This is a genomic window from Streptomyces soli, from assembly GCF_003999195.1.
GTDB classification, from domain to species: Bacteria; Actinomycetota; Actinomycetes; order Streptomycetales; family Streptomycetaceae; genus Actinacidiphila; species Actinacidiphila soli.
Map to the genome: position 1 here is coordinate 1 of NZ_RJVR01000320.1, position 41,602 is coordinate 41,602.

The 41,602-nt window shown below is 69.9% G+C and carries 34 protein-coding genes and 1 pseudogene; 17 read left to right on the forward strand and 18 right to left on the reverse strand.

Going from position 1 to position 41,602, the window contains the following annotated elements; genetic code table 11:
- The 9 genes from EFK10_RS36910 to glgX all read right to left on the reverse strand — a co-directional run.
- Positions 1-1,452, reverse strand: a 1,452-nt coding sequence (locus EFK10_RS36910; RefSeq protein WP_164836304.1) for a DEAD/DEAH box helicase, incomplete at its 3' end; no start/stop codon positions are given.
- Positions 1,400-1,603: a cold-shock protein gene (locus EFK10_RS36915; RefSeq protein ID WP_127360014.1), complete on the reverse strand. Its 204-nt coding sequence runs from the start codon at positions 1,601-1,603 to the stop codon at positions 1,400-1,402. The genes EFK10_RS36915 and EFK10_RS36910, both read right to left, overlap by 53 nt.
- A 178-nt stretch (positions 1,604-1,781) precedes the next feature.
- Positions 1,782-4,160 carry a M4 family metallopeptidase gene (locus tag EFK10_RS36920; protein WP_206305738.1) on the reverse strand — a complete coding sequence of 793 codons (2,379 nt, stop codon included), beginning with the start codon at positions 4,158-4,160 and terminating at the stop codon, positions 1,782-1,784.
- 390 nt (positions 4,161-4,550) lie between these two features.
- Positions 4,551-6,287 (reverse strand): ABC transporter ATP-binding protein, encoded by a 1,737-nt coding sequence (locus tag EFK10_RS36925; protein ID WP_127360015.1) that lies wholly within the window; start codon positions 6,285-6,287, stop codon positions 4,551-4,553.
- Positions 6,284-8,020 carry an ABC transporter transmembrane domain-containing protein gene (locus EFK10_RS36930; RefSeq protein ID WP_127360016.1) on the reverse strand — a complete coding sequence of 579 codons (1,737 nt, stop codon included), beginning with the start codon at positions 8,018-8,020 and terminating at the stop codon, positions 6,284-6,286. Before EFK10_RS36930 ends, EFK10_RS36925 begins: the two co-directional genes overlap by 4 nt.
- 144 nt (positions 8,021-8,164) lie before the next feature.
- The gene (locus EFK10_RS36935; RefSeq protein WP_127360017.1) at positions 8,165-10,000 is read right to left on the reverse strand and encodes an ABC transporter ATP-binding protein; all 1,836 of its coding nucleotides are present in this window, start codon (positions 9,998-10,000) and stop codon (positions 8,165-8,167) included.
- Positions 10,001-10,483: 483 nt separating this feature from the next.
- On the reverse strand, positions 10,484-12,283 hold the full coding sequence (locus tag EFK10_RS36940) for an ABC transporter ATP-binding protein (protein WP_127360018.1): 1,800 nt from the start codon (positions 12,281-12,283) through the stop codon (positions 10,484-10,486).
- 34 nt (positions 12,284-12,317) lie between these two features.
- Complete coding sequence (locus EFK10_RS36945; RefSeq protein ID WP_240677699.1) at positions 12,318-13,601, reverse strand: MFS transporter; 1,284 nt, start codon at positions 13,599-13,601, stop codon at positions 12,318-12,320.
- 211 nt (positions 13,602-13,812) lie between these two features.
- Positions 13,813-16,062 carry a glycogen debranching protein GlgX gene (gene glgX / locus EFK10_RS36950; RefSeq protein ID WP_240677702.1) on the reverse strand — a complete coding sequence of 750 codons (2,250 nt, stop codon included), beginning with the start codon at positions 16,060-16,062 and terminating at the stop codon, positions 13,813-13,815.
- A gap of 365 nt (positions 16,063-16,427) precedes the next feature.
- On the opposite strand from glgX, the gene EFK10_RS36955 reads away from it, so the two are divergent.
- The 6 genes from EFK10_RS36955 to EFK10_RS36980 all read left to right on the forward strand — a co-directional run bounded on the left by EFK10_RS36955 (position 16,428) and on the right by EFK10_RS36980 (position 21,743).
- A complete protein-coding gene (locus EFK10_RS36955) occupies positions 16,428-17,498 on the forward strand; it encodes a L,D-transpeptidase (RefSeq protein ID WP_322973453.1) in 1,071 nt (356 codons plus the stop codon).
- Positions 17,499-17,697: 199 nt separating this feature from the next.
- Positions 17,698-18,876, forward strand: a complete 1,179-nt coding sequence (locus EFK10_RS36960; RefSeq protein WP_127360044.1) for a L,D-transpeptidase — start codon at positions 17,698-17,700, stop codon at positions 18,874-18,876.
- Between the two features lie 54 nt (positions 18,877-18,930).
- Positions 18,931-19,698 (forward strand): enoyl-CoA hydratase/isomerase family protein, encoded by a 768-nt coding sequence (locus EFK10_RS36965; protein WP_127360021.1) that lies wholly within the window; start codon positions 18,931-18,933, stop codon positions 19,696-19,698.
- A gap of 261 nt (positions 19,699-19,959) precedes the next feature.
- Positions 19,960-20,466: an ATP-binding protein gene (locus tag EFK10_RS36970; RefSeq protein WP_127360022.1), complete on the forward strand. Its 507-nt coding sequence runs from the start codon at positions 19,960-19,962 to the stop codon at positions 20,464-20,466.
- A 278-nt stretch (positions 20,467-20,744) separates the two neighbouring features.
- Positions 20,745-20,933 (forward strand): NAD(P)H-binding protein, encoded by a 189-nt coding sequence (locus EFK10_RS52910; protein WP_127360023.1) that lies wholly within the window; start codon positions 20,745-20,747, stop codon positions 20,931-20,933.
- A gap of 381 nt (positions 20,934-21,314) precedes the next feature.
- Positions 21,315-21,743 carry a VanZ family protein gene (locus tag EFK10_RS36980; RefSeq protein WP_127360024.1) on the forward strand — a complete coding sequence of 143 codons (429 nt, stop codon included), beginning with the start codon at positions 21,315-21,317 and terminating at the stop codon, positions 21,741-21,743.
- On the opposite strand, the gene EFK10_RS52915 is transcribed toward EFK10_RS36980, so the two are convergent.
- Entirely contained in the window at positions 21,712-21,807 is a 96-nt protein-coding gene (locus EFK10_RS52915) for a DUF397 domain-containing protein (RefSeq protein ID WP_127360025.1), read from the reverse strand. The two genes, EFK10_RS36980 and EFK10_RS52915, sit on opposite strands and share 32 nt — an antisense overlap.
- 66 nt (positions 21,808-21,873) lie before the next feature.
- On the opposite strand from EFK10_RS52915, the gene EFK10_RS36990 reads away from it, so the two are divergent.
- From EFK10_RS36990 to EFK10_RS37000, 3 genes are read left to right on the forward strand one after another with little or no spacing between them, the layout of a single operon-like run.
- Entirely contained in the window at positions 21,874-22,278 is a 405-nt protein-coding gene (locus EFK10_RS36990; RefSeq protein ID WP_127360026.1) for an ATP-binding protein, read from the forward strand.
- Positions 22,279-22,336: 58 nt separating this feature from the next.
- Positions 22,337-22,552, forward strand: coding sequence for a hypothetical protein (locus EFK10_RS36995; RefSeq protein ID WP_127360027.1), 216 nt, complete (start codon positions 22,337-22,339; stop codon positions 22,550-22,552).
- A gap of 3 nt (positions 22,553-22,555) precedes the next feature.
- Positions 22,556-24,433 carry an aKG-HExxH-type peptide beta-hydroxylase gene (locus EFK10_RS37000; protein WP_127360028.1) on the forward strand — a complete coding sequence of 626 codons (1,878 nt, stop codon included), beginning with the start codon at positions 22,556-22,558 and terminating at the stop codon, positions 24,431-24,433.
- Here the strand turns inward: EFK10_RS37000 and fxsT are convergent.
- Genes fxsT through EFK10_RS37020 form a run of 4 tightly spaced genes read right to left on the reverse strand, consistent with a single transcriptional unit; the run spans position 24,392 to position 32,362 of the window.
- Positions 24,392-28,774 carry an FxSxx-COOH system tetratricopeptide repeat protein gene (gene fxsT / locus EFK10_RS37005; RefSeq protein WP_127360029.1) on the reverse strand — a complete coding sequence of 1,461 codons (4,383 nt, stop codon included), beginning with the start codon at positions 28,772-28,774 and terminating at the stop codon, positions 24,392-24,394. The genes EFK10_RS37000 and fxsT overlap by 42 nt on opposite strands.
- A complete protein-coding gene (locus EFK10_RS37010) occupies positions 28,771-29,898 on the reverse strand; it encodes an AAA family ATPase (protein WP_127360030.1) in 1,128 nt (375 codons plus the stop codon). The genes fxsT and EFK10_RS37010 overlap by 4 nt, the downstream gene beginning before the upstream one ends.
- Complete coding sequence (locus EFK10_RS37015) at positions 29,895-31,373, reverse strand: VMAP-C domain-containing protein (protein ID WP_240677700.1); 1,479 nt, start codon at positions 31,371-31,373, stop codon at positions 29,895-29,897. Before EFK10_RS37015 ends, EFK10_RS37010 begins: the two co-directional genes overlap by 4 nt.
- Positions 31,370-32,362, reverse strand: a complete 993-nt coding sequence (locus tag EFK10_RS37020; RefSeq protein WP_322973454.1) for an effector-associated domain 2-containing protein — start codon at positions 32,360-32,362, stop codon at positions 31,370-31,372. The genes EFK10_RS37015 and EFK10_RS37020 overlap by 4 nt, the downstream gene beginning before the upstream one ends.
- Positions 32,363-32,479: 117 nt before the next feature.
- On the opposite strand from EFK10_RS37020, the gene EFK10_RS37025 reads away from it, so the two are divergent.
- The 3 genes from EFK10_RS37025 (at position 32,480) to EFK10_RS37035 (ending at position 34,785) form a co-directional block, all read left to right on the forward strand.
- Positions 32,480-32,662, forward strand: coding sequence for a hypothetical protein (locus EFK10_RS37025; protein ID WP_127360033.1), 183 nt, complete (start codon positions 32,480-32,482; stop codon positions 32,660-32,662).
- A gap of 180 nt (positions 32,663-32,842) precedes the next feature.
- A complete protein-coding gene (locus EFK10_RS37030; protein ID WP_007383480.1) occupies positions 32,843-33,046 on the forward strand; it encodes a cold-shock protein in 204 nt (67 codons plus the stop codon).
- A gap of 272 nt (positions 33,047-33,318) precedes the next feature.
- Positions 33,319-34,785 carry a DEAD/DEAH box helicase gene (locus EFK10_RS37035; RefSeq protein ID WP_127360034.1) on the forward strand — a complete coding sequence of 489 codons (1,467 nt, stop codon included), beginning with the start codon at positions 33,319-33,321 and terminating at the stop codon, positions 34,783-34,785.
- A 27-nt stretch (positions 34,786-34,812) separates the two neighbouring features.
- On the opposite strand, the gene EFK10_RS37040 is transcribed toward EFK10_RS37035, so the two are convergent.
- Positions 34,813-35,295, reverse strand: coding sequence for an alpha-ketoglutarate-dependent dioxygenase AlkB family protein (locus EFK10_RS37040; RefSeq protein WP_127360035.1), 483 nt, complete (start codon positions 35,293-35,295; stop codon positions 34,813-34,815).
- Between the two features lie 21 nt (positions 35,296-35,316).
- On the opposite strand from EFK10_RS37040, the gene EFK10_RS37045 reads away from it, so the two are divergent.
- Positions 35,317-36,879 (forward strand): recombinase family protein, encoded by a 1,563-nt coding sequence (locus EFK10_RS37045; RefSeq protein ID WP_127360036.1) that lies wholly within the window; start codon positions 35,317-35,319, stop codon positions 36,877-36,879.
- A 91-nt stretch (positions 36,880-36,970) separates the two neighbouring features.
- Here the strand turns inward: EFK10_RS37045 and EFK10_RS52360 are convergent, their stop codons facing one another.
- Entirely contained in the window at positions 36,971-37,225 is a 255-nt protein-coding gene (locus EFK10_RS52360) for an IS3 family transposase (protein WP_407647224.1), read from the reverse strand.
- Between the two features lie 2 nt (positions 37,226-37,227).
- Between EFK10_RS52360 and EFK10_RS37055 the strand changes: the two genes are divergently transcribed.
- The 4 genes from EFK10_RS37055 to EFK10_RS37070 all read left to right on the forward strand — a co-directional run bounded on the left by EFK10_RS37055 (position 37,228) and on the right by EFK10_RS37070 (position 40,543).
- Positions 37,228-37,506 carry a DUF5372 family protein gene (locus EFK10_RS37055; protein ID WP_206305739.1) on the forward strand — a complete coding sequence of 93 codons (279 nt, stop codon included), beginning with the start codon at positions 37,228-37,230 and terminating at the stop codon, positions 37,504-37,506.
- A gap of 174 nt (positions 37,507-37,680) precedes the next feature.
- Positions 37,681-38,169 (forward strand): helix-turn-helix domain-containing protein, encoded by a 489-nt coding sequence (locus EFK10_RS37060; RefSeq protein ID WP_127360038.1) that lies wholly within the window; start codon positions 37,681-37,683, stop codon positions 38,167-38,169.
- A 25-nt stretch (positions 38,170-38,194) separates the two neighbouring features.
- Positions 38,195-38,458 (forward strand): hypothetical protein, encoded by a 264-nt coding sequence (locus EFK10_RS48090; RefSeq protein ID WP_164836305.1) that lies wholly within the window; start codon positions 38,195-38,197, stop codon positions 38,456-38,458.
- Positions 38,459-38,482: 24 nt separating this feature from the next.
- A complete protein-coding gene (locus EFK10_RS37070; RefSeq protein WP_164836306.1) occupies positions 38,483-40,543 on the forward strand; it encodes a recombinase family protein in 2,061 nt (686 codons plus the stop codon).
- A gap of 52 nt (positions 40,544-40,595) precedes the next feature.
- Here EFK10_RS37070 and EFK10_RS53575 read toward each other — a convergent pair.
- Positions 40,596-41,273: pseudogene (locus EFK10_RS53575) on the reverse strand (IS3 family transposase); the annotation flags it as partial.
- 7 nt (positions 41,274-41,280) lie between these two features.
- Positions 41,281-41,602: transposase (locus tag EFK10_RS37080; protein WP_206305740.1), on the reverse strand; the 322-nt coding region annotated here is incomplete at its 5' end.

A 41,602-nucleotide genomic window follows, 5' to 3' on the forward strand; every position in this document is an offset into this window, starting at 1 on the left:
GCCGACCGCGCCCCCGCGTCCGGCGGGGGAGGCGGATTTGCCGCGGGTTTGGCCGATGGGGGTGCCGGGGCCGGCGGGGCGGTGGGGGCGACGGCGGCGGGTGGAGGAGCCGGGGGCGGCGGGGGTGGGGGTGGGGGTGGTCTCGGTGATGGTGACGGCGGTGCCGGAGGGCCGGCGGGCGCCGGTGACCTTGACGAGATCGGGGTCGCCGGGGCGGACCCGGACGGTCTCGGGGCGGATGCCGGCGGCAGTCATCAGGCGGGCCGTCTCACGCCGCTGCTCGGGCAGCACCAGGGTGACGACGGCGCCGGACTCGCCGGCCCGGGCGGTACGGCCGCCGCGGTGCAGATAGTCCTTGGCCTCGGTCGGCGGGTCGACGTTCACCACGAGGTCCAGGCCTTCGATGTGAATGCCACGGGCGGCGACATTCGTGGCGACCAGCGCCGTCGCCCGCCCCTCGCGGAAGTGGTCGAGCGCCCGGTCCCGCTGCGGCTGCGACTTGCCGCCGTGCAGCGCGACAGCCCGCACGCCCTGCGCCAGCAGATGCTTGACCAGCCGGTCGGCACCGCGCTTGGTGTCGACGAACATGATGACGCGGCCGTCGCGGTTCGCGATCTCCGCCGTCGTGGCCTTCTTGGTGCCGTCGTCCACGTGCAGGACGTGGTGGGTCATGGTCGTGACCGTCGCGGTGCCGGGGTCCACGGAGTGCGTGACGGGGTTGGTCAGGAAGCGCTTGACGAGCTTGTCGACCTGGCGGTCCAGGGTCGCGGAGAAGAGCATCCGCTGGCCGTTGGGGTCGACTTGGTCCAGCAGTCGGGTGACCTGCGGGAGGAAGCCCATGTCGGCCATCTGGTCGGCCTCGTCCAGGACGGTGATGGCGACCTGGCCCAGCGCGACCGCGCGCCGGTCGATGAGGTCGAAGAGCCGCCCGGGGGTGGCGACCAGCAGTTCGGCGCCCTTGCGGAGCGTGTCGATCTGGCGGTTGATCGAGGTCCCGCCGAAGACGACGGCCGTACGGAGTCCGAGCGCGGCCGCGTAGGGGCTCAGCGCCTCGTTCACCTGGGTGGCCAGCTCGCGCGTGGGTACCAGGACGAGGGCGAGCGGTCGCTTGGAGTCGGCGCGGCGTCCCGCCGTACGGCTGAGCAGGGGAAGTCCGAAGGCGAGGGTCTTTCCGGAGCCGGTGCGGCCTCGGCCGAGGACGTCGCGGCCCGCCAGCGAGTCCGGCAGGGTGGCCGACTGGATCGGGAACGGCTCGGTGACTCCGTTCGCGGCCAGCGCAACCACCAGCGCCGGGTCGAGCGGCAGGTCGGAGAACGTCTGCAAGGGGAAAACCTTCCTGGGGACGGCCGAGAGGCCCGCACCCTGGTGGTGCGGGCCTCTCGGTTGTTGAGCGCGTCGCTCAGAGGGGGCGGATGTTCTCCGCCTGCGGGCCCTTCTGGCCCTGGGTGACATCGAACTCGACCTTCTGGCCCTCAAGGAGCTCGCGGAAGCCCTGGGTCGCGATGTTCGAGTAGTGAGCGAAGACGTCGGGGCCTCCGCCTTCCTGCTCAATGAAGCCGAAGCCCTTTTCCGAGTTGAACCACTTCACGGTTCCGGTGGCCATGTGTGTCTCCTAAAAAGCGAAATGGGTTCCCACACCGGACGGGCCGGAAAAACAAAAGTGCGCCGAGATCGCATACGATCTGGCGCACACAAAGTTCATGGGTACCACACGAGCAACCTGGACCACTTTAGCAGATGGCCCACGTTGCCCGATGTGACCTACGTCGCTCTCACCTGCGTCAGCTGGTGGTCAGGGCGGTGTCGTCGATGACGAAGCTGGTCTGGAGCGAGGTGTCCTCGACTCCGCTGAACTTGATGGTGGCGGTGGTGCCGGCCAGCGAGGAGACGTCGAAGGTCTTGAGGACGTAGCCGGTGGCCTTGTTGAGGTTGGAGTAGGTCGCCAGGGTCGTGGATCCGGCCGTGACGGTGAGCTTGTCGTACGCGGTGCTGGTGGTGGTCTCGGCGGTGTCGATGTGGAGGTAGAAGGTCAGCGAGGCCTTGCAGCCGCTGGGAATGGTCACCGACTGGGAGAGCGTGTCGGTGTGCGTTGACCCGTAGCCGTCCAGCCAGGCCTTGTACGAGCCGCCGTGGGCCGCCTCACTGGTGGAGTTGGTGATGACGCCACTGCTCGCGGTCCAGGTGGTGGCGCCCGACTCGAAGCCTGCGTTGCCCAGCAGTTGGGCCGAGGTGCAGGTGCCGCCGCCGGACGTGCTGACCGTCCAGGCGAAGGAGGCCGAGCCGGTGGCGCCGGTGCTGTCGGTGGCGGTCACGGTGGTGCTGTACGTACCCGCTGTGGTCGGGGTACCGCTGATCAGACCGGTGGAGCTGCTGATCGACAGGCCGGTGGGCAGGCCCGTGGCGGCGTAGGTGAGCGAGCCGCCGTTGGTGCTGCTGGCCGAGATCTGCAGGCTGACGGCGGTGCCGACGGTGGCGGTCCGGCTGCCGGGGTTGGTGACGGTCACGCCGCTGGTGGGGGCGTGACTGCCGACGGCGATGGCGGCGAAGGCGTTCTGCACACCGGCGTACTGGGTCGAGCCGGATCCGTACAGGGCGGAGGCGGCCGACAGGGCAGCGGTGCGGGCGCCCGCGTAGTTGGTGCTGGAGGTCATGTAGGTGGAGAGCGCCTTGTACCAGATCTGCAGCGCGGCGGCCCGGCCGATGCCTGCGACGGCGATGCCGTCGGAGGTCGGGCTGTTGTAGGTGACGCCGTTGATCACCTTGGTGCCGCTGCCCTCGGAGAGCAGGTAGAAGAGGTGGTTCGCCGGGCCCGAGGAGTAGTGGACATCCAGGTTGCCGACGCCGGAGTACCAGCTGTCGGCGGAGCCGCCGTCCTTGGAGGGCTTGTCCATGTAGCGCAGCGGGGTGCCGTCGCCGTTGATGTCGATCTTCTCGCCGATGAGATAGTCGCCGACGTCGGAGCTGTTGTTGGCGTAGAACTCGACGCCGGTGCCGAAGATGTCGGACGTCGCCTCGTTGAGACCGCCGGACTCACCGCTGTAGTTGAGGCCCGCGGTGTTGGAGGTGACGCCGTGGCTCATCTCGTGGCCGGCGACGTCGAGCGAGGTGAGGGCGTGGGTGCTGCTGGTGCCGTCGCCGTACGTCATGCAGAAGCAGGTGTCGTCCCAGAACGCGTTGACGTACGCGGTGCTGTAGTGGACGCGCGAGTAGGCGGCGACGCCGTTGTTCTTGATGCCGTTGCGGCCGAAGGTGTTCTTGTAGAAGTCCCAGGTCATCTGGGCGCCGTAGGCGGCGTCGACCCCGGCGGTCTGCGTGTTGGAGCCGGCGCCGGTGCCCCAGGTGTCGTCGGCGTCGGTCATCAGCGTTCCGGTGCCGGACGTCGCGTTGTTGAGGGAGTACGTCTTGTGGCCGCCGCGCGTGGTGTCGTACAGCTGGTACGTCGAGCCGGACAGGGTGGTGGAGAGGCTGACGGTGCCGCTGTACTGGCTGTTGCCGGTGCCGGTCTTGATGCCCTGGTACTGGTAGAGCTGCTTGCCGGTGGTGGCGTCGGTGATGACGTGCAGCTGGCTTGGCGTGCCGTCGTCCTGCAGGCCTCCGACGACTGTCTCCCAGGCGAGGGTAGGGGTGCCGTTGCCGGCCCAGATCACCTTGCGGGCGCTGTCGGTGGCGGGCTTGACCGCGTCCAGTGCCTTGGCGGCCTTGAGGGCCGTGGTGGTGGCGGCGGACTTGGCGACGGTCGCGGTGGTGGAGGCGACCTTGATCGCGTTCTTGTTGTTGAAGGTCGTGCCGAGTGTGCCCTCGCCGGACGCGGGGGTGTGGACGACGAGGTCGCCGCCGAGGACCGGGAGTCCGGCGTAGGTGCGCTCGTAGCGGGTGTGGAGGGTACCGTCGGCGTCCTTGACGACGTCCTTGACGACCAGCTTCTCCTTGGTGCCGAGGCTCAACGACTTGGCGGTCGTGGCCGTTTTGGCGCTGGCGCTCTTGATCAGGGCGGTGTGCTGCGCGGGGGAGAGCTTGGCCTCAAGTGCCCCGGTACGAAGGGGACTCGCGTGGGGGAGGGCCTTCGCTGCGGCGGTGGTGGTGGGTATGCCGACGGCCAGGAAGGCGGCGGTGGCGATCAGTGCGCCGGCTGCGGCCGCCTTGCGGGGGGATCGTCTCACTCGTACTCCTACTGCGACGGCCGCGGGTCGACGGCCGGTGACAGACCGGGCAGACGGGGTGTGCTGTCCGGGAAGAGCTGAGCAGTGCGGGAGCGTCGCTATGACACGGCTGTGCAGGATCTATGTGTGATAGCTGGATGCAGGCTGCCACTTTTTACCGGTACATGTCACGTCCCTGACTCGACCTTGAGGGTTATCCCTCGGCCGCCCTGTACGGCGGGTTCTTCTCGCCCACCCGCCCCTTCCCGAAACCGGGGGCAAGCCCCCGGACCCTCGCCCAGAGGGGATACCCCCAGGTCCTCAAACGCCGGACGGGCTGACACAACCCGGCCACGGACCGTCGGCCGCCGATGCACCCCCGGACACCCACCTCCAGGCGGCGGGTGGGGGTCAGCTGTGCCACGTGGCCCACAGGGCCGCGTACGCACCGCCCGCCGCCACGAGGTCGTCGTGGGTGCCGAGTTCGGTGAGGTGGCCGGCTTCCATGACGGCGACGCGGTCGGCGTCGTGGGCGGTGTGGAGGCGGTGGGCGATGGCGATGACGGTGCGGCCCTGCAAGACCGTGGCGAGGGCGCGTTCGGTGTGGCGGGCGGTGCGGGGGTCGAGGAGGGCGGTGGCTTCGTCGAGGATGAGGGTGTGGGGGTCGGCGAGGACGACGCGGGCGAGGGCGAGTTGCTGGGCCTGGGAGCCGTCGGGCTGGTGGCCGGTGGCACCGAGCTCGGTGTCGAGGCCGGCGGGCAGCTCGTCGGTCCAGTCGGCGCCAACAGCGGCGAGAGCCGCCCGAAGCTCGGCATCGCCCGCCGTGGGGGCGGCGATCAGCAGGTTGTCCCGGACGGTGCCCAGGAAGACGTGATGCTCCTGGGTGACCAGGACGACCTGCCGGCGCAACTGCTCGGGGTCGAGGTCGGCGATGGGGACCCGGCCGACCGTGACCGAGCCGGTGCGGGGGGCGTCGATGCCCGCGAGGAGCCTGCTCAGGGTCGACTTCCCGGCGCCGGAGGGGCCGACGACGGCGAGCCGTTCGCCGGGCCGGACGGTGAGGTCGATGCCGTGCAGGACCTCGGCCCCGCCGTCGTAGGCGTAGCGCACGCCGTCGACGTCGATGCGGTCGCCGTCAGGCACGGGGGCGGGGCCCGACACGCCGCGTGGGGCATCGCCAAGGCCCTCGACGCGGGCGAACGACGCGCTGCTGCTCTGCAGTTGCTCGACCCACATCAGGACGGTGTCCAGGGGGTCGGCGAGCTGCCGCAGATAGAGGGCGGCGGTCACCACCGCCCCCAGGCTCATCATGTCGTGGGTGTGCAGCACGCCGCCGACCAGCAGCACCCCGGCCACCGGGATGACGTACGAGATCTCAACGGCCGGGAAGAAGACGCTGCGCAGGTCCAGCGTCCGGGTCCGGGTGCGGCAGGCCTCCTCCAGCGCAACGCGGCTCGCCACGACGCGGCGCCGCTGGAGCCCGAACGCCTCGATGGTGCGGGCACCTTCCACGGTCGCCGCGAGGATCTCGGCGACCGCCGAATTCGCCGCGCCCTCGGCGAGATAGGCGTCCCGCGCTCGGCGCAGATACCAGCGCAGCGCGAACCAGACGCCGACGAGGCCGAACACGGCACACCCGCCGAGCAGCGGGTTGAGGACGAAGACCGCGCCGAGCAGGAACAGACACTGCAGCATGGCGATGAACACCGTCGGCCCGACGTCGCGCAACGTGGTGCCGACAGTGGCGACATCGGCGGTGCCCCGGGCCGTCAGATCGCCCGTTCCGGCCCGTTCCACGACCGAGGCGGGCAGTGCCAGCGCGCGGTCGACGAACTGCTCCCGTACGCGGGCCAGGGTCCGTTCGCCGAAACGGTGACCGATGTAGCGGGCGTAGCGCGCCAGCAGCAGCTGCGCCAGCGACGACACCAGGATGGCCAGCGCCAGCCGGTCCACCGGGGCCGTCCCGCGGCCCGCCTGGACGTCGTCGATGATGCGGCCGAGCAGCCAGGGCCCGGCCAGCCCGACGCCGGCGGCCAGAGCGTTGAGGGCGATCACGGCGGCGAAGGCCCGCCCGTCCGCCCGGATCAGCCGGATCGCAGCCCGGCGCACCTCCGGCTTTCCGGCCACGGGGAGATGGGCGGCGGTCATCGCAGGGCCTCCTCGGCGTCGGCATCGCGGGCCACGATCGCGCGGTAGCCGGGCTCACCGTCCAGCAGGTCGCGGTGGCAGCCCACGGCGGCGACCTTGCCGTCGACCAGGAAGTACACGGTGTCCGCGTGCTCCAGCAGCAGCGGCGAGGTGCCGGTGACCACCGTCGTACGTCCCGAGCGGGCCTCGCGCAGCCGGGCCGCGACCGCCGCCTCGGTGTGCGCGTCGAGCGCCGAGGTGGGCTCGACCGCCAGCAGCACCTCGGGGCCGGCCAACAACGCCCGGACCAGGCGGACCCGCTGCCGCTGGCCGCCGGAGAGGCTGCGGCCCTGCGCCTCGACGGCCGAGCCGAGGCCGTCCGGCAGCCCCTGGACGATGTCCTCGGCGACGGCGGCGTGGACGGCCCGCTCGACGGCCTCGTCGTCCGGGTCCCGGCGGCCGAAGACCATCTCGCGCAGGGTGCCGGCGAACAGGTCGGCCTCGTTGTCCGCGACCAGGATCCGGTCCCGCACCTGCGACAGGGGGATCTCGTCGAGGCGTACGTCGCCCCAGGTCACCGCCGATGCCGTGAACCGCCCGAGGCGGTCGACCACGTCGGCGGACTCCGAGGGCCGGGCGCTGACCAGCATCGTCAGCCTCCCCGGCGCCACCTCCACCCCGGACGCCGGATCGCGCAGCGTGGCCGGCTCGCCGGGGGCGTCCAGCGTCCCGCCGTCCGTGGTGCGGTCCGTGGCGCCCGCGGCATCGGGCTCCAGCGCCAGGAAACGTACGACCCGCCGGGCGCAGACCAGGCCGCGGCTGACCTGATAGCCGCACTCGATGAAGAACGACACCGGCCCCACCAGGACGGCCACATACCCGTAGACCGACACCAACTGGCCCACGCTGATGTCCCCCTGCGCCGCCATCCGGGCCGCCAGCCAGGTGACGACCGCCAGGAAGAGCGTCGGCAGCCCGACCCCGATCGCCTGGACCCAGCTCGTCACCGCGCCCACCCGGTAGCCCTGCTCCTGGAGCCTGCGCGATTCGCGCCGGAAGCCGTCCGCGTAGAGCTGCTTGCCACCCAGGCCGTTGAGAACCCGCAGGCCGCCGGCGAGGTCGCCGATCCGGGCGGTGAGCACACCCTGCCGTTGGCGGTAGACCGTCTCGGTGCCCTGCAAATGCCCCAGCAGTGGCCCGACCAGCAACGCCAGAACGGGCGCTCCCACCAGCACCACCGCCGCAAGCAGCGCGGAGATCGACAGCAGCAGCCCGGCCACCACGACGTACGCGACGGCCGCGCCGACGCCGGGCCCGGTGATGGTCAGGGCCTGGCTGATGGTCTGCACATCGCTGACGCCGATCGTGACGACCTCACCCGCATCGACCTGACGCGGCAGCGCGGCGCCCAGCCGGGTCGCCTGCCCCACCACGACCTTGACCGTGCGGAAGTTGGCGTCCATCCGCAGCCGGGTCATCGTCCGGTGCCGCATGACGCTCACCCAGGCGTTGAACACCCCTACGCCCAGCAGCACCGCCGTCCAGCCGGCCAGCGCGGCTACGTCCCCGGGCTGCAGCCCGTCGTCGATCGCCCGCGACAGGATGTACGGCGCCACCGCCAGGAGCACCATCCACACGGTGCCCAGCAGCGCTCCCGCGGCTGCCCGCCCGGGCTGGCAGGTCAGCAGCCACCACAGGAACCGGCCGGCGCCCCGGCGCTCCGGGACACCCGGGTCCTCGTATGGATCGATCATCGGGAACTCCTTGCGTGCAAGCATCGAGCTTCAGCCGGGGGAGGAAACGCGTCCTGAGAGCGGAACCGCGTAGCGGCGGAGGACACTGCCCGCGCCTGAAACTGGAACGCTGGAACCCCCCCCGCCCATAGGCGGGGGAGGAAGTCAAACGAGGCTGTCCCGCCAGGCCTGGTGCAGCCCGGCGAAGTGCCCGTCACCGGCGACCAGTTGGTCCGGGGTGCCGTCCTCGACCAGCTGCCCGGCGTCCATCACCAGCACCCGGTCGGCGATCTCGACGGTCGACAGCCGGTGGGCGATGATCACCGCCGTACGTCCGGCCAGCACCGTCTGCATCGCCTGCTGCACCGCCCGCTCGCCGGGCACGTCCAGCGACGACGTCGCCTCGTCGAGGATGAGCACGGCCGGATCGGCGAGCAGCGCCCGTGCGAACGCCACCAGTTGGCGTTGACCGGCCGAGATACGGCCGCCGCGCTTGCGGACGTCGGTGTCGTAGCCCTCGGGCAGCTCGGCGATGAAGTCGTGGGCACCGATCGCCTTCGCGGCCTCCTCGATCTGCTTGCGAGTGGCGTCCGGTCTGCCGATGGCGATGTTCTCGGCGACGGTGCCGGAGAAGAGGAAGGCCTCCTGGGTGACCATGACCGTGCCGCGCCGCAGCTCCGGCAGAGACAGATCCCGCAGGTCGACTCCGTCGAGGAGGACTCGGCCCCCGGTCGGGTCGTAGAAGCGGGCCAGCAGCTTGGCGAGCGTCGACTTGCCGGCCCCCGTCGCGCCGACCACCGCCACCGTCTGCCCGGCCGGCAGCCGCAGATCGAAGCGCGGCAACACCTCGCCGCCCGTTCGGTACGCGAAGTGCACCCCGTCGAACACCACCTCGCGCCCCGGCATCCCGTCCTGCCGGGACGGCAGCTCGCGCGGAGCCTCCGGCTCTGGAACTGACGGGGTCTGGGCCAGCAGCCCCGCGATCTTGTCCAGCGATGCGGCTGCCGACTGGTACGAGTTGAGGAACATCGCCAGCGGATCGATCGGCGCGTACAACCGCCGCAGATACAGCACGAACGCTGCCAGCACCCCCAGCGCGAGCGAGCCCGCGGCGACCCGATAGGCACCCCACAGCACGACCAGCGCCACCGAGGTGTTGGCGAGCAGCCACGAGGAGACCGTGAACCGGCCCATCTCCAGGATCGCGTCCCCATTGGCCTGGCGGTGGGCCGCGTTGAGCCCCGCGAACGTCTTGTCGTTCGCCTTCTCGCGCCGGAAGGCCTGCACCGGCCTGATGCCGTTCATCGTCTCGGTGAACTGCACGATGACCGCGGCGATCGCCGCCGACCGCCGCGCGTACACCTTGTGCGAGCGGCGCCGGAAGGCCCGTACGGTCAGTACCAGCGGCAGCGCGGTCGCCAGGGCGAAAAGTCCCAGGCCCCAGTCGAGATACAGCAGGACCACCGAAATGTAGATGACCGACAGCCCCACATTCAGCAGCTCCTGCAGGCCCTCCGTGAGCAGTTCCCGGATCGACTCCACGTCCGACGTGGCCCGCGCGATGATCCGTCCCGATGTGTACCGCTCATGAAAGTCCAGCCCCAGCGCCTGCGCATGCCGGAAGATCCGCCCCCGCAGGTCCAGCAGTATGTCCTGGCTGATCCGGGCCGCGGACCGGATGAACACGCGCTGCAACACCGCCCCCAGCACCGCGCAGCCCACATAACCGACCGCCACCGCGATCAGCGGCCCATGGTCATTCCTCCGCAACGCCGGAATCGCACGGTCGATCGCATACGCCACGATCAGCGGTCCCGCCTGCACGGACGCCTGCTGCACGACCAGCACGATCGCTGCCGCCCACACCCGGGCCCGGTGCGGGCCCAACAGTCCGCGCAGCAGCGCCCGCGACGCGCCGTCGGGGGTGGGGAGTTCGGGCTCGGTCTGGGCAGGTGCCGCTTGCTCTTCCTGCTCAGCGGTTTGCTCGGTGACGGCGGTCATCGGGCACTGCTCCTCTCGCAAATTCAGCCCGCCCGGCGTTTGAAGACCTGGGGGCACTCCCCCAGCCTTCGGCCGGGGGGACCCCCACCCAGCCGCCAGGCTGGGGGAGGGTCTGGGGGCGGAGCCCCCAGCGGGTCCGGGTGGGGGCACTCCCCCAGAGGGGGTACCCCCACCCAAACGAAGGTTTGGGGGAGAGCCCGGTTTCGGGAAGGGGCGGGGTGGGGGAAACGAACCCAGCCCCCGGGCCGGCGGAGGGGGGCACTCTCCCCCGGACTCCGTCCGGGGGACCCCCACCAGCCTTCGGCCGGGGGGACCCCCACCCAGCCGCCAGGCTGGGGAGGACCCCCACCCAGACGGAGTCTGGGGGAGAGTCCGGCGCAGCCGGCCCGAAGCCTGTGAGGCCCCCTGGGGCCGAGCAGTGCGAGGGCGGCGCCCAGGAATCGGGCAGAGGCGGGGTGGCGGAGGAACAAACCCCCGGCGCAGTCACGCGGCACCGACCTGCGCGCCGGACATCATGTGGCGGTATTCGGGGCTGGAGTGGAGGAGTTCGTGGTGGGTGCCGACCGCGGTGATGCGGCCGCCGGAGAGGAGGGCGACGCGGTCGGCGAGCATGACGGTGGAGGGGCGGTGGGCCACGACGAGGGCGGTGGTGGTGGCCAGGACGTGGCGGAGGGCGGCCTCGACGAGGGCTTCGGTGTGGACGTCGAGGGCGGAGAGGGGGTCGTCGAGCACCAGGAAGCGGGGGCGGCCGACGACGGCCCGGGCGAGGGCGAGCCGCTGGCGCTGGCCACCGGACAGGCTGAGCCCCTGCTCGCCGACCTGGGTGTCGACGCCGTGCGGCAACCCGTGGACGAAGTCGCACTGGGCGGTCTCCAGAGCCCGCAGCAGGTCCGCCTCGCTCGCGCCGGGCGCGCCCATCAGGACGTTGTCGCGGACGCTCGCCGAGAAGAGCGTCGGCTCTTCGAAGGCCGTGGACACCAGCCCGCGCAGCGCCGTCCGGGTCAGCTCGGCCGTGTCGACGCCGTCCAGTGTCAGCCGCCCGCCGGTGGCCTCGTACAGGCGCGGGATCAGCGCCGTCAGTGAGGTCTTGCCCGAGCCGGTGGCACCGACGAGGGCGAGGGTCTCGCCGGAGCGGATGTGGAGGTCGATGCCGGTGAGCAGGTCCGGGGTGCCGGCCGGGGCGTCGGGGTAGCGGAAGCGGACGCCGGTGAAGCGGATGCCGTCGCCCCCGCGTTCGGGCAGGCTCTGCTGGCCGTGCTCCTCGGGGATGGGGGTGTCGAAGACCTCGAAGACGCGGTCGACGGAGGTGGCCGCCTCGTTGCTGATCGACAGCAGCCAGCCCATCGACTCCACCGGCCAGCGCAGCGCCAGGGCTGTGGACAGGAAGGCGACCAGGGTGCCCACCGACAGCTTGCCGTCCGCGACCTGCACCGAACCGACGACGAGCGCCGCGCCCAGCGCGACGTCGGGCAGCCCGATGATCAGCATCCACAGGTCCGAGAGCAGGCGCGCCTTCCGCAGCTCCGTGCCCCGCAGTTCGCGCGACTGCTCGCGGAAGGCCACCGCCTGGCTGTGGTGGCGTCCGAAGGCCTTGATGATGCGGATGCCGAGCACCGACTCCTCGACCAGGGTCGTCAGGTCCCCGATCTGGTCCTGGGCGCGGCGCGAGGCCAGCGAGTACCGCGACTCGAAGTACGAGCAGAGGATGACCAGCGGCACCGCGGGTGCCAGCAGCAGCAGGCCCAGGGTCCAGCGCTGCGAGATCAGGATGCCGAAACCGACCACGATGGTGGTGGTGTTGACCACCAGGAAGACCAGCGGGAAAGCCAGGAACATCCGGCAGATCTGCAAATCGTTCGTTGCCCGCGACAGCAGCTGTCCTGACCCCCACCGGTCGTGGAAGGCCACCGGGAGCCGCTGCAGATACCGGAACAGGTCTGCCCTCATCCGCGCTTCGAGCGCCGCGAGCGGCCGGGCGATCAGCCACCGCCGGATCCCGAAGAGCCCCGCCTCCAGCACGCCCAGCGCGAGCATGATCCCGCCGCCCAGCCACACCCCGGACGGGTCCCGGTCGGCCACCGGGCCGTCCACGATCCACTTCAGGACCAGCGGGATCAGCAGCGCCAGGCACGAGGCCAGCACGGCCACCCCCGCCGACCCGAACAACCGGGCCCGGACGGGCCGTACGTAGGGCCGCAGGCGCAGCAGCGAGCGCACGGCGGAGCGGGGTCTGTCGGGGGTGGCGGGCGTGGGGTCAGCTGGGTTAATGGTCGACTCAGGCATCGTTTCTGAGACTACGTGCGACCACTGACATCCCTCACCTGGATTTCCGGCCGTCCTCCCCAGCCCGGCCTGCCTGCGCCCGGACCAGATTCCGCACCGCCGGTATCGACAGCAGCACCGTGGCGGCCAGCACAGTGATCACCCCGCCCGCCAGCAGCACGTGCGGTGTTCCGAACAGTCCCGACGCCGGGCCGGCCAGGGCCTGGCCGAAGGGCACGGTGGCCACGGATCCGGCGACCTCGTACGCGTGTATGCGGTTGAGGATGTCGCCGGAGACCTGGGTCTGCACGCTGGTGGCCCAGTTGACGCCCCAGTACGAAGAGCAGACCCCGGCGATCAGCACGCAGCCCGCCATCGCGGGGACCGGGAGGTGCGCCCCGATCGAGGCTGGGAAGAGGGCGGTGCCGAACAGGGCGGTGGAGCCGGCGCGCAGTGGGTGTTCGGAGCGTACGCGGATGGCGAGGAGGGCGCCGAGAGCGGTGCCCGCGCCGAAGGCCGACTGGACGAGGCCGTAGGCACGGATACCGTGGGAGGGGATGATTTCGACGGCGGCAAGCGGGGTGAGCGGGCCGATGACGGTGATCATGTAGACCATCCAGACCAGGATCACCGACCACATCCAGGTACGGGACCTGAACTCCCGCCAGCCCTCGACCAGGTCGGCCCTGAAGGTGCTGGGCGGCTTCTCCTCGTCCGACAGCGCGGCCGGCGGCAGCCGCAGCAGGAGCAGGCAGACCGCGCTGGCCGCGAAGGTCGCCGCGTCCACCGCGATCACCCCGCCGGGGGACACGAAGGCCACCAGCAGTCCGGCCAGCGCGGGCCCGGCGAGGAAGGCCAGGGACTCGGCGGTGCGCAGGATGCCGTTGGCGCCCTGGACGTCGCGCGCGACGCGCGGCACCGTACTGGCCACCCCCGGCTGGAACATGGCGGCCGCCGCGCCGCTCGCCGCCGCCAGCACGCACATCTCCCACAGCACGACGTGCCCGGCGACGAATAGCGCGGCCGCCAGCGACATCGTCCCGAGGCGCACCACATCGGCGCCGATCATCAGCTTCCGCGCGTCGAAGCGGTCCGCGATGACTCCGCCCAGGATCACCAGCCCCGCGAAGCAGGCCGTGTACGAGGCCATCACCACACCGATCGCCCCGGCACCGTAACCGTGCAGGAGCAGGCCCGCGGACTGGGCGACCGGCAGCATCGAGTCGCCGAGGGTGGCGATCGAGCGGGCGATGAAGTAGAGGCGGAAGTTGCGCGACCACAGCCCGCGTGGGGCAGGACTGTGCTGCCGGGCGGTGGATCGCGGCGGGGTGGAGGTCACAGGCGGTCAGTGTGGACTAGGAGTGTGCTGAAGATCTATGCCGGGCTCGCGACGCCCTGCACGCACATCTGCTGCGTTGGCCGGATTCCCGGATAGAACACCACTATCCGGGAATCCGTCCGCCTTGCAGCTGCACGCACCGGACGCCGCTCGCTGATCCGGCCCAGATCTTCAGCACACTCCTATACCACTGGGCGAGGTCCAGGGGATTTCAGCCGGGGTCGACCCGGTAGACCTGCACCGAGCGGGGGCCGACGGTGACCGGGGTATCGGCGGCGTGCCGGGTGCCCGGGGGAGCGGACTGGTCCTCCAGGGCAGTGTCCAGGACGAGTTCGTACTCCTCGGCCCAGGGCAGGCCGGGCAGCGTGAAGCTCGCCGGGAGGTGGGAGGCGTGCAGCACGACCAGAAAACTCTCGTCGATGATTTCCTGGCCGAGGGCGTCGCGCTGCGGGATGTCGAAGCCGGACAGGTACATCCCGAGGGTGGCCGAGGGCGAGTACCAGTCCCCGTCGGTCATCTCGTCGCCGGCCGCGGTGAACCAGGCGAGGTCGCGCAGGCCGCCGTCGGTGTGGGCGCGGCCGGAGAAGAAGGCGCGGCTGCGTAGCACGGGGTGGTCGCGGCGCAGCGCGATGAGCCGGGCGGCGAGGTCGTACAGCGACCGCCACGCCGGATCGTCCAGCAGCGACCAGTCGATCCAGCTGATCTCGTTGTCCTGGCAGTACGCGTTGTTGTTGCCGCCCTGCGTACGGCCCATCTCGTCGCCCGCGACCAGCATCGGGACGCCGGTCGACAGCAGCAGGGTGGACAGCAGGTTGCGCAGCTGCCTGCGCCGCAGCTCGTTCACCGAGGGGTCGTCGGTCTCGCCCTCGTGGCCGCAGTTCCAGGAGCGGTTGTCGTTGGTGCCGTCGCGGTTGTCCTCGCCGTTGGCGGCGTTGTGCTTCTGCTCGTACGACACGAGGTCGCGCAGGGTGAAGCCGTCGTGGGCGGTGATGAAGTTGACGGAGGCGTACGGGCGCCGGCCGCCCCAGGCGTACAGGTCGCTGGACCCGGAGAGGCGGTAGCCGAGGTCGCGTACGTCATGGCGGGCGCCGCGCCAGAAGTCGCGGACGGTGTCGCGGTAGCGGTCGTTCCACTCGGTCCACAGGGGTGGGAAGGCGCCGACCTGGTAGCCGCCGGAGCCGACGTCCCAGGGCTCGGCGATGAGCTTGACGCGGCGCAGGACCGGGTCCTGGGCGATGACGGCGAGGAAGGGGGAGAGCATGTCGACGTCGTGCATGGAGCGGGCCAGGGCCGCCGCCAGGTCGAAGCGGAAGCCGTCGACGCCCATTTCGGTGACCCAGTAGCGCAGGGAGTCGGTGATGAGCCGCAGTACGTGGGGCTGGACGACGTGCAGGGTGTTGCCGCAGCCGGTGTAGTCGGTGTAACGGCGTGCGTCGTCCTGCAGCCGGTAGTAGCCGCGGTTGTCGATGCCGCGCAGGGAGAGGGTGGGGCCGAACTCGCTGCCCTCGGCGGTGTGGTTGTAGACGACGTCGAGGATGACCTCGATGCCGGCGGCGTGCAGGGCGCGCACCATGCCACGGAACTCGTTGACCTGCTGGCCGCGTGTGCCGGAGGCGGCGTAGGAGGCGTGGGGCGCGAAGTAGCCGACGGAGTTGTAGCCCCAGTAGTTGCGCAGGCCGCGGCGGAGCAGGTGGTCCTCGTGGGCGAACTGGTGCACCGGCAGCAGCTCGACCGCCGTCACGCCGAGCCGGGTGAGGTGCTCTATGGCCGCCGGGTGCGCGAGGCCCGCGTAGGTGCCGCGCAGCTCGGGCGGGATGCCGGGGTGGCGCATGGTGAAGCCGCGCACATGCAGCTCGTAGATGACGGAGTCGGCCCAGGGGGTCTTGGGCCGCAGGTCGTTCATCCACTCGTCGGGCCAGCCCACGCCGTCCTCCACGACCACGCCCTTGGGCACGAAGGGCGCGGAGTCGCGGTTGTCGCGGACGGTGTCGGCGATGTCGTTCTCGGGCCAGTCCCGTACATGTCCGTAGACCTCGGGCGGGAGGGTGCTGTGTCCATCTCGGGGGGCGACCCCCGAACCCCCGAAGTCGCCGTCCACGGCCCTCGCGTACGGGTCGAGGAGCAGTTTGGCCGGGTTCCAGCGGGCCCCGGTCCAGGGGTCCCAGCGGCCGTCGACGCGGAAGCCGTAGCGGGTGCCGGGGAGGACCCCGGGGACGTAGCCGTGCCAGATCTCGTGGGTCAGCTCGGTGAGTTCGAGGCGTTCCTCCCGGCCCTCGGCGTCGAACAGGCACAGCTCGACGGATTCGGCGCCGCCCGCCCACAGCGCGAAGTTGGTGCCCGGCCGCCCGTCGGGCCCGGTGTGAAAGCGGGCGCCCAGGGGCTGGGGGCTGCCGGGCCAGACGGGGCGCGGCGCGTGGAAGAGCTCGGCGGCCGGTTCCGGTTCCGTACGCGGCTCCGGCAGCGGTGTTCGCGGCGGCGCGGCGACGGGTCCGGCCCGGTGGCCGTTCGGCCGCGGGGCGGCCTCGACCCCCTTGTGCTCGCGCGTCCCTGACACGTGCCCTCCCACGGCTCCGCGGCAGCCGGTTCGCGATGTCCCTATCGCGGACGGTGCCGTCCTCACCCTTTACTTCCCGTTCGGACGCCAGTAGTCACACCCGTGACCTCGCGGACACGTTTCCACTGGGCACGCACGCTCGTTGACGATGCGTGACGAAAGTGGTGAGGCGCGCACTGCGCGCGTGCGCGGGGGCTGGGCTGGTCGTACTGGCCGGCTGTGGAATCAGCGGCAACGGGGGAGGGACGGCGGCCACTCATGACACCCCTCTGGTGTCCAGCGCCCGGATCCTGATCACGCCGAGGGACGGCGCGCGGGACGTCCGCCCGGACGACCCCTTCACCGTGGAGGCGGACGAGGGCACGCTGACCTCCGTACGGGCCGTGGACGCGGACGGCAAGGAGGTCGGCGGAAGGATCTCGGCCGGCGGGCACACCTGGCGGCCGGAGCCCGCCAATCGCCTTGCGCTGTCGACGAAGTACACCGTGGACGCCTACGCCGTGGACGCGGACGGCCGACGGGCCGCCAAGCACGCCGTTTTCACCACGCTCGTGCCGAAGAACACCCTCGTCGGCTACTTCACGCCGGAAGAGGGCTCCACCGTCGGCACCGGCATGATCGTCTCGCTCACCTTCAACCGCCCGGTCACCGACCGCGCCGCCGTCGAGCGCGCGATCTCGGTCACCTCCGAGCCCGCCGTCGAGGTCGCCCCGCACTGGTTCGGCAGCGGCCGCCTGGACTTCCGCCCCGAGCAGTACTGGGCGCCGGGGACCCGGGTCACGCTGCGGCTGCGGCTGCGCGATGTGGAGGGCGCGCCGGGGGTGTACGGGACGCAGTCCAAGGACGTGGCCTTCACCGTCGGCCGGGACCAGACGGACCTGGTCGACGCGGACGCGCACACCATGACCGTACGGCGCGGCAGCCAGGTGCTGCGCGTGCTGCCGGTTTCGGCGGGCGGCCCGTCCAGCCCCACGTACAACGGGAAGATGGTCATCTCCGAGAAGCTGCGGCTGACCCGGATGAACGGCGACACGGTCGGCTTCGGCGGTGAGTACGACATCCCGGACGTGCCGCACGCCATGCGCCTGACCCGCTCCGGGACTTTTGTGCACGGCAGTTACTGGGCGGCGCGGTCCGTCTTCGGACAGGAGAACACCAGCCACGGCTGCGTCGGGCTGTCCGACGTGAAGGGCGGCGGGAACGCCACCCCCGCCGGGTGGCTCTTCGAGCATTCGCTGGTGGGGGATGTCGTGGAGGTCGTCAACTCCCATGACCGCACGGTCTCCCCGGACAACGGGCTCGGTGGCTGGAATCTGTCGTGGGAGGACTGGCTCGCCGGCTGAGCCCTCATGATCCACGGCGATCCCCGCCGTTCCCTCCTGATCCAACTGGTGCGGAACGGTGACACAGCTCGGTGCTGCTTCCCAGGTTCATGTGGTTATCTGACCCCAGAGCTGACCGGGTATGGGGAGATACGAGTTGAAGCCGATACGGACGGTGCCGGGGGCCAGAAAGACCATTCTGGCCCTGGTCATCGGAACGATGATGCTGGTGGCCACGGCGTGCGGGGGGAACGACAGCAACAGCGGGAGCAGCGGCGGCAAGAACGGCGCCGGCGCCACCGCGCAGGACAGCGCGTCCGCGTCGCCCGTGTCAAAGGCTGTGGTGAGCGTGACGCCCAAGGACGGCGCCGACGGCGTCGAGACCTCCGGCGTCCTGAAGGTCACGGCCGCCAAGGGCACGCTGACGACGGTCGTGGTCAAGGACAGCAAGGGCAACAAGGTCGACGGCGCGATAGCCGGCGGCGGCACCGGCTGGGAGCCGTCGGGCACCCTGGCCGCCAACACCAAGTACACCGTCGACGCGACCGCCAAGGACAGCGCCGGCGGTACGACGACCAAGCACACGACCTTCCGTACGGTCACGCCGAAGGCCACCTTCATCGGCTACTACACGCCGGAGAACGGCCAGACCGTCGGCACCGGTATGGAGGTTTCCCTCAACTTCAACCACGCGATCACCGACAAGAAGGCGATCGAAAAGGCCGTCAAGGTCACCGCCAGCCCCGCCGTCGACGTCGTCGGCCACTGGTACGGCAACCAGCGCATCGACTTCCGCCCCAAGAACTACTGGGCCGCCGGCACCAAGATCACGCTCAGCCTGCACCTCAACGGTGTGAAGGGCGCCTCCGGCACCTACGGCACCCAGTCCAAGGACGTGCACTTCACGGTCGGCCGCAGCCAGGTCAGCATCGTCGACGCCGCCAAGGACACGATGAAGGTCTACCGCAGCGGCAAGCTGATCAAGACCGTCCCGATCACCTCGGGCGCGCCGGGCAAGACCACGTACAACGGCAAGATGGTCATCACCGAGAAGTACAAGACCAAGCGGATGGACGGTGCCACCGTCGGCTACCAGGGCCAGTACGACATCCCCGACGTGCCGCACGCGATGCGCCTGACCACCTCCGGCACCTTCATCCACGGCAACTACTGGGCCAGCTCGTCGGTCTTCGGCTCCAGCAATGTCAGCCACGGCTGCGTCGGTCTGCGGGACACCAAGGGCGCCAACGACACCAGCACCCCGGCGTACTGGTTCTACACCAACTCGATCATCGGCGACGTCGTCCAGGTCAAGAACTCCAACGACAAGACGGTCGCCTGGTACAACGGCCTCAACGGCTGGAACATGGACTGGTCCGATTGGATCAAGGCATCCTGACGTGGTGATCCAGACCGCAGCGTAAACGCCCGTTCACGACTACCCTCGTCGGCCATGACAGTGAACCTTGAGGTCGACGAGGGTGTCGGCACGATCCGCCTGGACCGTCCGCCGATGAACGCCCTGGACATCGCCACGCAGGACGGGCTCCGCGCGGCCGCCGAGGAGGCTTCGCGCCGCGATGACGTACGTGCCGTCATCGTCTGGGGCGGAGAGAAGGTGTTCGCGGCCGGCGCGGACATCAAGGAGATGCAGGCCATGGACTACGAGGCCATGGCCGTACGCGGCAGGGACCTGCAGGACTCCTTCACGGCCGTCGCCCGCATCCCCAAGCCCGTCGTGGCAGCCGTCACCGGCTACGCCCTCGGCGGCGGTTGCGAGCTGGCGCTGTGCGCCGACATCCGTATCGCCGCCGACAACGCCAAGCTCGGCCAGCCCGAGATCCTGCTCGGCCTGATCCCGGGCGCGGGCGGCACCCAGCGCCTCGCCCGTCTCGTCGGGCCGTCCAGGGCCAAGGACCTGATCTTCACCGGCCGCCAGGTCCGTGCCGACGAGGCCCTGGCCATCGGCCTGGTCGACAAGGTGGTCCCGGCCGACCAGGTGTACGCCGAGGCGCGTGCCTGGGCGGAGCGGCTGGCGAAGGGCCCCGCGGTCGCACTGCGAGCCGCGAAGGAGGCGGTGGACGCCGGCCTGGAGACCGACCTCGACACCGGTCTGGCCATCGAACGCGCGCTGTTCGCCGGGCTGTTCGCCACGGAGGATCGTGCGACCGGCATGCGCAGCTTCGTCGATGAGGGCCCGGGGAAGGCCAAGTTCCGCTAGACGGCGGCCCGGTGGAGGCCCGTAACGGACAGCAGCGGCGTACGGCGGCCTTAAACCAGCCTTAAGTGAGCCTTAAGGCCGCCTGCGCCCTGCGATGCCTTTGCGATCATCTCGTGCCACAACGCCCCAGTTCACCCGGGTTGTACGCGACCCATCAGTGCCCTCGGCATATGCCCCCACCCCCGCGAGGAAGCAAAGATTCCGGAAGGTGAATTCCGCCGAACCGCCCCCAATTACCGCTGGTACGGCCATCATGAAGGCATGGCGGGGCAGGGAGCATCGGAGCGACCGCAGTGGGTGACCGTACCCCCTGCGGGATGGGTGCCGACGGCGGTGCCCATGGCGATGGACGACGTCGTCGCAACATTCCTTGATCTGATCGGCGATCCCTCTGTCGACGAAGTACCGCTCACCTCCCGCCCCGAGTCCGCCGGCGCCGCGCGCCGGCTCGTACTGTCGGTCCTCAAGGCCTGGGCCATGCCCCAGCTGAACGAGGTCGTCGAACTCCTCGTCTCCGAGCTGGTCGGCAACGCCGTACGCCACACCGGCGCCCGCACGGTCGGCCTCCGCCTGCTCCGCCGTCGCGGCTGGATCCGCGTCGAGGTCCGCGACCCCTCGCGCGCCCTGCCCTGCCTCATGCCGGTGCGGGAGTTGGACGTCAGCGGCCGGGGCCTTTTCCTCGTCGACAAGCTCGCCGACCGGTGGGGCGTTGACCTGCTGCCGCGCGGCAAGACCACCTGGTTCGAGATGCGCGTCATCGACCGCTGAGACTGCTGACCCCCGACCAAAACCGAAGAGGCCCCCTGCGACGTTGTGCGACGCAACGGGAGCCTCTTCTGTCGGCCGCGGGCCAGGGGGGTGGGGCCGCGACTGCTCCCACTGTACGCGACCCGGCTTGCCCGGCCTAATCATCCACGGGTGTGATCCCCCACTTGCCTTGCAAACGCTGGTCAGGGTGCCTCCTCGCCCTCATGTCCTGACCGCGCCAAGCGCGCCGAACGGAACAGCTTGACCTGGACCTTGGTTGAGATTGCATCGTCAACGGCATGAAGATTCTCGTTACCGGCGCCACCGGAAAAGTGGGCCGCCACCTCGTCGCCGAGCTGCTGTCGACCGAGGGCGTTGCCTTACGGGCGCTGGCGCGCCGCCCTGGACCACGCGGTCGCCTTCGGGAGTACTGCGGTTATGTTGTGATTCTGTCACAGCTATTTCCGGTAAAAGCAACCGGAGACTGAGAAACCCTCTTACCTCTAATTCACCGTTATCTAACCGGATTTGGTGGGCGTCGGCGAATTCAGCGCGTATTGTTTTACATGTCGAAGCCGAAAGGCGGAGACGGAAAACAAGAACCAACCACTCGCCCAAGGAGAAGACCATGGCTCTCAACAAGATCGTCCCCGTCAAGAAGCACAAGAAGGACGAGGACAAGAAGGTCACCAAGAAGGCCACCAAGAAGGAGCGCCGCCGCCCCATCGGTGGCTGACGGCTCCTGCTGGTAGCCGCCCAGGCATCACGAGGCGGGCGTGCGGCCGAGACGCCGCGGGCCCGCCTCGCCCCGGAGGGGGCGACTACTTAACAGTTGATGAGCGGATTCTCATGAAAGGGGAGGGGGTGGCATGCGCAAGAGCCGCATCGCCTTGCTGCTTTACGCGATCGCCCTCGCTCAGGTAACTCTCATTCCCGTCGCTTCCGCGGCGGATGTCACGTACAACAACGTCGTGCCGGGACGCACGATCCGCTTTTACATCGACCACTCGTCGATCTCGACCTTCCTCCTGGAGATCGGCGGAAACCTTCTGCTGTGCGCCCCTCTCGGCATACTCCTCCCCCTCGCCTCCCGTCGCCTCGACGGCCTCCGCCAGGTCACCCTGGTGACCGGCGCCGCGATGCTGCTGGTCGAGACGATTCAGGGGTTTCTGCTCACCGGCCGCAGCTTCGACGTGGACGACCTCATCCTCAACACGGCCGGGGCGTCGCTCGCGTACACGCTGTACGCGAGCGTGCGGCGAGTCGTCAGCGGGAGCCGGATGCTGCAAACGACGTGAGGGCCGCCCATGCGGCCGGACTGAACGTAAGGGCGCCCACGGCGGGGTCCTTGGAGTCGCGCATATGGACGGCGTCGGGGTGGGCGGCGACCTCGACATGATCCTAGTGACAGAGAGCGACGCTTGATGAATGACTGAGGAATGTGAACACTCCGGCTGTCGCGAGTACTTCTACCCACGGACCCGCCGATCCGTAGCGGCGGCCCGCGAGTTGACCAAGCACGTTCTGAGCGACTGGGGCGTGGCCGCCGACCGGGTCGACGACATCGTGCTCTGCGTGAGCGAGTTGGCGACCAACGCGCTGCTGCACGGCGTGCCGCCCGGGCGCGGTTTCCGCCTCCGGCTGCGCCTGGAGCCGGAGGCGCTGCTGCGGGTCGAACTGCACGACAGCGGCGGTGGCCGTCCGCGCATCCCCGAGGTGGCCGACGAGTCGGGGCGCGGTCTGGCGCTCGTCGAGGCGCTGTCCGACAAGTGGGGCGTCGGGGCGCGGGGCCCCGGCAAGATCGTGTGGTGCGAGTTCGCCCTGCGGGGGTAGCGGCGTGCTGGCCGGAGTGGGTCTTCCCCCACGGGGGCGCTTCGGTCACCATGGGGGGATGGCGTATACGGCAGGAACCACCGAGAGCCTGCGGTCGGACCTCATCGACCTGTCGGGTGTGTCCCTGGACGAACTGAAGGAGGTAGGTGGTCTGCCGGGCGCACTCGCCGCGCTGCGGCATCGGCTGGCGGATGCCTCCACACCACTGTGTCAGGGCGAGATGACCGCGCCGTGCGGGAGCGCGCCTTGGGCGCAGACCGGTGCCCGGCCTTGACAGTTGATCAGTGCTGAGCCCTACCGGCTGCCGCTGCGGACGCTTTTTGCCGTTGCCACCGGTGAGGTGGACGAGACAGATCTCGCATTGCTGGTGTCGGCGCAGCGCAGCCGTCTCCTGCTGGCGCTCGCGGCCATCCTTGAGCTTGCCAAGCATCCGGACGAGGGGCGGCCCCGTGATGACGTGCCCGCCACGCGTCCCGCCACCGCATGGGCTCTGCTGGGCACCATGCAGCACTCCGCCCCGGAGGCCGTGGAAGCTGTTCTCCACGATCCGACGGTCGGCGCCTGGGCGTTCCAGCTGTTACGGAGGCTGACGCACGGAGCGGTGGTCACCCCGACCGACGCTCCGGCGTGGGCCGGAGCCACCCTGCTCGGCTCGCTGGCCGCTGCCGCCGCGATACGGGCTCGTGCCCGGTGCTCGCTGCGCGTCCCGGCCCGGGACGGACAGCTCTGGCTGCCCTCTCTCGGGCTGACCGGCAGGGTGGGCCGTGGGGACTGGGCGGTCGTGGGCGTGGAGTGCGGCCCGAGCGGAACGGTGGTCTTTGGCGACAGCGGTTCGGTGCGGCTGCCGGACGACCTGTCGCGCCCCGCCGAGGGCTGGTCACCGCTGCCGCGTATCCGCGTCGGGGCGCAGGAGGGCGCGGCCGGCGGAGTGATGCTGGACCACCTCTCGCCTTACCGGGACTTCCGTTCCCTCAGCGATCCCGTGGAGCTGTCGCAGGAGGCACTCCGGGCCTGGCACATCATGGCCGCGGACTCCTTCGTGCGACTGGGTCAGGGGGATCCCGACGCGCACCGCATGGTGGCCGGAACCGTGCGGTCGCTGGTCCCCGCCGACGCCCCCAGTGTCTTACGGCCCATCAGCGTGTCCGTGCCAGATGCCTACGGCCTGGTCATGATCTCGAGGCCCTCGGACGCCTCGGTGCTCGCCGCCACGCTGATTCATGAGGCGCGACACCAGTTGCTCACCGCTGTCGGCGATCTGACTCCGCTGTTCGTACCGCTGCGGGACGGGCCGGAGCCCGTGTACTTCGCTCCGTGGCGGGAGGACCCCCGGCCGCTGCGCGGACTGCTGTACGGCGCACACGCCTTCGCCGGAGTGACGTCCTTCTGGCGCGAACGCCGCCCGCTCGAGGGCGAGCGGGCGGACTTCGAGTTCGCCCTCCACCGGTGGCAGCTGCGTACGGCGCTGGCCGCTCTGCGCAATGCGCCCGGCCTTACGCCGGCCGGCGCATACGTCGTCTCGGCGCTGGCCGAATCATCGGCGCGCTGGTGGACGGAACCGGTGGAGGGGGCGCCGGGGCGGCTCGCGCAGCTGTGCTGTCGCGATCTGTGGGCAGGCTGGCGGGCAGCGCACCTGACGGTGGGGGAGAGCGAGGCCGATGACCTCGCCCGGCGCTGGTTATCCGGCTGTCCGCCGCCCGTCTCGCTGCCCGCGGGGCGCGCTCTCGCGACCCGGTCCACGTCGCGGGGCGGTGCGAGAACCTGGCTGGCCAGGCTGTGGTTGGACGACCGGGAAGCCTTCGACCGGGTGCGGTCCGACCTCGCCGCCGGGGCCGTCAACCCGTGGGGGACGGCAGGAGCCACGCCTGCCGACGCGGCGTTGGTGGCCGGGGACACCGAGGAGGCGCTGGAGCGCTTCCGGCGGGCGGACCCCACCCCCGGAGCCTGGACCGGCGTGGGTCTGGCGGCGGAATGGCCGGCGTCCCCCCTGGTGGAGCGCCCGGAACTCGTCCTGGCGCTCCACGCCGCCCTGGCCCGCATCGGTGCGGAGCCGCCCGGCCCCGAGGAACTCGCCCAATGGCTCGGCTCGCGCCTCGGCAACCGGAGGTCCGGGTCAGATGCTCAGCATGTCGATGTCGCAGTTGGCCCGCCGTGATTGGCCCGCATCCAGCGTCGCCTGGTGATTGGGCCCCAGCACCGCGCGGAAGGACGCCAACACCCTGTCGTAGAGCTCCTTGGCCTTGGCGGTCTCGCCCAGGGCCTTGAGGTCGTAGGAGAGGTTGAGGCCGATGGCCAGCGACGTCGGGTGGGTCTCGCCACGCCGCTCGGTGCTTCGTTCGAGCAACTCGACACCGATGTCGTGGGCCTGCTGGGTCTCGCTGAGCGCGGCGAGATCGCTTGCGAGATTGGTCCGGACGAGAAGAGTACGGGGGTGGGTGGGGCTCAGGACCCGGCTCAGTCCGTTCACGGCCGCCTCGTCGAGCTCATGGGCCTCGGCGATCCGACCGAGCAGACGGAGTGTCACCGCCAGGTTGGTGGCGGTGGCGTAGGTGTGCGGGTGCTCCTCGCCCAACAGCCCGCGGCACTGTTCCATGGCCTGCCGGCCGAGCGCCTCGGCCCCGGTCAGGTCGCCGGCCTGTCGGAGGTCGGTGGCGTGGTTGAGCGAGGCCCAGGCGACGCCCACCAGGTCGTCCCTGCGCTTGGTGCGATACAGGTCCAGGACCCTTGAGGACAGCGCCAGCGCTCCGTCGTGGTCACCGAGTTTGCGGCGGGTGACCGACAGCTCACGGGACACCCATGTGGTCATTGAGTGTTCCTCGCCGAGCATGATGAGCACCCTGTCCCTCAGCTTCTCCCCACCCTCCAATGCGGCCTCGTAGCGGCCGAGTTCTTGAAGGTCGATGTAGAGGCAGTGCAGGCTGAGGAGCGTCTGCAGATGGTCGTCACCCAGCACCTCGACCCTGCGCTGGTAGGTGTCCTCGTCGAGCCGGTAGGCCTCCTCGACGTCGGCGGCGAGACGGAGGCTGACCGCGTAGTTGTGAGCGGCCAGCAGCGTGCCAGGGTCGTCGGCGCCGAACTCCCGGAGCGTTGTCTCATAGGCCTGCTGGTCGAGTTCGCGGGCGCGGTAGAAGTCGCCGCGTGCCCGGAGCAGGATCGCGAGAAAGCTCAGTGCGCGCTGGGTGGCCTCATGGCGCTCGCCGAGCACCCTGCGGCAGCGTTCGACCAGCTCCGACTGGAGCTCGTACGCCTCGCTGTAGCGGTTGAGCCAGCGGAGCGACTGGGCACGGACCTGGTCCACCGCGATGACGTGCTCGTGGTCGTCACCGAGCAGCCGCCGCCAGATTCCCGCGGCCTCCTCGGCGACATCGAGCGCCTCCGCGTAGTCGCTGCGGGCGACGAGGAAGCGTGACTCGTTGAGTACCAGTTCCCGGACCCATGGGTCCTCGCACTCGACCATCCTGGAGGTCCGGACATGCGGCAGCAGCGCCGAATAGCGGGGCCATTCGAGGGAACGCTGGGGGTTCCTGGGGTCGGAGTTGGCAAGGATTTCGTGGGCGCAGTGGCGCATTTCGGCGCGCTCCGCGCTGTTCATCTGCTCGATGAGAACCCGCTGCACCAGACGGTGGACCTGGATGGTCGACTTCCGGTGGTCGATCCGGGCGAGTGCGTACCGGCCGATCTCGCGAACCGCGCGGCCGAGTTTGATCGGGTCGTCCAGCGTGGCACGCAGGGCGGGGGGTGCCGCCACGCCACGTACCGCCGAGAAGATGTCCCAGTCGATCGGTTCCGGTGCGAAGAAGGCGCAGACCTGGAGAAGCTGAAGGGCCGAGGGATAGTCCTCGCGAAGGCGGTCCAGGGAGACGTTCCAGGCCGCCGCGACGGGTAGATCGTAGTCCGCGGGCGGATCGACCTGGAGCAGCTCCGCGTATTTGGTTTCGAACAGATCCAGGTACTGATGGACCGGCATGCCCGTCTCGGCCAGCCACACGGCGGCCTGCTCCACGGCAAGCGGCAGGTCACCGAGCGATTCGGCCAGCCGGTCGGCGGCATCGTCGGGAATCTGTGGGCTGCGCCGCCTGATCAGGGCGACGCTCTCCTCACGTGCAAACACATCGACCTCAAGGGAACTGGCCAGGTGCGACCATTGCGAATTGCGGGACGTGACCATTACCCGTCCCGGCCCGTCATTCGGGAAGAACTGCCGGACCTCATGCGGGTTCTCCGCGTTGTCGAAGACCAGGAGCCAGTTCGAGTAGGGTTCTCCGACCCGCAACGCCTCCAGGACCGCGGGCACGGCGCTTCGGTCGGCGCCTGCCCGCAGTCCCATCTGTTCCCCGAGTTCGATCAGGGATTGCACGATCAGGTTGGTCTGTTCGGATGGGATCCACCAGATCAGTTGGTAGTCCCTGCTGTTTCTGTACACATGTTCGATGGCGATCTGGGATTTCCCGACGCCTCCCATGCCGTGCAACGCCTCGGGAAGGACGGCGGTCACGCCGGTCGTCAAACGCTGGCGCAATCGGTCGAGGAGGTCCTCGCGGCCCGTGAAGTTCCGATTCCTTTGCGGCACGTTCCCCCAGAGGCGTGACTGTGTCCCTGTCTGCTTTATAGGGGTGACGGACTGTGACGCGGTGGACACGGAACCTCCTGGGGCTGTTGGCGGGGGCGGCTCCTGCTGACTGGGCACAGGAAAGGGTGAATCCAACGTAGTCGAAGGATGACCGTGTGTCATTCTGGCTGGTAGGAGCGACGCCTTGGGCGTGATCGCCTCCTCATGGAGCAGCCGGCTGAGCCGGTTGGCACGCGTGAGGTACGGACCGGAAAGCGCGCACAGAGCCGAGTGCAGCGGCCGGACGAAGGGCCGGGTCCGGTCATTCACCGGAGGGTCGGCGGCATCCGCCTGCCAGGCGACCAGGGCGTCGCCGCCGGCGACGGAGGAGGCCAGTCGCGGTCCCAGGTGGGTGGAGACCCGCCGGAGAACGCTCATCGTCTCCGCACGCGTACCGAGCCCGAGCAGTTCCTCCCTGACTCCGTCGGTGAAGTCGAAGGAGACCTGCTGGGCGTCCTCCACGTCACTGCCCTGGTCCGTCCGCCGTAACAGGCCGAACAGCATGATCTCGGCGAGGTTCCAGTCCTCCGCGCCGGGCAGCATGCGCTGGATCAGGCGCATGACGGGCAGGTTGAGCGGGGCGGCGGCCAGCCGCCGGGCCAGGGCGAAGGCTGTGGGGGACGCCTTGGCGGTGAAACGCCTCACCGTCTCGCGGGCCCGTCCGGGCAGTGGACGGGGCAAGGTGGTGCTGTGGTGGGACCGTGCCTCCGGGTCGCCGTGGCGGCTGGTGAGGAGCACCGCCAGATCGTGGCGGCCGCCGGGAGAGGCCACCAGCCGCGCCCAGCGTGCCAGCGATCCGGGCGTCAACTCCAGCAAGGGCACGGGCACCGGCGCTGACGCGCCGGACCTGGTCGGGAGCGGATCACCGAGGACCGAGGTCGGGGTGCTGGTGCGGCCCAATCGGAAGAGCCGGTTCGGTACGGCCGCATCGTGGACGGCCAGTTGCGCCCTGACGGCGGTGGGGAGGGTGATCTCCCACATTTCCTGCGGCAGCAGGCTGAGTACGGCGGTGGGGGAGGTCTGTGCCGACGAGTACAGGTAGGCGGCCGCGTCGCCGTTGCGCCAGGCCTCGGCGACGCCGTCGGTGATCACCAGTACCAGGCTGTCGGGGGCGGACCCGCCCGAGCCGAAGGCCGTCCCGTTTGCGCGTAAGACGGAACCCGCAGCCGTGATGTCGAGGCGCGACGTGCTGATGGCGCGGAAGGCGGCGGTCTGCTCCATCAGTGCCCGGATCTGACGCACCGTGTCCTGCCACAGCGCCATCGAAGGGCCTGCGTCCACGAGAACGGTCAGATCGAGGCGACGCTCATCGGCGGGGCGGCAGATCGGCAGCCAGAGATCCTCCGCCGCGGCACGCTCGGCGGTGGCCTCCTCGTCAAGCTCCCAGGCGCCGGGCGAGGGTCGTCGTAACCGCAGCGGCCGCAGGGCGCGCGCCAGGGCGAGTCCGTGGGCCAGGGGCGGGGTCGCAGGCCAGACCGGGTCCGCTTCCGGTCGCGGGAGGATGGTCCAGGGTTCGGGCCAGCCCGCCGTCTCCTGGGCGATGGCGGTGTCCTCGTCGTCGTACGGGCCCGCGGGCGCGCTCTCACCGGGTCCTTCGGGGCGCGCACCGTTGTCATGAGTGTCCTCGCGCCCGGCGGGGCCCCTTGCCATGGCGGATGTGTCGTGCCCGGCCCGGTCATCGCGGGGGTCCTTGCCGTTCCCCACCGTGGAGCGGTCCGGGACGTCGCTGAGGGGAGCCGGGGGCGGGGGCGTAGGGCGGTCGGTCGTGCGTGAGGGCCGCCAGTCCCGGTAGGGCGCCGCCGCGTCCTGGCACGCAGCCAGATACACCGCGTCCAACAGCTCCGACCAGGACGGGTGCGGTGACGGACCCTCCGGCGGGCCGGTCATCCGGGCCTCGTTCCGGGACCACTCCCGTCGAGCCGGTGCCACAGCGCTTCCGCCAGATCCAGTCCGTCGCCGTCCTGGCCGCCGCTGCGGTGCGAGGTGGCGAGGTAGAGCGAGTTGAGCAGCTGATCGATGGACAGTCCGCCGCGCTCCCGGCTCCGTTCGAGGAACCGGGAGATCAGGGGGCCGCCCCACTGCTCGGCCGCCTCGATGCCGAAGTGTGCGGTGAGCATGTCGGCGAGGTCGCGCTCGTCGGGCTCGGGCATGGTGAGCAGGAGGCACCGGCGCAGGAAAGCCGGCGGGAACTCGCGTTCGCTGTTTGAGGTCATGATGACGATGGGGAAGGCGTTGCAGGCCACCGTTCCGCCGGTGATCTCGGCCTCGCCTTCGGAGTCGTCGGTCAGGACCTTGACGGACGGGTGCCTGCGCCGGGCGCGCAGGAGTTCCGGGATGGTGAAGGAGCCTTCCTCGAAAACGCTGAGCAGGTCGTTGGCGAGATCGAGGTCGCTCTTGTCCAGCTCGTCAATCAGCAGGACCCGTGGTTCGCCGTACGGCAGGAGGGCGGTGCCCAGCGGACCGAGCTGGATGTAGTCGCCGACCCCCGGTGGCGAGGTGCGGTCCTCATGCCCGTCGGAAGGGGTGTCGCCGGCTGCCGCGCGCAGGGCCGCGGTGTCCTGGACGCGGCCGATGGCGTCGTACTCGTACAAGCCACGCTGGAGGGTGGAGCGGCTGGTGATGTGCCAGCGCAGGACCCGGCCGAGACGTAATTCGCGGCTGATGCGGTACGCGAGGCTGGACTTGCCGGTGCCCGGGCGGCCGCTGACGAGCAGGGGGCGGCGCAGCAGCAGTGCGGCGTTGACCATCTCGGCCTCGCGGCGGGCGAATTCGGAGAATGCCCGGACGGGGTTCCCCACGCCCAGACGGCGTACGGTCTCGGCTTCGTCGTCCGGCGGCGGTGGAAGGACCGGGCCGCCCTCGAAGCGCCTCCAGGGCGGAGGAGGAGGCAGGAGGTCGCCCAGTGTGGTGTCGTGCAGCCGTTCGCCGGTCCCCCGGTAGATCCACCAGCGGGGCCGGGCCGCACCACGAGGGCCGGGAACCGGTACGGGAACGTCGTCAGGAAGCGTCAAGGACCCTCCTCCCCAGCTGTGGGAGGTACCGTCGAAGTGCCCGCGGGCGCGACAGGCATCCGGCTCGGGTCGTCCCACAGAAGAGCGACATGGCGGCCGACAATCACATCCCCTTCAGGATCGCGGTCGGTGGATGCTATTCGCAACGCCTTGACAACTCCTGGTAATCCGCGTGGATCCTGACGGTCCAGCAGGGCTCGGAGAGCCGCGCGGAAATCCGGGTCCTCCCCGTCCCTGCGGTCCCACAGCACAACAGGAACCCCGACTCTCAGCGCCTCTCCCAGTTCGTCCAGGTATCCACGCGCCCCCGGTTCGCCTCGCGCGCCTTCGGGCGGCTTGCTGAGTACGACGACCGCGGGCGGGGGATCGGAGAGCAGATGCGGCCTGCCGTCCTCGGGGAACCAGTGGACGCGCCCCGCGCGCCCCTCCGTGAAGGCGTCCCATCGTCTGCCCCAACGGCCGTGCAGATCACGGCGATTCAGCCGGTCGAGACTGCGCACGACGACTTGATGATCTTCCCCCAGCACTCCGCCCACCCCTTGGAATGAAGACTTGCGCCATCGTTCCACACGCAGGTGGAGAAGGTCCCGGGGCAGCACGAACTCCACCGCGAGATCGGTCTTCAGGAAGTACGCCCATTCGCTCTCGGCCTGGTGGATCAGGGTCCGTACCTCCCTCTCTGCGTTGCTCAACTCGATCCGGCGGTCCGCGCCCCGGAGCTGGTTCTCCGGATGCACTCGCCTCCAGTGGGAGAGGAGAGTATCGCTTCCCGATGTGGTGTCCAGCAGTGGCCTGAGCCGGATGATGAGATAGTCCGAGGGGCTCCAGACATCGGTACGGTCCGACGGCGGGGACTTCTCGACGGGCGGCGCCGGTGGGCCCTCGGCAGCTCGGTAAGGGTCGTGGTCCTGAGCCCATTCGATGATCCTCAGCTGCTGCTCGCCCTCCGCCCCCAGCGCCAGCAGCTGTTGCAGCACCAGGAAGCAGGGCAGCGGTTCACCGGGCCGGGCGTTCAGCGTGGCGGCGTGCAGGAAGACCGCCCAGGGCTCCATGCAGTGGACGGGGGCGATGAGGCGACCGTGGGCGTGCAGGAAGTCGCAGTAGCGGCGGTACAGGTCGGGAATGCGCACGCCGTCCAGGAGGCCGAAGAGCTCGTCCCACTCCTCGTTGTCCAGAAGCTCCACCTCCCAGGCGGCGGTGGCCACTTTGAGCTTCCGGATGGCGGTCGAGTTGCCCTCGCGCATCTCCAGGCTCTCCACCAGCAGGGCGAGCCCCGCCGGCCGTTCGCACAGCTCCTCCATCAGCTTGACGATGAGGCCCCGCTGAGAGGTGCCGGCCGTGCTGTCGAGGGCGGACCGTGACTCGCGGCCCAGGCGGTGGACGAGCTGACGCAGTGTCTCCAGTTCATTCAGACAGCCGACGTCGGTGACCGCGTCCACCAGATACCTCGGCAGTCCCCGCTGGGCGACCGTCATGCACCGCCCTCCGATCCGGACTCGCCGACACAACAGATGCGATCAAGGATGTCCACCGCCGCCCGCGCCGACACCGAATCGCCGCCCAGATTCAGGACGGCGGCACGTAGCGCGGGGCAGCCGTCCTGGTGATCGGCGCAGGTCCGGACGAGGGCCTGGAGCTGCTGGCGCGGCCAGGGGTGGTCCGGGATGTTGCGGCGGACGGCCGGGGGGAGGGCGTCGCGGAGGGTGCGACCGGAGTCGTAGCCGATCTGGGGTACGTCCAAGAGGGCGTCGGCGAGTTGGTACTGCTGCTCGACGGTCGGGGGAGTGCAGGGCCGGGGGATCGGGGGGCGTACCGCGCCGGCGAGGGGCGGCCAGAGGCGGACGGCAGCCTCGACGGGCAGCATCCAGGCGACCTTGACGGTGCGGTTGGTGTGGGCGGCGGTGATGAGGCCGATGACGCGCCGGCGGACCGGGTCCCACACGGCCGCACCGCTGAAGCCGCGCTCCACCACGGCGCCGGTGGTCCGCAGGCCGTCGAGCTGCACCCACTCCGGGCAGGGACCGCCGCCGCCGGTGACCCGGGCCGTGGCGATGAGGCCGGCCGGGGCGCCGCGCGGGTAGCCGATGACCGCGACCCGCCGGTCGTCCGGGATGCCGCAGGGCGCGAGGGGCAACGGCCCGCAGCCACGCGGGAGGTGGGGGTGTCCGGCCCCGAGGACGAGGACGGCGAAGTCACCGCTGTCGGCGAGCGCCGCGCCCGGGGCGGGCTCGCCCGGCGGCGGCGTGGGGGACCACCCCTCCGCCAGCGGGCGTGCCGGGGCGGACCAGGCCCGCCCGGGGAGGTCGACGACCAGCTCGCCGCAGGGCCCGCCAAGAGCGGCGGTGACGACATGGGCGCAGGTCAGCACATGCGCCGTGGTCCCGCGGGGCGCCACCAGAACGCCGGCTCCCCATAACGCGCCGTCCGGGGACAACACCCGCACCTGACCTCGTTCCGGCCCCACAGCGATCGTCTCCCCCGAGCGTCACACACGTCCCCCGCACCAGCTGAGCCCAGTGTACGAGCGGGATCCGGAATTCAGGGGTCAGGGGTCTGTTGGATCCGGCTCGTCGGCGGCACGATGTTCGGCGGCCGTGGCGACTACTGGCGCACGGTCCTCGGCGCGCTCGTCCTGTCCGTCGTCGCGCTCCTGCTCAGCGCCGCCCAGCTCTCCTCCGCCGACCAGCAGATGATCACCGGCGGCCTGATCCTCGCCGTGGTCGGCCTGTACGGCCGTGAGCGGCGGCGGCGCGACCGCATCTGAGCCCGTCCGTGGTACCTTTACGTCAGTTGCAGTTTTGGTACCCATGAAGTTTGTGTGCGCCTGACCGGTTGTGACCGTCGGGCGCATTTCTTTTGCCGGTCATCTCCGGATGGGTCAATGCGGCGACGCGGAATCAGCACACGCGGATTCCGGTTTTGCCCCCTATCGAAGGAGATTGACATGGCCAGTGGCACCGTGAAGTGGTTCAACGCGGAAAAGGGTTTCGGCTTCATCGAGCAGGACGGTGGCGGCGCTGACGTCTTCGCCCACTACTCGAACATCGCCACCTCCGGCTTCCGCGAGCTGCAGGAAGGTCAGAAGGTGACCTTCGACGTCACGCAGGGCCAGAAGGGCCCGCAGGCCGAGAACATCGTTCCGGCCTGACGCTGACCAGCGCCTCGCAGCAGGGCCCGCACCACCGGTGCGGGCCCTCCGCTTTGCCAGTGGCGGCAGACCGCCACAGCACACTTTCGCGCCGAACGGCGGCCCGTTCCGGGCCGGCCGCCGGCCGCCGGCCGCTCACCAGCGATCGGCGCGGGCTGTTCCCGTCCCGGGTTCGTTTCCGTTTTTTGTTTTCGGCTCGTTCTTGCGATTCCTTGCGCGGCTGCCGGCCGCCGAGACTCCCTCGACCGCGCCGCATCGAGGAGGGTTCTCCGTTGAACCGCACCACACGTTCGAACAGCTCCTATTCCCGTAACCGTTCCGGTGGTGCTTCCGCCGGACGCAACCCGGGGCGTGCCCCCGGCCGCCGTCCCGCCGCCGTGCAGGGCGAGTTCGCGATGCCGGTCACCATCACCCCCGCGCTGCCGGCCGTCGCCGCCTTCGCCGACCTGGACATGCCGTCCGAACTGCTGACGACGCTCACCAACCAGGGCGTGACCGAGCCGTTCCCGATCCAAGCGGCCACGCTGCCCAACTCGCTGGCCGGCCGTGACGTCCTCGGCCGTGGCCGCACCGGCTCCGGCAAGACCCTCGCCTTCGGCCTCGCGCTGCTGGCCCGCACCGCCGGACAGCGTGCCCAGCCCCGGCAGCCGGTCGCCCTGATCCTCGTTCCCACCCGCGAGCTGGCCCAGCAGGTCACCGACGCCCTCACTCCGTACGCGCAGTCGCTGAAGCTACGGCTGGCCACCGTGGTCGGCGGTCTGTCCATCGGCCGCCAGGCGAGCGCCCTGCGGGGCGGCGCCGAGGTCGTCGTCGCCACTCCCGGACGCCTCAAGGACCTGATCGACCGGGGCGACTGCCGCCTGGACCGGGTCGGGATCACCGTCCTGGACGAGGCCGACCAGATGGCCGACATGGGCTTCATGCCGCAGGTCACGGCGCTGCTCGACCAGGTCCGCCCGGACGGGCAGCGGATGCTGTTCTCGGCCACCCTGGACCGTAATGTCGACCGGCTGGTACGCCAGTACCTGCACGACCCGGTGGTTCACTCCGTGGACCCCTCGGCCGGCGCGGTCACCACCATGGAGCACCACGTGCTGCACGTCCACAGCGCGGACAAGCACGCCACGACCACCGAGATCGCGGCCCGCGACGGCCGGGTGCTGCTGTTCCTGGACACCAAGCACGCCGTCGACCGGCTCACCAAGGACCTGCTGGCCAGTGGCGTGCGGGCGGCGGCGCTGCACGGCGGCAAGTCCCAGCCGCAGCGCACCCGCACCCTCGCCCAGTTCAAGGACGGGCACGTCAACGTGCTGGTGGCCACCAATGTCGCCGCCCGCGGCATCCACGTCGACAACCTCGACCTGGTCGTCAACGTCGACCCGCCGACCGACCACAAGGACTACCTGCACCGTGGCGGCCGCACCGCCCGCGCGGGGGAGTCCGGCATGGTCGTCACCCTGGTGATGCCCAACCAGCGCCGTGACATGGCCCGTCTGATGGCTTCCGCCGGCATCACCCCGCGTACCACCGAGGTCCGCTCCGGCGAGGCCGAGCTGACCCGGATCACCGGTGCGCAAGCCCCGTCCGGCATCCCGGTCACCATCAGCACCCCTGCCCCGGAGCGCCCGCAGCGCAGCGCCGCCTCCTCCCGTGGCCGCCGCAGCCGCTCCTCGCAGGCCCGCCGTGCGGGTGGCGGCAAGCCGGAGCGTTCCGCACCCCGCAGGTCCGCCGCCGCGTAACAACCCCGCTGACAGGCGCGCCCGTGGTCACGGGCGCGCCTGTCCGTCGTTCAGGCCGGTGACGCGCATGGTGATGTTGAGGCGGCCGGAGGCCAGACCGGTGGCGGGGTCGCCGGTGCCGGGGTGGATCTTCGGGACTGCGTGGTAGGCGTAGCGCGAGGGGCCGCCGAAGACGAAGAGGTCGCCCGAGGCGAGTTCGAGGTCGGTGTAGGGCTTGGTGCGGGTTTCGGTGTTGCCGAAGCGGAAGACGCAGCTGTCACCGATGGTGAGGGACACCACGGGGGCGCTGGAGCGTTCGTCCTTGTCCTGGTGCATGCCGAGCTTGGCCTGGCTGTCGTAGAAGTTGATCAGCGCCGTGTCGGGCGCGTAGCCGTCCCCGGCCGTCTCGTCCTCGTACGCCTCCACCAGCGCCCGGCGGCCCAGATCGGCCAGCCAGTCCGGGAATTCGGCGACGCGCCGGCCGTTCACGTCGTCCGCCGATGCGTACGGCTGCCAGTGCCAGCCGGGCACTTAATCGAGTAGCATACGGAAATGCCAACTGCTATGGGTACGCGAGCCCTTGCTGCCATCAGGCTCTCTGCCAACCACGACCACACGACGTCGCCAGGTCGACAACGGGAAGCCGATGAGACCGCGGCTGAGGCTTTGGGGCTGGTCATCATAGGTTGGGCTGAAGACCTCAACGTGAGCGCCTCGAAGGTAAGCCCCTTCGACCGCCCGCAGCTAGGCGATTGGCTGCAGCGACCCTCAGAGTTCGACGCCATCATTTGGTGGCGCCTGGACCGCGCTGTTCGGTCGATGGGGGACATGGCCGAGCTGGCCAAGTGGGCGAAGGCACACAAGAAGCGGCTCGTGTTCGCCGAAGGGCCAGCCGGCGGCGTATTCGAGCTGGACATGGGGAGTCCCTTCGGAGAGCTGATCATGCTCCTCCTGGCCTTCGCAGCACAGATGGAGGCGCAAGCGATCCAGGAGCGCGTCACTGGAGCACGTGCAGCCATGCGCTCCATGACCCGGTGGCCTGGAGGTCAGCCCCCGTACGGCTACCAGCTCGCTAAGAACCCAAAGGGACCGGGTTACGTCCTGGAGGCGGACCCGGAGGCGTCTGTCACGGTTCAGTGGATGGCGCGTCGTGTCCTGGAGGGCGCTTCAATTGCTGAGATCGCGCGCAAGCTCACGGAGAACGAGAAGACGCCGGCTCCCCGGGACCACGTGCGACGTCGGGCGCAGCGTGAAGAGGCGGGGTCCATTTGGATGGACACGACGGTTCGGCACATCCTGACGTCCCCCGCCGTCCTCGGGCAACTGATGCACAAGGGCAACCCCTTGCGCGACCTGGCCACGGGCGCCCCGCGTCAGGTAGGTCCCCCTATTTTGGAGAGGGAGACGTACGACGCCATACAGGCGCAGCTATCCGAGCGGACCAGCAGCACTGCAGGGCTCACCCGCAAGGACACGAAGGCCATGCTGCTAGGTGTCTTGCACTGCGGACACTGCGAGGGACGCATGTACCGGAAGCCTCCGCCAAAGAGCCGGCCGACAGCTAAGCCCCGGTACGAATGCACTGGGCGGGCCCGCGGAGGCCAATGCCCGCACAAGCCTTCCGTACGCGCCGATTGGGTGGAGGAGTACGCCGGCCGGAAGTACATGGAGACGCTGGGCTTCTTCCGCGAGTACACCGACGTCACTCACGGCGGGTACGACCCGACAGCGGAGATGGAGGCGGTCCAGGCTGAGCTGAAGGAGCACATGAAGGACCGCGACCTCTTCAAGTCCAAAGCTGGACAGCAGGAGTGGCGCGACCGTGCGCAGGCACTGGAGGCACGGCTCGCCACGCTGGAAGAGGCGGAGGTGATCCCGTCGAGCACGGAACGCATCTACGGGAGCCGCACGTTCGCGGAGGCCTGGCTCGCCAACGATGACGACCTAGTACGCCGCGGGCTACTGCTCTCCGCGGGTGTGACGGTACGCCTCGTGGTGGGCGGAAACGGAGACACTGGCGCCCTTGACGAGTCGCGGCTCACGTTCAGTGTGGGCGATCAGGTCGACCCGGAGGAGGACGCGACGGAGGACGCGCTCCGTCAGGCGCTGCTCTAGCAGCGACGCATAACGGCCCCTGACGTTCGGATCCACGTCAGGGGCTGTTCTGTCACTTTGAAGTTCCCCCCCGATCTTGGACAGCGGGTGCTTACGCTGCGGGGGTGAAGTCGTGTCGTAGCCTGGCTCGGGTTTCGAGTGGGGTGAGGTACCCGAACTCGGGGTGCTTGCGGAGCCTGGTGCGGTTGTACTCGACCTCGATGAAGCGGAAGACGTCGGCTCGGGCCGCCTCGCGGCTCTCCCACATGGTGGTACCGATCTCCGCTTTGAGCAATCCAAAGAAGCTCTCGGCCGCGGCGTTGTCGTGAGCCGTCGAATGCGCTCGTTCGCCGTGGTGACGATGGATCTGTGCGGTTGATTCATCCGTTCCATCCGCGGAGCGGGGAGGTCTTCGAGTTCCTCGAGCGGATGAACTCGTGGCGCGGGGATGTCGTCCTGGTGCTGGATTCGGCGGGTCGTCGCTGCTCGTTTCCGGTGGAGTGGACGGATGTCGCGCCGGTCGATGTGTTCGTGGTAACGGCTGCGGGCCGGTGTCCGTTCCGGGCCGAGGATCTGTGCGCGCTCGCGGATCTGGTGGAACGTTTCCGTGATCAAGGGCTCAGCGGTGTTGGGGAGATGACGCCGTGACCGTCGTGGGAATCGGGCCGCTGCGGCGGGCGCGCGTGCTCACCGGTGGGGGCGTGCGGAGGTACGTCCGCCGCTGTGACCTGCTCCTTGTGCTTCTTCTGGGCTGGGATGCGCCCTTGGGGGTAACGACTCACGGCCGGATTCTTGAGACATTAAATCCGAAGGGGAGGCGACATGGCGGCGAAGGGCCTGGAGCGGGGCAAGATGACCGCATTGGCGGCTTCTCGGACGTTGAACCCGCGTCCGCAGGCGGTCGTGGACGAGGTATTCGCCCGCTCGGTGTTCCTCGATCCGTACGACTTGGTGCAGGTCAAGTACGAGATGGTGCGCCGGGTGCGGGTCGACAAGGTGCCGGTGACGCAGGCGGCGGCTCAGTTCGGGTTCTGTCGCCAGAGTTTCTATGTGATCGCTGCCGCGCTGGATGCGGGCGGGCCGGCGGCACTGGTGCCGGGCAAGCCGGGGCCGAAGGGGCCGCGCAAGCTCACCGACGAGGTGATGGAGTTCATCGAGGGGCTGCTCGAGGCCGACTCCTCGCTCCGCTCACGGCAGTTGGCGGAAGCCGCACTCGAGCGCTTCGGGCTCACGGTGCATCCACGTTCGGTGGAGAAAGCGCTGGTCAGGCGCCGCGAGTCGCGGTCTCAGGAGGAACCTCATTGCCTCTGAACCGGTGGGTGAGCCGGCGGGAGCCGTGGAGCTGGCTCGGCGGTATGAGGATCTGCGGGCCGCGGTGCTCGGCGGTCCGGACGGTAGCTCGCGGCATGGCTGGGCGGTGCTGGCCCGCTCGGGAATGGCTGCCTGGCTTCTCGCGGTGGCCCTGGTCCCGGCGGCGGCGCTTCCTGCTCACCGGACCATCCCGCCGACGGTGGACCGGGGCCCGGAGGCCGGGGAGTTGGTGCAGGTACTCGCGCAGATGGTGCTGGCCGCCGCAGGCGGTGGCTGTCGTGACGGCTGAGACACAGGATGGGAGGAGCGGGTGATGGCGACGGAATCGACGGGCAAGGTGAGTGCTGATCATCTTCGGCGGGGCGCTTATCTGTATGTCCGGCAGAGTTCGCTGAAGCAGGTCGTGAACAACACCGAGTCCACGCAGCGGCAGTACGCCCTGCGCGGCCGGGCCGTCGCCCTGGGCTGGGAGGACGACCAGATCACGGTGATCGACAGCGATCAGGGCCGCTCGGGGGCCTCGATCAGCGGCCGGGACGGCTTCCAGCACCTGGTCGCCGAGGTGACCATGGGACGCGCCGGGATCGTGCTGGGCCTGGAGGTGTCCCGCCTCGCGCGGAACAACACCGACTGGCACCGGCTGCTGGAGATCTGCGCGCTGACCGGGACGCTGATCTTGGACGAGGACGGTCTGTACGATCCCCTCACCTTCAACGACCGTCTCGTGCTGGGCATGAAGGGCACCATGTCCGAGGCCGAACTGCACCTGCTCAAAGCCCGGTTGCGGGGTGGGCAGCTGGCCAAGGCCCGCCGCGGCGAACTCAAGCAGGGCCTGCCGGTCGGCTATGTCCACGACTATGCCGACCGTATCGTCAAGGACCCCGACGCCGCCGTGCGCGAGGTGATCGAGCGGGTGCTGAGCCTGTTCGCGGCCACCGGCTCGGCCCGTCAGGTCGTCAAATCCTTCGCCGCCGATCAGCTGACTTTCCCCTCCCGGATCCGCACCGGCCCGCGCAAGGGCGACCTGGTCTGGGGTCCGCTGAAGCACTGGCAGGTCCTGAACGTCCTGCACAACCCGCTCTATGCCGGGGCGTTCTGCTACGGACGCCGCAAGGTCCGCCACGACGTCCACGGCAAGGTCCGCATCCAGCTGCTGCCGCGAGAGCAGTGGGACACCCTGATCCCCGATCATCACGCGGGCTACCTCTCCTTCGAACAGTGGGAGAACAACCTCGCCCAGCTCCAGGCGCAGGCCGCGACCCGCGGGGACGACCGGCGGGCGGGCCCGCCGCGCGAGGGCACCGCGCTCCTGCAGGGCATGGCGGTCTGCGGCCGCTGCGGGCGGCGGATGACCATCGCCTACCACCTCCGCCACGACCACGAGGTCAGCGACTACCGGTGCATGACCCACGCGATTCAGGACGGCGGACAGGTCTGCCAGCGCATTCCCGGACCCAGCATCGAGGCGGCCGTGGCCGAACTCCTGCTGCAGATGCTCACCCCGCTCGCGGTGGAGACGGCCCTGACGGTCAGCGATGAGATCACCGCACGCGCCACCGAGGCCGACCGGATGCGCACGACGCATCTCCAGCGCGCCCAGTACCGGGCCGACCTGGCCAAACGACGCTATCTCGCGGTCGACCCGGACAACCGCCTGGTCGCCGACTCGCTAGAGGCCGACTGGAACGCGACCCTGCGCGAGGTGGCCATCGCCCGGACCGACGTCGAACGCGCCCGCACCCTGGCCGCCCCGCGTCAGCAGGCAACCCGCGAACAACTCGCCCGCCTCGCCGGTGACGTGAAGGCTCTGTGGCACGATCCGGCCACCCCGATGCGCGAGCGCAAGCGCATCGCCCGCCTGCTGATCAAGGACGTCACCCTGATCAAGGACGACGACATCACTGTCCACGTCCGGTTCAGCGCCGGCCAGACCCACACCCTCCACCTTCCGTTGCCGCTGGGCGGCGGCAAGCTGTGGCAGACCCCGCGTCCGGTCGTGGCCGCGATCGACGAACTCCTCGAGCACCACACCGACGCCGAGATCGCCGACATCCTCAACCAGCGCGGCCTGACCAGCGGCAAGGGATGCTCCTTCCACCGCCTTCTGGTCCGCGACATCCGTGAGAACTACCAACTCCGCAACCGCCACGACCGCCTGCGCGACCGCGGCCTGCTGACCGCCCCCGAACTCGCCGTACTCCTCGATGTCAGCGTCCCGACCGTCTGGAAGTGGCACCGGGCCGGACTGATCGAGGGCGAGAAGTACAACGACAAGAACGCCTGCCTCTACCCGCCGCCGGGCCCCAACCCGCCCCGCGTCCAGCAAGGCATCCGCCTCGACCGCCGCCGACCGGCCACAACACCCTCAAAGTGAACCCGATAGGAGAAGAGGTGCAGTGTGATGACAAGTGTTTATCATAACATATGCCGGTTCGTCCCATGCTCTGCCTCAGGTTCAACTTGCTTATCTCGCGGCGGAATTCACCACTGGTGTACTCGCTGCCGCGGTCGGTGTGCATGATGCAGCCGCGCTGCAGGTCGCCGCGGCCGGCGGCCATGCGCAGCGCGTCGGTGACCAGTTCGGCACGGTGGTGGTCGGCCATCGCGTACCCGATCACCTCCCGGGTCGCCAGGTCGATGACGGTCGCGAGATACCACCAGCCCTCGATGGTCGGCAGATACGTGATGTCCCCGACGAGTTTCGTGCCGGGCGTGTCGGCGGTGAAGTCGCGGCCGACCAGGTCCGGGGCCGGGGCGGCCTTGGTGTCCTGCTTCGTCAGATGCCGGCGCTTGCGGCGGGTGATACCGCGGATGTCGCGTTCCCGCATGATCCGCTCGACCTTCTTCCGGTTGATCGCGTAGCCCTTTCGGCGGAGCTCGGCGTGCACGCGGGGGCCCCGTAGGCGCCTCGGGACGTCACGTGGATGGCGCGGATCTGTCCGGCCAACTCGTCCTCGGCGCACCGCCGTTCGACGGCGTCGGGCCGCGACGCGAGCCACGCGTAGTAGGTGGAGCGGTTGATGCCCAGCACGCGGCACAGCCGCGCGACGCTGTAGCCATCGGGGTTGTCCTCGGTGGCCTTCTCCGCATCGATGAAGAGGCACGCATCGCCTACTTCACGATCTCCTTCGCGAAGAAGGCCGCGGCTTTTACCAAGATCTCGTTCGCCTTCTTGACCTCGGCCAGCTCGCGGCGCAGGCGCCGAAGCTCGTCGCGCTCATCGCTGGTCAGCGCGCCCGAGGGCCCCTCGCCCCGGTCGATTTTCGCCTGCTTGACCCAGCCGCGAAGTCCTTCGGGGCTGACCCCCAGCTCCCGGGCGATCTCGGTGACGTTCCGATGCGGCGACGAACGGACGAGAGCGATCGCGTCGCGCTTGAACTCGGCCGTGTACCGCTTGCTCATGCTGCTCTTGCCACTCAACCTGGACTGCTTC

Excerpts from the sequence above, each read along its gene's own strand:
- EFK10_RS36990 (WP_127360026.1), top strand. The coding sequence starts at position 21,874 with ATGACTGAGGAATGTGAACACTCCGGCTGTCGCGAGTACTTCTACCCA.
- EFK10_RS52910 (WP_127360023.1), top strand. The coding sequence starts at position 20,745 with ATGAAGATTCTCGTTACCGGCGCCACCGGAAAAGTGGGCCGCCACCTC.
- EFK10_RS37025 (WP_127360033.1), top strand. The coding sequence starts at position 32,480 with ATGTTCGGCGGCCGTGGCGACTACTGGCGCACGGTCCTCGGCGCGCTC.
- EFK10_RS37015 (WP_240677700.1), bottom strand. The coding sequence starts at position 31,373 with ATGACGGTCGCCCAGCGGGGACTGCCGAGGTATCTGGTGGACGCGGTC.
- EFK10_RS36970 (WP_127360022.1), top strand. The coding sequence starts at position 19,960 with ATGGCGGGGCAGGGAGCATCGGAGCGACCGCAGTGGGTGACCGTACCC.
- EFK10_RS36960 (WP_127360044.1), top strand. The coding sequence starts at position 17,698 with ATGATGCTGGTGGCCACGGCGTGCGGGGGGAACGACAGCAACAGCGGG.
- EFK10_RS36980 (WP_127360024.1), top strand. The coding sequence starts at position 21,315 with ATGCGCAAGAGCCGCATCGCCTTGCTGCTTTACGCGATCGCCCTCGCT.
- fxsT (WP_127360029.1), bottom strand. The coding sequence starts at position 28,774 with ATGACCGGCCCGCCGGAGGGTCCGTCACCGCACCCGTCCTGGTCGGAG.
- EFK10_RS37070 (WP_164836306.1), top strand. The coding sequence starts at position 38,483 with ATGGCGACGGAATCGACGGGCAAGGTGAGTGCTGATCATCTTCGGCGG.
- EFK10_RS52915 (WP_127360025.1), bottom strand. The coding sequence starts at position 21,807 with ATGCGCGACTCCAAGGACCCCGCCGTGGGCGCCCTTACGTTCAGTCCG.
- EFK10_RS36925 (WP_127360015.1), bottom strand. The coding sequence starts at position 6,287 with ATGACCGCCGCCCATCTCCCCGTGGCCGGAAAGCCGGAGGTGCGCCGG.
- EFK10_RS36940 (WP_127360018.1), bottom strand. The coding sequence starts at position 12,283 with ATGCCTGAGTCGACCATTAACCCAGCTGACCCCACGCCCGCCACCCCC.
- EFK10_RS37045 (WP_127360036.1), top strand. The coding sequence starts at position 35,317 with ATGCCAACTGCTATGGGTACGCGAGCCCTTGCTGCCATCAGGCTCTCT.
- EFK10_RS36995 (WP_127360027.1), top strand. The coding sequence starts at position 22,337 with ATGGCGTATACGGCAGGAACCACCGAGAGCCTGCGGTCGGACCTCATC.
- EFK10_RS36965 (WP_127360021.1), top strand. The coding sequence starts at position 18,931 with ATGACAGTGAACCTTGAGGTCGACGAGGGTGTCGGCACGATCCGCCTG.
- EFK10_RS36915 (WP_127360014.1), bottom strand. The coding sequence starts at position 1,603 with ATGGCCACCGGAACCGTGAAGTGGTTCAACTCGGAAAAGGGCTTCGGC.
- EFK10_RS36935 (WP_127360017.1), bottom strand. The coding sequence starts at position 10,000 with ATGACCGCCGTCACCGAGCAAACCGCTGAGCAGGAAGAGCAAGCGGCA.
- EFK10_RS36930 (WP_127360016.1), bottom strand. The coding sequence starts at position 8,020 with ATGATCGATCCATACGAGGACCCGGGTGTCCCGGAGCGCCGGGGCGCC.
- EFK10_RS37030 (WP_007383480.1), top strand. The coding sequence starts at position 32,843 with ATGGCCAGTGGCACCGTGAAGTGGTTCAACGCGGAAAAGGGTTTCGGC.
- EFK10_RS37060 (WP_127360038.1), top strand. The coding sequence starts at position 37,681 with ATGGCGGCGAAGGGCCTGGAGCGGGGCAAGATGACCGCATTGGCGGCT.